Annotated in this window: 54 protein-coding genes and 1 pseudogene (2 of these 55 only partly in view); 20 read left to right on the top strand and 35 right to left on the bottom strand. The window is 65.0% G+C overall.

Features of this window, described 5'->3' with window-relative positions:
- Window positions 1-768, top strand: the 3' portion of a protein-coding gene (locus ON40_RS40580) for an LLM class flavin-dependent oxidoreductase (RefSeq protein WP_040830888.1). The gene continues 150 nt to the left of window position 1, outside the view; only the last 768 of its 918 coding nucleotides appear in the window; its start codon lies off the left edge, out of view; its stop codon occupies window positions 766-768.
- Between the two features lie 119 nt (window positions 769-887).
- Here the strand turns inward: ON40_RS40580 and ON40_RS40585 are convergent, their stop codons facing one another.
- From ON40_RS40585 to ON40_RS40620, 8 genes are all read right to left on the bottom strand, one after another.
- Complete coding sequence (locus ON40_RS40585; protein WP_051194357.1) at window positions 888-1,253, bottom strand: hypothetical protein; 366 nt, start codon at window positions 1,251-1,253, stop codon at window positions 888-890.
- Window positions 1,254-1,431: 178 nt separating this feature from the next.
- Entirely contained in the window at window positions 1,432-1,662 is a 231-nt protein-coding gene (locus ON40_RS40590; protein WP_040830890.1) for a biotin/lipoyl-containing protein, read from the bottom strand.
- A gap of 40 nt (window positions 1,663-1,702) precedes the next feature.
- Window positions 1,703-2,701 carry an alpha-ketoacid dehydrogenase subunit beta gene (locus ON40_RS40595; RefSeq protein ID WP_040830970.1) on the bottom strand — a complete coding sequence of 333 codons (999 nt, stop codon included), beginning with the start codon at window positions 2,699-2,701 and terminating at the stop codon, window positions 1,703-1,705.
- A 2-nt stretch (window positions 2,702-2,703) separates the two neighbouring features.
- Window positions 2,704-3,693: a thiamine pyrophosphate-dependent dehydrogenase E1 component subunit alpha gene (locus ON40_RS40600; protein WP_051194359.1), complete on the bottom strand. Its 990-nt coding sequence runs from the start codon at window positions 3,691-3,693 to the stop codon at window positions 2,704-2,706.
- The gene (locus ON40_RS40605; protein WP_281033111.1) at window positions 3,690-5,336 is read right to left on the bottom strand and encodes an FAD-binding protein; all 1,647 of its coding nucleotides are present in this window, start codon (window positions 5,334-5,336) and stop codon (window positions 3,690-3,692) included. The genes ON40_RS40600 and ON40_RS40605 overlap by 4 nt, the downstream gene beginning before the upstream one ends.
- Window positions 5,329-5,667, bottom strand: coding sequence for a 2Fe-2S iron-sulfur cluster-binding protein (locus tag ON40_RS40610; protein WP_063713204.1), 339 nt, complete (start codon window positions 5,665-5,667; stop codon window positions 5,329-5,331). Before ON40_RS40610 ends, ON40_RS40605 begins: the two co-directional genes overlap by 8 nt.
- Before the next feature lie 15 nt (window positions 5,668-5,682).
- A complete protein-coding gene (locus tag ON40_RS40615) occupies window positions 5,683-7,020 on the bottom strand; it encodes an aromatic ring-hydroxylating oxygenase subunit alpha (RefSeq protein WP_040830895.1) in 1,338 nt (445 codons plus the stop codon).
- A gap of 113 nt (window positions 7,021-7,133) precedes the next feature.
- Entirely contained in the window at window positions 7,134-7,697 is a 564-nt protein-coding gene (locus tag ON40_RS40620; protein WP_218008959.1) for a TetR/AcrR family transcriptional regulator, read from the bottom strand.
- 312 nt (window positions 7,698-8,009) lie between these two features.
- Between ON40_RS40620 and ON40_RS40625 the strand changes: the two genes are divergently transcribed.
- Window positions 8,010-8,888, top strand: a complete 879-nt coding sequence (locus tag ON40_RS40625; protein WP_051194361.1) for an acyl-CoA thioesterase — start codon at window positions 8,010-8,012, stop codon at window positions 8,886-8,888.
- A gap of 44 nt (window positions 8,889-8,932) precedes the next feature.
- Here ON40_RS40625 and ON40_RS40630 read toward each other — a convergent pair whose 3' ends face one another.
- The 7 genes from ON40_RS40630 to ON40_RS40660 form a co-directional block, all read right to left on the bottom strand.
- Window positions 8,933-10,474: a class I adenylate-forming enzyme family protein gene (locus tag ON40_RS40630; RefSeq protein WP_245568209.1), complete on the bottom strand. Its 1,542-nt coding sequence runs from the start codon at window positions 10,472-10,474 to the stop codon at window positions 8,933-8,935.
- Window positions 10,475-10,735: 261 nt separating this feature from the next.
- Entirely contained in the window at window positions 10,736-12,298 is a 1,563-nt protein-coding gene (locus ON40_RS40635) for an AMP-binding protein (RefSeq protein ID WP_040830899.1), read from the bottom strand.
- 167 nt (window positions 12,299-12,465) lie between these two features.
- On the bottom strand, window positions 12,466-13,614 hold the full coding sequence (locus ON40_RS40640; RefSeq protein WP_040830901.1) for a thiolase family protein: 1,149 nt from the start codon (window positions 13,612-13,614) through the stop codon (window positions 12,466-12,468).
- Window positions 13,601-14,050, bottom strand: coding sequence for a Zn-ribbon domain-containing OB-fold protein (locus tag ON40_RS40645; protein ID WP_040830903.1), 450 nt, complete (start codon window positions 14,048-14,050; stop codon window positions 13,601-13,603). Before ON40_RS40645 ends, ON40_RS40640 begins: the two co-directional genes overlap by 14 nt.
- Window positions 14,051-14,378: 328 nt before the next feature.
- On the bottom strand, window positions 14,379-15,434 hold the full coding sequence (locus ON40_RS40650) for an acyl-CoA dehydrogenase family protein (protein WP_051194363.1): 1,056 nt from the start codon (window positions 15,432-15,434) through the stop codon (window positions 14,379-14,381).
- Window positions 15,431-16,576 (bottom strand): acyl-CoA dehydrogenase family protein, encoded by a 1,146-nt coding sequence (locus ON40_RS40655; RefSeq protein ID WP_040830905.1) that lies wholly within the window; start codon window positions 16,574-16,576, stop codon window positions 15,431-15,433. The genes ON40_RS40650 and ON40_RS40655 overlap by 4 nt, the downstream gene beginning before the upstream one ends.
- The gene (locus ON40_RS40660) at window positions 16,576-17,337 is read right to left on the bottom strand and encodes an SDR family NAD(P)-dependent oxidoreductase (protein ID WP_040830976.1); all 762 of its coding nucleotides are present in this window, start codon (window positions 17,335-17,337) and stop codon (window positions 16,576-16,578) included. The genes ON40_RS40655 and ON40_RS40660 overlap by 1 nt, the downstream gene beginning before the upstream one ends.
- A gap of 347 nt (window positions 17,338-17,684) precedes the next feature.
- Here ON40_RS40660 and ON40_RS40665 point away from each other — a divergent pair, with 347 nt between their 5' ends.
- Window positions 17,685-18,149: a nuclear transport factor 2 family protein gene (locus ON40_RS40665; RefSeq protein ID WP_157186754.1), complete on the top strand. Its 465-nt coding sequence runs from the start codon at window positions 17,685-17,687 to the stop codon at window positions 18,147-18,149.
- 74 nt (window positions 18,150-18,223) lie between these two features.
- On the opposite strand, the gene ON40_RS40670 is transcribed toward ON40_RS40665, so the two are convergent.
- Both ON40_RS40670 and ON40_RS40675 read right to left on the bottom strand, forming a co-directional pair.
- Window positions 18,224-19,207, bottom strand: a complete 984-nt coding sequence (locus tag ON40_RS40670; RefSeq protein WP_040830977.1) for an acyl-CoA dehydrogenase family protein — start codon at window positions 19,205-19,207, stop codon at window positions 18,224-18,226.
- A 56-nt stretch (window positions 19,208-19,263) separates the two neighbouring features.
- Window positions 19,264-20,463, bottom strand: coding sequence for an acyl-CoA dehydrogenase family protein (locus tag ON40_RS40675; protein ID WP_245568210.1), 1,200 nt, complete (start codon window positions 20,461-20,463; stop codon window positions 19,264-19,266).
- 415 nt (window positions 20,464-20,878) lie between these two features.
- Here ON40_RS40675 and ON40_RS40680 point away from each other — a divergent pair, with 415 nt between their 5' ends.
- Window positions 20,879-21,751: a VOC family protein gene (locus ON40_RS40680; RefSeq protein WP_051194364.1), complete on the top strand. Its 873-nt coding sequence runs from the start codon at window positions 20,879-20,881 to the stop codon at window positions 21,749-21,751.
- A 178-nt stretch (window positions 21,752-21,929) separates the two neighbouring features.
- On the opposite strand, the gene ON40_RS40685 is transcribed toward ON40_RS40680, so the two are convergent.
- Window positions 21,930-22,385, bottom strand: coding sequence for a MaoC family dehydratase (locus tag ON40_RS40685; RefSeq protein ID WP_040830911.1), 456 nt, complete (start codon window positions 22,383-22,385; stop codon window positions 21,930-21,932).
- 190 nt (window positions 22,386-22,575) lie between these two features.
- Here ON40_RS40685 and ON40_RS40690 point away from each other — a divergent pair, with 190 nt between their 5' ends.
- Window positions 22,576-23,256, top strand: coding sequence for an SDR family NAD(P)-dependent oxidoreductase (locus ON40_RS40690; protein ID WP_051194365.1), 681 nt, complete (start codon window positions 22,576-22,578; stop codon window positions 23,254-23,256).
- Window positions 23,257-23,299: 43 nt separating this feature from the next.
- Entirely contained in the window at window positions 23,300-24,079 is a 780-nt protein-coding gene (locus ON40_RS40695; protein WP_040830913.1) for an enoyl-CoA hydratase/isomerase family protein, read from the top strand.
- 94 nt (window positions 24,080-24,173) lie between these two features.
- On the opposite strand, the gene ON40_RS40700 is transcribed toward ON40_RS40695, so the two are convergent.
- Together ON40_RS40700 and ON40_RS40705 are read right to left on the bottom strand one after the other, a co-directional pair.
- Window positions 24,174-25,316 carry an acyl-CoA dehydrogenase family protein gene (locus tag ON40_RS40700; protein ID WP_040830915.1) on the bottom strand — a complete coding sequence of 381 codons (1,143 nt, stop codon included), beginning with the start codon at window positions 25,314-25,316 and terminating at the stop codon, window positions 24,174-24,176.
- A 32-nt stretch (window positions 25,317-25,348) separates the two neighbouring features.
- Window positions 25,349-25,849 (bottom strand): MaoC family dehydratase, encoded by a 501-nt coding sequence (locus ON40_RS40705; protein WP_051194382.1) that lies wholly within the window; start codon window positions 25,847-25,849, stop codon window positions 25,349-25,351.
- A gap of 248 nt (window positions 25,850-26,097) precedes the next feature.
- Here ON40_RS40705 and ON40_RS40710 point away from each other — a divergent pair, with 248 nt between their 5' ends.
- The 4 genes from ON40_RS40710 to ON40_RS40725 all read left to right on the top strand — a co-directional run bounded on the left by ON40_RS40710 (window position 26,098) and on the right by ON40_RS40725 (window position 31,155).
- On the top strand, window positions 26,098-27,219 hold the full coding sequence (locus ON40_RS40710) for an acyl-CoA dehydrogenase family protein (RefSeq protein ID WP_040830916.1): 1,122 nt from the start codon (window positions 26,098-26,100) through the stop codon (window positions 27,217-27,219).
- A 143-nt stretch (window positions 27,220-27,362) separates the two neighbouring features.
- On the top strand, window positions 27,363-28,553 hold the full coding sequence (locus ON40_RS40715; protein ID WP_040830917.1) for an acyl-CoA dehydrogenase family protein: 1,191 nt from the start codon (window positions 27,363-27,365) through the stop codon (window positions 28,551-28,553).
- A 3-nt stretch (window positions 28,554-28,556) separates the two neighbouring features.
- A complete protein-coding gene (locus ON40_RS40720; protein WP_051194366.1) occupies window positions 28,557-29,762 on the top strand; it encodes an acetyl-CoA hydrolase/transferase C-terminal domain-containing protein in 1,206 nt (401 codons plus the stop codon).
- Between the two features lie 688 nt (window positions 29,763-30,450).
- On the top strand, window positions 30,451-31,155 hold the full coding sequence (locus tag ON40_RS40725; RefSeq protein ID WP_174435112.1) for a TetR/AcrR family transcriptional regulator: 705 nt from the start codon (window positions 30,451-30,453) through the stop codon (window positions 31,153-31,155).
- A 593-nt stretch (window positions 31,156-31,748) separates the two neighbouring features.
- On the opposite strand, the gene ON40_RS40730 is transcribed toward ON40_RS40725, so the two are convergent.
- Complete coding sequence (locus ON40_RS40730; RefSeq protein ID WP_169541994.1) at window positions 31,749-31,988, bottom strand: hypothetical protein; 240 nt, start codon at window positions 31,986-31,988, stop codon at window positions 31,749-31,751.
- Between the two features lie 702 nt (window positions 31,989-32,690).
- Here ON40_RS40730 and ON40_RS50830 point away from each other — a divergent pair.
- From ON40_RS50830 to ON40_RS40740, 3 genes are all read left to right on the top strand, one after another.
- Window positions 32,691-33,035 (top strand): hypothetical protein, encoded by a 345-nt coding sequence (locus ON40_RS50830; protein ID WP_245568211.1) that lies wholly within the window; start codon window positions 32,691-32,693, stop codon window positions 33,033-33,035.
- 53 nt (window positions 33,036-33,088) lie between these two features.
- The gene (locus tag ON40_RS40735; RefSeq protein WP_040830919.1) at window positions 33,089-33,928 is read left to right on the top strand and encodes a hypothetical protein; all 840 of its coding nucleotides are present in this window, start codon (window positions 33,089-33,091) and stop codon (window positions 33,926-33,928) included.
- A gap of 354 nt (window positions 33,929-34,282) precedes the next feature.
- Window positions 34,283-35,086 (top strand): crotonase/enoyl-CoA hydratase family protein, encoded by an 804-nt coding sequence (locus ON40_RS40740; protein ID WP_040830920.1) that lies wholly within the window; start codon window positions 34,283-34,285, stop codon window positions 35,084-35,086.
- A gap of 57 nt (window positions 35,087-35,143) precedes the next feature.
- Here ON40_RS40740 and ON40_RS55250 read toward each other — a convergent pair.
- Window positions 35,144-35,409 (bottom strand): annotated as a pseudogene (locus ON40_RS55250) (IS256 family transposase); the annotation flags it as partial.
- A gap of 273 nt (window positions 35,410-35,682) precedes the next feature.
- On the opposite strand from ON40_RS55250, the gene ON40_RS40745 reads away from it, so the two are divergent.
- Complete coding sequence (locus ON40_RS40745) at window positions 35,683-36,213, top strand: TetR/AcrR family transcriptional regulator (RefSeq protein WP_281033112.1); 531 nt, start codon at window positions 35,683-35,685, stop codon at window positions 36,211-36,213.
- 139 nt (window positions 36,214-36,352) lie between these two features.
- Here the strand turns inward: ON40_RS40745 and ON40_RS40750 are convergent, their stop codons facing one another.
- On the bottom strand, window positions 36,353-36,982 hold the full coding sequence (locus tag ON40_RS40750; RefSeq protein WP_040830922.1) for a TetR/AcrR family transcriptional regulator: 630 nt from the start codon (window positions 36,980-36,982) through the stop codon (window positions 36,353-36,355).
- A 76-nt stretch (window positions 36,983-37,058) separates the two neighbouring features.
- Here ON40_RS40750 and ON40_RS40755 point away from each other — a divergent pair, with 76 nt between their 5' ends.
- From ON40_RS40755 to ON40_RS40770, 4 genes are all read left to right on the top strand, one after another.
- The gene (locus ON40_RS40755) at window positions 37,059-38,108 is read left to right on the top strand and encodes a TIGR03617 family F420-dependent LLM class oxidoreductase (RefSeq protein WP_040830923.1); all 1,050 of its coding nucleotides are present in this window, start codon (window positions 37,059-37,061) and stop codon (window positions 38,106-38,108) included.
- A gap of 283 nt (window positions 38,109-38,391) precedes the next feature.
- Window positions 38,392-38,703 (top strand): DUF2000 family protein, encoded by a 312-nt coding sequence (locus ON40_RS54130; protein WP_051194368.1) that lies wholly within the window; start codon window positions 38,392-38,394, stop codon window positions 38,701-38,703.
- 433 nt (window positions 38,704-39,136) lie between these two features.
- The gene (locus ON40_RS40765; RefSeq protein WP_040830924.1) at window positions 39,137-40,345 is read left to right on the top strand and encodes an acetyl-CoA C-acetyltransferase; all 1,209 of its coding nucleotides are present in this window, start codon (window positions 39,137-39,139) and stop codon (window positions 40,343-40,345) included.
- Between the two features lie 19 nt (window positions 40,346-40,364).
- Complete coding sequence (locus ON40_RS40770) at window positions 40,365-42,530, top strand: 3-hydroxyacyl-CoA dehydrogenase NAD-binding domain-containing protein (RefSeq protein ID WP_040830925.1); 2,166 nt, start codon at window positions 40,365-40,367, stop codon at window positions 42,528-42,530.
- Window positions 42,531-42,637: 107 nt separating this feature from the next.
- On the opposite strand, the gene ON40_RS40775 is transcribed toward ON40_RS40770, so the two are convergent.
- The 7 genes from ON40_RS40775 to ON40_RS40805 form a co-directional block, all read right to left on the bottom strand.
- A complete protein-coding gene (locus tag ON40_RS40775) occupies window positions 42,638-46,258 on the bottom strand; it encodes a protein kinase domain-containing protein (RefSeq protein WP_085997880.1) in 3,621 nt (1,206 codons plus the stop codon).
- A gap of 14 nt (window positions 46,259-46,272) precedes the next feature.
- Window positions 46,273-46,827, bottom strand: coding sequence for a flavin reductase family protein (locus tag ON40_RS40780; protein WP_040830983.1), 555 nt, complete (start codon window positions 46,825-46,827; stop codon window positions 46,273-46,275).
- A gap of 56 nt (window positions 46,828-46,883) precedes the next feature.
- Window positions 46,884-47,498 (bottom strand): hypothetical protein, encoded by a 615-nt coding sequence (locus tag ON40_RS40785; RefSeq protein ID WP_157186757.1) that lies wholly within the window; start codon window positions 47,496-47,498, stop codon window positions 46,884-46,886.
- A gap of 138 nt (window positions 47,499-47,636) precedes the next feature.
- Window positions 47,637-49,142: an aldehyde dehydrogenase family protein gene (locus ON40_RS40790; protein WP_040830927.1), complete on the bottom strand. Its 1,506-nt coding sequence runs from the start codon at window positions 49,140-49,142 to the stop codon at window positions 47,637-47,639.
- A gap of 47 nt (window positions 49,143-49,189) precedes the next feature.
- Entirely contained in the window at window positions 49,190-50,755 is a 1,566-nt protein-coding gene (locus ON40_RS40795) for an acyl-CoA synthetase (protein ID WP_040830928.1), read from the bottom strand.
- A 2-nt stretch (window positions 50,756-50,757) separates the two neighbouring features.
- Window positions 50,758-51,261, bottom strand: coding sequence for a ketosteroid isomerase-related protein (locus ON40_RS40800; protein WP_040830929.1), 504 nt, complete (start codon window positions 51,259-51,261; stop codon window positions 50,758-50,760).
- 30 nt (window positions 51,262-51,291) lie between these two features.
- A complete protein-coding gene (locus ON40_RS40805) occupies window positions 51,292-51,741 on the bottom strand; it encodes a ketosteroid isomerase-related protein (RefSeq protein ID WP_040830930.1) in 450 nt (149 codons plus the stop codon).
- Between the two features lie 369 nt (window positions 51,742-52,110).
- Here ON40_RS40805 and ON40_RS40810 point away from each other — a divergent pair, with 369 nt between their 5' ends.
- Together ON40_RS40810 and ON40_RS40815 are read left to right on the top strand one after the other, a co-directional pair.
- Complete coding sequence (locus ON40_RS40810; RefSeq protein WP_040830932.1) at window positions 52,111-52,524, top strand: SCP2 sterol-binding domain-containing protein; 414 nt, start codon at window positions 52,111-52,113, stop codon at window positions 52,522-52,524.
- A 45-nt stretch (window positions 52,525-52,569) separates the two neighbouring features.
- A complete protein-coding gene (locus ON40_RS40815; RefSeq protein ID WP_040830934.1) occupies window positions 52,570-53,808 on the top strand; it encodes an acyl-CoA dehydrogenase family protein in 1,239 nt (412 codons plus the stop codon).
- Between the two features lie 184 nt (window positions 53,809-53,992).
- Here the strand turns inward: ON40_RS40815 and ON40_RS40820 are convergent, their stop codons facing one another.
- The 5 genes from ON40_RS40820 to ON40_RS40840 form a co-directional block, all read right to left on the bottom strand.
- Window positions 53,993-54,988: an ABC transporter ATP-binding protein gene (locus tag ON40_RS40820; protein WP_051194370.1), complete on the bottom strand. Its 996-nt coding sequence runs from the start codon at window positions 54,986-54,988 to the stop codon at window positions 53,993-53,995.
- 33 nt (window positions 54,989-55,021) lie between these two features.
- Window positions 55,022-55,711 carry an Rv1363c family protein gene (locus ON40_RS40825; protein ID WP_051194371.1) on the bottom strand — a complete coding sequence of 230 codons (690 nt, stop codon included), beginning with the start codon at window positions 55,709-55,711 and terminating at the stop codon, window positions 55,022-55,024.
- A complete protein-coding gene (locus ON40_RS48910; RefSeq protein ID WP_051194372.1) occupies window positions 55,708-56,400 on the bottom strand; it encodes an Rv1363c family protein in 693 nt (230 codons plus the stop codon). Before ON40_RS48910 ends, ON40_RS40825 begins: the two co-directional genes overlap by 4 nt.
- On the bottom strand, window positions 56,397-56,903 hold the full coding sequence (locus tag ON40_RS40835; RefSeq protein WP_157186758.1) for an Rv1363c family protein: 507 nt from the start codon (window positions 56,901-56,903) through the stop codon (window positions 56,397-56,399). Before ON40_RS40835 ends, ON40_RS48910 begins: the two co-directional genes overlap by 4 nt.
- An 80-nt stretch (window positions 56,904-56,983) precedes the next feature.
- On the bottom strand, window positions 56,984-57,671 hold the 3' portion of the coding sequence (locus ON40_RS40840; protein WP_051194374.1) for an Rv1363c family protein. It continues 5 nt past the right edge of the window; only the last 688 of its 693 coding nucleotides appear in the window; the start codon falls outside the window, past its right edge — the gene reads right to left on this strand; its stop codon occupies window positions 56,984-56,986.

Genomic DNA, 57,671 nt, shown 5'->3' on the forward strand with positions numbered 1-57,671 from the left:
GTGGACGTGCCGGAGAGCTGGATACTGCTGACAGCGGTCGCCACCGCCACCTCGTCGATCCGCCTCGGCCATCTCGTCGGCTGCGCGCCGTTGCGGCACCCCGCGCTCCTGGCGAAGATGGCCGCGACCCTGGACCAGATCAGCCGCGGCCGCCTGGATCTGGGCCTCGGCTGGGGTTCGGTCGAGGAGGAGTTCGACCGGTTCGGCATCGGGGCCGGGTCGCGGCGAGAGCGCGCCCAACGACTGGCCGAGACGCTCGAGATCCTCGAATTGATGTTCACCGGCGAACGTTTCGACTACGTGGGCAAGCACTTTCAACTCCGGAACGCCTGGGGGCTGCCCGTCGCGAAACAGGACCGGATCCCGATCCACATCGGTGGCGGCGGGCCGACGCTGACGATGCCGCTGGTTGCCGAACATGCCGACTGGTGGAATTGCGTCGCCGGTGCCCGCGAGCGCATGGACGAGCTGGCGCCGCTGCGCGGTGACGCCAGAATTTCCGCACAATACCCGGTCGGCCTGGTCCACCCGGGCGACGACCCCGAGGAGGTGCGTGCGAAACTCCTGCGGCGAATGCCCGAGTCGGCTTGGGGCCCAGCGGTTGTCGGCACATCGAAGAAACTCCTGGCATACTTCACCGGCGAACGGGCCAGGGGCGTGGAGCTGTTCATCCTGCGCTTCCACGACCACGCCCCCGCGCGGACACTCGAACTGTTCGCCGCCGAGGTGGCCACGCCGTTGCGTCGGGCTGCGGCTGCGGAGCGATAGTACAGTCGCCACGGTGTCATCCGTACGCTCTGGGTGTATCGGCACGGAAAGAGGTTGGGCGCCAACCCATCCGGTCGCACACCCGGCGGCTGTGGGTGTGCGACCGAATCCGCACCGGATCAGTACGGGGCACTGCCCGAATCGGCCGGGGTAGGCCGCTCGGGACCGGATTCGTGCACTGTGATCGTGCGCAACAGACGCACCACAGGCGCCGGGTCGGTGCACAAGGCATCGGACATGTGCAGAGCACCGCCCACCGCGGCCTCGAACAGCCGGTCCGCCACCGCCTGCAGATCATCCGCCTCGATCTCGTACAGTGCGACGAAGGGACCGTCATCGGCGATAGGCCCGAGCCGGCGGGCCGAGACGAACCCGTCCATCGCCACCACCTCGCGCAGATGAGTTTTGTCGTACCAGGCGTGGTATTCCGCCGTGCGCTGCGGGGCACTGGGCCGCGTCTCGACGTACAGGATTCCTCGGGCCACGGCTGTTTCCTTCCGAACCAACGATTCTGTCCGAACTACTTTTTGCACCACATATTTCAATCTTTTGCCAGGAGCAACCTGCGGCGGCGCCGGGCCCGCGCGGCAGTGGGATCACCGTGCCGCGCGGGCCGTGACGCCTGGCGGCACCGGGATCACCGGGACCGCGGGGGCGAGATGCCTATTCGATCCGGCCGACGACCGTTCCGACCGGGTACTCCACCTCGATCTCGCCGACGATGACCAGCGTTCCCGCGGCGGGCGACTCGATATCGGTCTCGGTCTTGTCGGTGGCGAGGGTGTACAGGACGTCTCCCTCCTGGACGGCCTCGCCGTCCTCGACCAGCCACTCGGTGATCGTTCCCTCGGTCATCGTCACACCGAGCTGGGGTATCAACAGTTCATGCGCCACGGAAGGCGTCTCCTCTCACGATGAATCGGGTGATCCGGTTTCACAGCAGCCCGCGTACTGCCGCCTCGATCTGCGGCGGGCCCGGAATGTATGCCTCTTCCAGCGATTTGGCATACGGCACCGGCGTGTTCGGCGCTGTCACGCGTGCCACCGGACCGGCCAGCTCACCGAACAACTCCGCGTGAATGGTCGCGGCGAGTTCCGCACCGAATCCATTGCGCCGCACCGCTTCGTGCACGACGACCGCGCGCTTGGTCTTGGCCACAGAGGCGAGTACGGTCTCGATGTCCAACGGCTGCAACGTCCGCAGATCAACCACCTCGATGTCGATCCCCTCGCCGGCCAGCTGCTCGGCGACGGCCAGACAATCCACCACCTGGCGACCGTAGGTCAGAATGGTGACGTCCGATCCGGCGCGCGCAATGTTGGCCTTACCCAAGGGAACTCGATAGTCCCCCACCGGCACCTCACCGCGCGAGGCGAAGTAGAGCCCGAACATCTCCACGAAGACCACCGGGTCGTCGTCGAAAATCGACGACAGCAACAGACCTTTCGCATCGGCCGGATTACTCGGCACCACGACCTTGAGCCCGGCGGCATGCACCAGCTGGGCCTCGAGCATGTCCGAATGTTGCGCGCCGAATCCACCGCCGGCCCCAGTGGCGGTGCGCACGGTGATCGGCACCGGGGTGCGGCCACCGGACATGTAACGCAACTTGGCGGCGTGGTTGACCAACTGGTCCATGCAGACGTGGGTGAAGTTCATCAGCATGATCTCCGGGACCGGCCGCAGTCCGGAGATGGCCGCCCCGATCGCGGCACCCATGATCGCCTGCTCGGAGATCGGGGTGTGCCGAATCCGTTGTGTCCCATACTTGTTGCCCAGGCCCTTGAACACACCGAAGCCGCCGCCACCGGGTTCCTGGATGTCCTCGCCGAGAGCGAATACCCGCTCATCGATCTCCAGCGCCACATCGAGCGCGTCGTTGATCGCCTGGACGAAGCCCAGGGTCCGGGTCTGCACAGGCTGTTCCGCGATGGTCATGCCGCCGCTCCTTCCGCATACACATCGGTGGTGAGTTCAGCCGGATCCGGCAGTGGAGCATCGAACGCGAACTCGGCGGCATCGGCGACCTCGGCAGCCGCCGCCGCTTCGACGGCCTCGATCTGCGCGAGCGTGGCCGTGCCCGACTCGATCAGTTGCGCCCGGAAACGCGGCAGCGGATCGTTCGCCATCGCGGCCGCGAGTTCCTCCTTGGGCATGTACCCCTGTTGATCGCCCATGACGTGGCCGTGGAAGCGAAAGGTCATGGCCTCCAGCAACGTCGGCCCCTCACCGCGCCGGGCCCGGCCGATCGCGTCGCCGGCGACCTGGTACATGGCGATGGGATCGTTGCCGTCCACGGTGACCCCGGGCATCGAGTACCCGGCCGCCCGGGTGGCGATGCTCTCCACCGAGGTGCCCTCGCGCAGTGGCGTGTATTCGGCGTATTTGTTGTTCTGACAGACGAATACGACCGGAAGCCGCCACACCGACGCCAGGTTGAGCGCCTCGTGGAAGGCGCCGATATTGGACGCGCCGTCACCGAAGTTCACCACGGTCACCTGATCGGTGCCCCGCATCTGCGCGGAGAGGCCCAGCCCGTTCGCGATCGGCAGGCCGGCGCCGACGACACCGGTGGTGACCATCAGGCCGTACTCGGGCGCGGTCACATGCATCGGCCCGCCCTTGCCGCCACAGCTTCCGGCGGCCTTGCCCAGGTATTCGGCCCACAGATCGCGCAGTGGCACTCCCTTGGCGACCTGGTCGTGCAGTCCGCGATAGGTGGTCACTACGTAGTCCTCGCGCCGCAGATGCGCCGCGACCGAGGCCGCCACGAACTCCTGTCCGCGCGGCGAGTAGTACATGCCGCCGATCTTGCCGCTCAGCATGTATGAGCGATATTTGTCGTCCGACAACGCGATTCGCGTTGCCGTCGCGAAGATGTCCAGTTGCGCCTCGGGACTGGGCGCGGGGGTCGATGAACTCACCTGGTCTCCTGATTCTTCGATTCGAGGATTTCGACGTCGCGGCCGGATCCGGCCGCATTCTCACCCGCACGGCGGCCGGAGAAGACGGCATCGGCCAGCGACAGCCCGGAAACGTAACTGTTGCTGCAGATTCCGACCGCCGCGCGGCCGGCGGCATAGAGGCCGGGGATGATATCGCCGGTTCCCCGGCGCACCGCCCCGGTGTCCTCGTCCACCGCCAGCCCGCCGAGGGTGATGAACGGGAACGGGTAGGCGGGGCTGACCTGCGGGGCCAGATTCACCGCGAAGTACGGCCCGCGGTCCAGCACCCGGCGATACTGATCCGCCTTACCGAGCGGGTCGGGCTGCCCGGCGGTGATGGCCTGGTTGTACTGCGCGATGGTCGCCTCGAGACCCGCCGGATCGATACCGCATGCCGACGCCAGCGCCGCCACGGTGCCGGCCCGGCGATGACCGAACGGGCTGAAGATGTACAGGCTCTGCGGGACCTGGAAGAACGCGCACTGCGAACGCGCCTGCCGCCGGGCCTTGCGCCACCCGGCCGCATCCAGAATCAGGAATCCGCGCCCGCCCTGCTGCTCGATCAGCGGCTCGGACATGGTCGCGCCGTAGAGCTGTTCGTTGGCGAATCGATCGCCCGACAGACCGACCGCTACTCCATCGAGAAATCCCGACGGGGGCGAGATGAACTTCCAGCCCGACATCTTGTGCAGGTGGCTGGTGGCGGCGTCCACCTGCGCACCCAGCCGCAGAGCCGCGCCGTCATCCCCACCGGCGGCCAGCGGCGACACCTCGGTCCAGGCCGGCGCGTAGCGCCGTACCAATTCCTTGTTCTGCCCGAAGCCACCGGTGGACAGCACCACCCCGCCGCGGGCCAGGACCCGATGCCGGGTGCTGCGCTTGCGTTGAGCCGAAACGACTTTCGCCATCAGGCGGTCGCCCAGCGGCGGATGCCACACCTCCAGCTTGGCGGCGATTTCGGTGCGCACCTTGTGCCCGCGCCCGAAGGCGCCGGGGTCCGGGGCGTCGAATTCGACACCCACCACCGCACCGTCGGACACGATCAATTCGCGCACCTCGGCCAGTGGCCGGAACTCGACGCCCTTGCCCAGCGCGGCATCACGCAACGTGGCGTAGAACGCGGCCCCGCTGAAGTTCTTCGCGCGAACCCGGTGCCCGCGCGGGGCGGGCGCGGCGTTCTCCGCGTAGCTGGACACCTGTTCGTTGCCCGAGTAGTACAGGAAATGGCGATTGGTCGGGTAGGACGTCTTGTACGGACACAGGCTGCCCTCGAACGGCAGGCCCTGTTCGGTGAGCCACTCGATCATCGCGGGGCTGCCGTCCACGAACCGGCGCAAGGTCGCCGCGCTGACCGCATCACCGACCTCGCGGCTCAGATACGTGAACATGGCGTCGGCGGAATCGGTGACCCCCGCCTCCTGCTGCACCGGTGTGCCGCCACCGGCGTAGACCACACCGCCGGAATGTGTGGTCGATCCACCCCCGTAGAACCGGTCCAGCACCAGGACCGAAGCGCCGGCTTCGGCGGCCGCGATCGCCGCGCAGGCCCCGGCGCCACCGAAGCCCACGACCACGACGTCGTAGACCCGTTCCGACCTCATTGTCGGTTCCTGCTCAGTCACGCACCTGCTCCTGTCCGTCGGACACAGCGGGCGGCCGAGCCGCCCGCTTCTCCACCGTGATGTCACCGGTCACCGTCAGCCGGCACGCGAGCCGGGTATCGCGCATCGGCCAGCCCCTGCGGCGATTGGTGATCTGCCGCACCACATTTCGCTCTTCATCCAGGATCGGGCCGAGGTTCTCGTAGCCGTCGAGCACACGCACCGCACACGCGGTGCAGCGCGCCTGCCCGAAGCAGATCGTCGGCCAGCGGGCCTGGGCGCGCAGCGCCGCCTCGAAAACGGTCTCACCGTCACGGACGGCCAGATCGAACCCGGCGGGGTCCACCCGCACGACTGCCACCTCGGATCACCGGGCCAGATACTGGTCGATGGTCTGGTGACTGTTGACGATCATGGCCTCGTACTGTTCGGACAGCACCAGATCGTCGAGGCCCTGGGTCTTGAGCCCTTTTTGCTGAGCGATGATGTTGGCGAAATCCTCTTTGAAGATCTGGGGCCAGTCCTCGATCGGGATCGGTCCCTCGAGTTCAGGGCGATCCTGGCTCTCCTCACCGGCCGCGGGAATCTGCAGCGCCCACACCTCGAAGACGCACGATTCGGGATCGTCACCGTTGGGGCGCACCCGGTACATGATCGAGTTCCCATAGGCGGGCAGCACGGTGATGTTCGGGAAAATGTGGCCGTAGCCGCTGGTGTTGGCCGGTGGCGGCGGCAGCGGAATACCCGCGCCCTGCGCGTATTCGTAGAGCGCGCCGAAGAAGGCCAGCGGGAACTGCTCGGGCTCGATGTCGCGTTCCAGCAGACCCTGCTGGATGAACATCTCCCGCTCGGTCGCGTAGGCGTCGGTGCCGAAGTACAGCGCGTTGTTGAACTGGATGAAGTAATCGGCGACGGTCATCCCCTCGACCGGAACCTCCCCGGTCAGCGGCAGCATATGGGCGTGGCCGCCCTTGAAGCACTCGAACGTGCCACCGAAGGCGTCGAGGTTGAAATCGTCGTCGGCAGCGCCCATGGCCAGCGACGGGTGCGCTTGCATCACGTGGTATGCCTCCAGGAACGCCTCCTGGGCAACCTTCCAGTTCCCCGGCAGAATCAGATGCCGCCACCACCGCACCTGCATCCGGTCGAAGCCGATCGGGGCCATCACCTCGGCGATCTCCCCGAACGCCTCCGACAGCGGCGGGGCGTCGGGATCCATATTGATCCACACCATCCCGAACAGCTCGCCGACCTGACATTCGCTCAGCCGCAACGAGTCTCGCTCGACGCAGTGGGGTGCGAAACCGCGTTCGGCGAAGACGTAGGAGTTGGAGCCGTCGAGGTTCCAGCGCCAGCCGTGGTAGGGACAGACGATCTGGCCGCCGTGGAAGGTTCCGGTGTCGGTGGCCAGGGCGGTGGCGCGGTGGCGGCACGCGTTGAAATATGCCTTGACCGTATTGTCGGCCTGGCGCACCACCATGATCGACTGGTCGTTGATCTTGTACTCGGTGAAGTCCCCCGGGCGCGGGATCTCGTCCAGCCGACACGCCATCTGCCAGACGTGCGGCCAGAGCTTCTCCTTCTCGAGTTGCGCGAACTCCGGCGAGAAGTACCTTCCCGCAGGAACTTTGGATGGATCGGTGACCGCAAACGGGACTCCGATGGTACTCGGCTGCTCGATCCGGTGTTCGGTGTGGATGGTCATGGCCAGCCACCTCCTTGTGACAGGGCTGCGACGTAAATAACTAATTGATGAGTTACTTTATGGATGTGGCGTCGGTCACGTCAACGGTTCCGGTAAAAATACCTTAAATTCGTTTAATCATTGCGTTCGATCAGAAGGATTCCGGCCAGCAGTGCTTCCGTCGCGCCCACCGCCGCCCGGTGTCGTTCGGCGGTCGTGGTCGCCGAGAGATGAGCCAACCCCCAGGTCAGCGACGTCAGCATGTCCACAACGGCCCGCGGATCGATACCGGGCGCCACCTCGTGGGCACGCACCGCCTCGGCGACCAGCTGTGAGTACAGCTCGTTCTCCGCACGCTCCCGGCGCGCGACCGCGGCCCCCAGATCCGGATAGCGCGCGGACTCCAGGTAGACGGTGGCATCGAACCTGGCCACCGACGGATAGTCACGCACGCAGGCGATCGCCTCGTCCAGCAGCGCGACGAAATGCTCGCGCAGCGTCCCGGGAAACTCGACCGCCCGCGCCAGGCGGCCCATCACCTCATCGATGCGCGCGTTCAGCGTCGCGGTGACCAGGTCCACCTTGGACGGGAAGTAGTGATAGATCGCCGCACTGGTCAGCCCCGCCTGCTCGGCGATCGACTTCATGGTCGCCTTGGCATAGCCGACCTCCGCGATGTGATCCATCGCCGCGGTCATGATACGGAGGCGTGTCCGCTCCCCGTCCGCATTCACCGGACGACCCATCCTGGCCGGCGCCGACATCGCATCTCCTCCCTACGAGGACAGTATCGAGCTGCCATTCTTCCATCTCGGACATATGCCATCGTCCTCCACATCGGACCACCCCGCGAGCAAGCCGGATCCACGGCCGCTCCCGGTGGCCGGGGAGATCCACTCGGATCGATAACGCCCCCAAATCCCATCACCATATAGTTAGATAGTTATGCTGAAGGTGTGACCTGCGCAAGCACACGCGCGAACTTGCCACCGAGAGAAGAGGTTCCGGCGATGAGTATGGCGACACAGACGGCCGATCCGGTATCCCTGGCCGACGTTCTGAGCATCCATCGGATCGGCGGATCGGAATTCCTCGGCCCCGCCAGGACCACCTCGGCACCTCGCATATTCGGCGGCATCACGACCGGACAGGCCGTACTCGCCGCCCGTGCGACAGTCACCGGCCACCGCCCGATTCACGCCCTGCAAACCACATTTCTACGCCCCGGGTACAGCGACTCGCCCGTCACCTATCGCGTCGATCCGCTGCACGACGGTGCGTCGGTGAGCACCCGGTTGATCACCGCCACCCAGCACGACCGGATCATCTTCACCGGCACCGCGTCGTTCCAACAGCCCGAACACGGTCTGGCACATCAACTTACGACATTCTCCGGGCCCCGCCCGGAAGATATCGAGCCGACCGCACGCGCGGTGGGCAAATCTCGCAGCAGCTCATGGCTGTCGGCTCTGGAGCGGACCACGATGCTGGAATTCCGCTTCCCTGACACCCCCATCCGGATGTCCACCGCGCGCGGCGTTGCCGTGGATCCGCACCAGAAATTCTGGGTCCGTCCGGTCCGCCCGCTCCCGAAGGACAGCTCGGTGCATGCCGCTGTCCTGGGTTATCTGTCCGATGCGCTGCTGCTCTCGACATCTCTCGGCCCCCATCGCAAGACGCTGCAGGACCCGGGCATGCAGTTCGCCACCATAAACCACAGCGTCTGGTTCCATTCGACATGCCCCGCCGACGACTGGCTGTGGTACGAACAGGAAGGCATCTGGGCCGGGTCGGCGCGCGCGGTCTGCCGCGGTTCGATCTTCCGCCGTACCGGCGAATTGGCGGCTACCGTCGTTCAAGAAGGGCTGATCCGGGTCACGCCGGAATGACCCCCCCGGGCGTGCCCGGGGGGCTCGCGGCGGGCGCGCCCGAATCAGGCTCCGGAGAACGTTCGGCGCAGCGACTGCTTGTCCGCCTTTCCCAGTCCGGTCTTGGGCAGCTCGGTCACGATCTCGAGGCGCTCGGGCAGTTTCTGCGCCATCAGGCCCGCCTGCCGCAGGTGCGCGACGACCTCCTCCAGGGTGGGCGTCGGCGCGCCCGGCCGGACAGTGATCACCGCGCACACCATTTCACCGCGCTCCTCGTCGGGCAGGCCGGTGACCGCCACATCGGCCACGGCGGGATGCTCGGCCAGCAGCGCCTCGATCTCAACGGGTCCGATGTTTTCCCCCTTGCGAATGATCATGTCCTTGAGCCGTCCGGTCACCTCCACATGCCCGTCCTCGCGCAGGTGCCCCAGATCTCCGGTGCGGAACCAGCCGTCCTCGGTAAACGCCGAGACATTGAGTGCAGGATCGGTGTAGCCGCGAAATACCGATGCGCCCCTCAGCTGAATTTCCCCGTCCCGCCCCGGCGGCAGTTCCCCGTCCTCGCCGACGATGCGCAGTTGCAAGCCCGGAATCGGGCGGCCCTCGGTCTGTGCGAGTTGTTCGTCGGTATCGTCGGGGGAAGCGACACAGATCATCGGCACCTCGGTCGAGCCGTAATCATGCGCAACGGTCGCGTTCAGTTCCGCACGGACAGCGTGGAAAACACTCGGCGGGCACGGTGCACCACCGCCCTTGAGCAGACGCAGGCTCGGCAGCAGCCGCTCCCCCGGGGGTAGTGTGCGCTGCGCGTTGAGCAGAGCGGTATAGAACACCGTGCTGCCACCGGTGAACGTCACCCGGTGCCGGCGGAACAACTCCATGGTGGTGGCCGGATCGAACGCCTCGACCACGACCGCAGGGAACCCGGCCAGCAGCATATCCATCAGGTACAACACACCGCCGACGTGAGCGACCGGAAACGGGATCCCGCCGACTTCATCGGGCTGTTGCGCGAGCTTGCCCAGCTCGGTGAATCCGCGCGCAGCGGCCAACAGAGAGCTGTCGCCGTGACACGCCCCCTTGGGCAGCCCGGACGATCCCGAGGTGAAGTAGATCCACCGGATGTCATCGGTGACGCCGGGATCGGGCGGGAGCCCCGCCACATCCGGTGACTCGGGCGCGGTGAGCCCGATGGTCAGCAGCCGCCGGGTCCCCGGCAATCCGTGCGCCATCGCCTGGTAGTCGATGCCGCGCCACGTTCCCGGTATCAACATCGTGTCGGCCTCGGCGGCGACCACCGCCGCACCGGTTTCACGTTCCCGATAGATCGGGATGATCGGCGCCTGCACCGCCCCGAGGCGGGCCAGCGCGGCCAGCACGAGCAACGTGCTGATCCGCGTCGGCAGCTGCCAGGCCACTCGCGAACCCGGACCGATGCCCTCGGCCTGCAGCGCGGCCGCGACCCGCTCGGCCTGTGCGCGGAACTCCCCGAAGGTGAGTGTCGTGCCGTATTCGTCGAACAGCATCGGCAGCTCGGCCGAGCGCTCCGCCCGCTCGCGGATCAGGTCCCACATTCCTTCCGCCGCAATCTGATCAGTGTTACTCACGAGAGAAGCATTGGGATCGACCAGCATCAGAGGAATCCTTTCACCAGCCCCGTGGCGGGCGTCACAGTCTCACCATATAGTAAAAAGATCTCACTATTAACTCAATGCCCGGTTTCCGGCAGCACCGCGGGTGCAAGCCTGCAGACGATGTGCGAGGGCGGCGGTCAAGCCAACGCCACCATCCTCGAGCTGCTCAGCTGACCCGCCGACGGCCCGGTCGAGCGCTGGGGGTTCGACCCGGCCGTCACCGAATGCTTTGCGCTACAGCGGAAATGCGGTTTCAGCACCCGCGTAACGAGCCCGCAGCACCTTCTTGTCCAGCTTTCCGGTCGGCAGTTTGGGCAGCTCGTCCACCACGATCGTGCGCCGCGGCGCTTTGTATCGGGCGATCCGCGCCGCGACATATTCGCGCAGTTCGTCCGCATCGACGGCGGCTCCTTCGACCAGAACCACGACCGCGCAGACCGATTCACCCCAGCGCTGGTCCGGGATGCCGATCACCGCACCCTCCGCGACCGCCGGATGGCTCGTGACAACCTCTTCGACCTGCACCGAGTAGACGTTCTCGCCGCCGGAGATGATCACGTCCTTCTTCCGGTCGATCAGATACAGCAGGCCCTCGGCATCGAACATCCCGACATCACCGGTATGACACCAGCCATCGCGAATCGTTTCGGCGGTGGCGCGGTCGTTGTTCCAGTAGCCGCGGAACATCACGGCCGAACGAACCACGATCTCTCCCGGTTTTCCCGGCGGGCACTCCCGGCCGTCGCCGTCGATGATCCGTACCTCGGTCTCGGGGAAGGGATGGCCGACCGAGGTCAGTCGGTGTCGGTCGTCCTCGGTCGCGGTGCGATGCAACTCGCGCGGCAACCCCGAGGTGATCACCTCGGTCTGCCCGTACAGATTGAGAAAACCAGCATTCGACATCGCCGTCATCGCCGCGCGCAGGATGCTGCTGGTGACCGGCGCCGCCGAGTAGACCACCGTGCGGATGCCCGCCAGTGCCGGACTGTCCGGGCCGGCCGCGTCGACCAGCGTCTGCAACATGGTCGGAGCCAGGTGCAGGATGGTGATCTCGTCCTCGGCCGCGGTTACCAGCATCGCCTCCGGCTCGAACTGCCGGTGCAGTACCGCGGTGCCGCCGCGCGCGTGCACACCCAGCGCGATCGCGATCGCGCCGATATGCAGCATCGGCATCACCAGCAGCGCACGATCGGTACTGCCGCTGCGCATCTCGCCGTTGACCACAGCTCCCATCCGCCGCAGCTCTCGCTGACCCAGAATGCATCCTTTGGGACGTCCGGTGGTTCCCGTCGTGTAGATCAGGCAGGCGGTATCGGCCGCCACCGAACTGAACGGCAGCTCGCGATCGGCGCCCGAGGCCAGCAGCTCCCGATATTCCACGGCGCCGGGGGCCGCGGCGTCCAGGCACACGTAGAGGTCGACGCCGGTCAGCTCCGAACGGATCTCCTCGACGGCGGTTCGATATTCGGATTCGAAGAACAGCACCCGCGGTGCGGCGTCGCGCAGGATCGAGCCCATCTCCGGCACCGACAGCCGATAGTTCACCGTCGCGACCACGATGCCGCTGAGCTGACCCGCCGCGAGCACCTCCCCGAAACGAATGCTGTTGCGGCTCAACACCGCAACGCGATCCTGGCGGCGCAAGCCGCGCTCGGCCAGCGCGGCGGCCAATTCCGTGGCACGACGAAGCAGGTGGGAATGGGTCAGGATTTCACCCTCGGCGATATAGGCCGGAACGTCCGGGTACCGCACCGCATTGTCACCGATGATGTCACCCAAGGTCAGCTCCGACCGCATGGCGCTCCCTGTGTCCGCGAGCCCGATCCTGCGAACAGGCCCGGGCTTAAATAGATTAATTAATCATATCATTTGACGGCTGGTCCGACCGTAATACGCGATCCGCGAAGCCGGGACGAACGAAGGCGGTGGCGGGCTTGCCCACCACCGCCTTCAGGTCCTTCGTGTCAGCGCGACAGAATCGTGACCGCGGCCGTTCCCGGGGAACCGTAGAGCTGCGCGTAGCCGACCCGGGCCCCCTCCACCTGCCGGCCGGTCGCCCGCCCGCGCAGCTGGTTGACCAACTCGTACACCTGCCGTAGGCCGGAGGCGCCGACCGGTTCGCCATTGGCGAGCAGTCCGCCGTCGGTATTGATCGGCAGTCGCCCGGTGATCTCGGTCTCCCCCTCGGCAAGCAGCTTCTCCTGGTCGCCGTCGGCGCAGAAGCCGTTCTCGGCCATGTGGATGACCTCCGAGCCCGCATCGGTGTCCTGCAACTGGATGACGTCGACATCCTCGGGACCGATGCCGGCCTCTTCATAGGCGGCCCGGGACGCGAAGACGGTCGGGCTCGGCGCGGTCTCGATATTCAGCGACGGCGTCAGCACCTCGATCGAGCCCTCCCGGCGCGAGAACAGCTGGGAGGCCCGCAGGTAGATGGGCGTATCGGTGTATTTGTGCGCCTGGTCCGCGCGGCACAGGACAGCGGCCGCCGCCCCTTCGTCAGGATTGCAGTACATGTACTGGCGCAGCGGATAATTGAGCACCTGCGAGGCCAGCACCTCCGCTTCGGTAACGGGCTTGCGCCGCCATGCGGCCGGGTTGGCCGCACCATTGCGGAACGCCTTCGCCGACACCCGGGCGAGCGTCTCGTGCGAGATCCCGTGGTCGTGCATGTAGCGGTTGATCTTCATACCGAAGAAGTGGGTGGTCAGGAACAGGCCGATCTCGCCATACCAGTCCGGGAGCCCGACCACCGACGGGTGGTCGGAGAACGCGCCGCGCGGATGCTTGTCCAGTCCCACCGCCAGCGTCAGGTCGTGATCGCCGACCCGGATCGCGTTGGCCGCCATGGCAAGTGAGGTTCCGCCGGTGGCACATCCGGTGAATACCGCGCGCGTGGGTATGCCTGTGGGGCCGAGTAGGGAGACGACGTTCTCCGGATTCTTCACCTCCATACTGCCCGCGTAGAGGGCCTGAATATCCGGCCAGGCCACGCCGGCGTCGGCGAGGGCATCGATGATGGCGTCCTCACCCATCTCCAGGGCGGACTTGCCCTGATGCCGCCCGAACGGGTGCAGACCCACCCCGATGATCGCAACCTCACTGCTCGCCACGGCTGTCCCCTTTCTCGTCGACCGGAGCGAAGGCGAACATCATCGTCTGCACGCCTTCCTTGTTCTTGCCGAAGGGCACGATCCGCAACTCCATCTGCTGACCGATCCGCAGCTTTTCCGGATCGGGCTCGGTCAACCGCGCCTCCACCCGCAGCGCGCCGGGGAGTTCGACATATCCGACCGCGAACGGTTCGAAGGTTTCGGCGTCGCCCGCATAGGGCGGAATCGGCGGGCAGAACCGCTGTGTGGTGAACGTCCACAACGTCCCCCGCCGGGGCAGCTCCACCGGCTCGAGCTTCTCCCTGCGGCCGCCGACGAGGCGGTGCTCACGATAGGGGAACACGATGCTGCCGTCGGATGCCTTCCCGCCGATCAGGGCGGGGTTCTCCGCGGGCCAAGTGAACAACCCTTCGGCCAAGGGCACTGATTGGGTCATGCGCGATATTCCTTCCTGGAAGTGTCGCCAACCACGGGAGGCGTATGACGCCGCAGAGGCGGGCCGGTGTCGGGACTCCCGGTCGATGGCACCGAAGAGCGCGTGATCCCCGCTCGAAAGCAGGCGGGCCGGGGAAATCATACGACTCCCGAAGAGTTACTGTCAACGAAAGTGTCAAGTTTGCTGGCGGCGAATGGCAGCTCGGACAAAACTGCCGCATTACGTGGAAAAATAGCTACCACTCCCGAGTCGGTCCACAGGACCATCGGACTCGAATCCGTCATTAATTGATATAAACGTCATGTTGGTCGCGCGGACCGAGGGCACGTCATACGGCAATCGCCGAACCGACCGATGTAACCGCCGCGGCGATACCGCGCTCCCGAGCCATCGCCGCGCCGAGGCGGAGGTTCAGCGTCGACTCGTCGCCGTATTCCCCACGCCAGCCCTGCAACCGGCGTGAGAGGAGTTGCAAGGCGTACTCCCTGGTCATCCCGATCGCGCCGTGGGCCTGATGAGCGGCCCGCACGGCGAGGCCCGCGTTCCGGTCGGCCAGGGATTTGGCGGCGACGATCTCGAACGACGCCCGCCCACGCAATGCGGCGACCCCGGCTCGATCGACCGAGAGCGTGGTCAACGCCGATGTTTGCGCCAATTCCACGATATGGGCCTGGACGGATTGGAATGCACCGATCGGCCGGCCGAACTGCACCCGCTGCTCGACATATCGCTTGGTGAGTTCGAAGGCCGCGGTCATCGCACCCGCCATCTGTGCCGAGCGGAGCAGCGCGCCGCGCAGTAGCAGGTCGTCGGCGGTGGTCGCGCTGTCCCAGCTCTGCACTGCGACATCCGCGGCCGACACCCCGTCCTTGGGCATACCGGCCAGGTCGGCACCCGGTTCGACGTCGAGATCGGCCGCATTCACCAAGACGACCCGCGCTGATCCGGCCTCGTCTTCGACGATCGCGACCACGCGAGCCGCACCACGAGCCCAGGCGACGCCCGCGGCGTTGCCGGACAGGCGGTCACCGGCCAGACGCAGCCGGCTCGAATCCGCGATCACCGTCATCGGGCCGGGCTCCACCCGAGCGCCGGCGGAGGTGAGCAGCCAGGCCGCCAGGCTGGTCTCCGCCAGCGGGAGGGGCACCGCGTGCTCGCCGGCACCGTGAACCACGGCCAGCAGATCCAGCAGCGAGCCGCCGGAGCCGCCGAGGTCTTCCTCGATCCCGATGAGTGGGAGGCCGAGTTGTTCCACCGAGGACCACAGGTCGGGCGAAAAGCCCTCGTTCTCCACCGCGGTCACCACATCCGGGGTGAATGTCTGCGAGAAGAATTCCGCGACGAGCCGGACCAGATCCGGATCGCGTCGGACGATATCGCTCATAGCCGGATCAACCCCTTCGAGATGATGTTGCGCAGGATTTCGGTCGTGCCGCCGCGAATGGTCCACGAGGGCCCGGTGAGAATCGCCCTGGCGAGCAGCGACTCGTAGGGGTCCGGCGATGACAGTTCGGGTGTCCTGCCGAAATGGCGGGCAACGATCTCGATGGATTCCTGTTCGAACCGGGTCGCCATTTCCTTGGCCAGCGCCGCCTCGACCGTGGGCGAACGACCTTCGTCCACGGCTCTGGCAATCGACAGCGACAAACCGTGAAATGCCCAGGCCCGCGCTGTAATCGAGCCCAATTCGCTCTGCGCCCACTCCTGATCCGTGCCGCGCAGCTGCGCCGCCCAATGCTCGAGGACCGGCATCAGCGACATCCACCGGTCCACTCCCCCGCGTTCCAGAACGAGTTCCGCCTTGTTCTGGCCCCAGCCCGCGCCGATTTCTCCCAGTCGCATCGAGTCGGGGACGAATACGTCCTGGAATGACACTTCACAGAAATGCCGGGTCCCGTCGATGAACGGGATCTGCGATACCCGCAGCCCCTCGGCCTGGCGATCCACGATGAATTGCGTGAGCCCGCCGTACCGTTCGTCGGATGTACGGAACAGCCCGAGGATATGTGTCGCCTCCATCGCACCGGAGGTCCATATCTTGGTTCCGTTGATCAGCCAGCCGTCGTCGGCCCGGACCGCCCTGGTGCGCACCGACGCGAGATCCGAACCCGATTCGGGTTCGCTCATGCCTATGGCGAACGACAATTCTCCACTGACAATCCGCGGAAGAAAGTATTCCTTCTGTTCGGGCGTACCGTTGGCCGCGATATTCGGCCCGGATTGCCGGTCGGCAACCCAGTGCCAGCCCACCGGAGCCCCGACCGCAAGCAGTTCCTCCACGACGATCAGGCGCTCCACCGCCGTGCGACCGCCGCCGCCGTACTCCTTGGGCAGCGCCATTCCCAGCCAGCCGCGCTTGCCAAGGTCGCGGGAGAATTCCGCGTCAATATCCGCCGCGAATCCGAGCCCGATGTTGTAGCTGCCGGCGGGCAGCCGCTCGGCGAGGAAATCGCGTACCTCCTCCCGCAATCGCTGTTCGCCGGGCGTCAACTCGGCGGCTTCGAGCCGCTGCACAGTCGCCGCCATCAACGCACCATGACCAGTCCACCATCGACCGGAAGCACCTGTCCGGTGATGTAGTTCGCGTCCTCCGACGCCAGGAAGGCGTACGCGCCGGCGATCTCCTCCGGCTGCGCCCATCGCTGCAGCGGGATCTTTTCGAGGTAGGCGTCCTTGAAGCGCGGGTCCGTGCGCACGGTCTCGGTCATCTCGGTGGCGGCCGCGGGCGCCACGGCGTTGACGATGATGTTGTACCGGGCCAGTTCGCGGGCGGCCGAGCGGGTCATACCCAGGAGCGCAGCCTTGGCGGACCCGTAGTTGATCTGACCGATCGTCCCGTTGATGCCGGCCGCGGAGGTGGTGAAGATGATGTAGCCCTTGCGTGCCTCCTTCATCGCGGGCACCACGGCCTGCAACCAGTAGAAGGCGCCGTTGAGGTGGATGTCGAGCACCCCCGACCATTCGTCGTCGGTCATCTTCGTGATCAGGGCGGTGCGGGTGACACCTGCGTTGCTGACCAGTACGTTGGCCGGGCCGAGCTTGGCGGTGACCAGCTCCGCGGCCTGATCGACCGCGCTGCGGTCGGACACGTCGCAGGCGACGGCGATGGCTTTGCCGCCCGCCTCGCTGATCTCGCCGGCCACCTTCTCGGCCGTGGCCGCATTGATGTCGACCACGGCGACCTGTGCTCCTTCGGCGGCGTACCGGAGCGCGATCGCCCGGCCGAGGCCCTGACCGGCGCCGGTCACGATCGCGACGCGGTCGGCGAGCTTTGGAGCGGAAGTCATGTGCATCTCCTTGAACAGATGTTCCACGGTGGGTTGCCGGGGCGGATGTACGTAGATCCTTTAGTTCAATTAGTACTCTAATTGCACTTATTACTATGTCACCTCCCCGGCCCGGCAACAAGTGGTCCACGCCCCGCCTGCCGCGAGGGCGCGACACGGCAGCCCCCACCGGACGACCCGGCGAACACCCGCCCGCAGGCGCGCCGACGAGCGCTGGATCGCCGTCCACCGAGGAGCTTCACAGTTGTCAGGTTCCCTCGATTTCAGAGCGTTAATACATCATAATCACACTTCATGATCGGTTTCAGACGCTTGACTAAAATGTCAAAAACTACGTAGGCTCCAGCTTGCTGACAGTTGCGAGCATTATTACCGGAGGGTTCATCGATATGACCGACGCGACAACCGAAGACGGGCACACCGCGACGATTGCGACACTTCTCGCGTTGTTCAGTTCCGGAGGGTTCGATGAAGCGATGGAACTGTTCTCCGAAGACGTGGAAATGCGGCTGCCATTTCAAGATCCGAGCACCGGTTTCTGGTCCGAGATCGACGGTAGGAAAGGGCTGCGGCAGCTGTTCGCCAGTATTCCGAGATTGTTCGCGACGCACCCGCTTCATCTCGACAGCGTGATTCGGTCCGCTGATTCCCGCAGTCTCGTCGCTCGATACCGCGGTGATTTCACGGTCCGGAAAACCGGCAAGCCGTATCAGAACACTTATATCGCGGTATTCGAGTTCGACGACGACAAGATCCGGTCCTGGACCGAATTCCACAATCCGCAGATACTCGGCGAGTCATTGCGCCCATAGACCCGTCGGCGGAACCGCGGACCGAGGGGATGTGCGGGCAGCCGCCCATACATCCCACTCGGAAGCCGAATACCTCAGAAACCGAATGCGGAGTCGTCCTCGACGCCGTCGAGCACCGCACGCCCGACAACCTCGGTGAGCAACCGATGGCCACCCAGGAGTGCGTCGAGCGCGGCCGCCCTGGTCACATACCTGTGCAGATCACCCTCCTGCGTCAGCCCCAGGGCACCGAACACCTGAACGGCGTTGCGCATGAGTTCGGCCTGGGCACGGCCCACCCGCACCTTGGCGATCTTCGCCGCCCACCCGCCGCCGTCGGGCGATGACGCGCCATCCCACGCGGCATCCAGGACCGAATGCGCGCCGGCGATCGCGACGGCGGCCTCGGCGAGCCGGTGCCGCACCGCCTGGAATGAGCCGATCGGGCGGTTGAATTGGACGCGGGCCGTGGTATGCGCGGTGACCAGGGCCATGACCGCATCACAGATCCCGAGTATTTCGGCCGACAGGGCACGACGACCGGCGGCAACGGCCCGCTCCCACCCCTGGCCGGCCGGTATGGCCACCGGATCCCCGAGCGCGAGCCCGGCGATCGCCGTCCAGCCTGTGTCCGGGTCGAAACCCCCCAGCGGGGCAGTCGAGCCGCGGACGTCGGCCACCGGAACCACGAACAGTGCCGGTGTCCCCTGCGCTCCCGCCGCGGGGACCACGACCTCGTCGACGTCGTCGAGTGATCCCAGCACGACTCCGTCGATCGGACCGCCCGCCGGCGGCAGGTCGATGGTTCCGGACGGATAGACCACCGCGCGACGGAGGTCGGCGGCAGTCACCTCGGGGAGTTCGGCAAGCACGACGTCATCGAGCGCACGGGAACTGGCCAGGGCGCGCCCGTGCTCGGTGAACAGCAACCCGACCGCCGCGCGGGGATCTTCGGCGAGGACATCCGCCCAGCCGAGCTCGGCGAGTAACGGTGCCAGACTCGCCCGCCCGGTCCGCGCCGCGAACATCTCGCGCAGCGACTCGGCGATGACAGTCCGTGTCTCGGCATCCAAGCCCATATTTCTTTCCTCGGCCGTATCCGTCACTGAGCGCGTAGTCGTGATCGATGCTCCGCTCATGCGCCACGCTCCTTGGGCAGACCGAGGACACGATCGGCGATGATCCCGCGCTGAACCTCCGCGGAGCCGCCCATGATCGTCGAGGCCCGGCTGTACCACCACTCGGCCCGCCACTGCTGTGCGACCGGGTCGTCCTGGAAGAGGAATTCGTCCGGCAGCACGTCCCGGGCGAGGTCGTGCAGTCCGGTCTCCACCGTTGCCAGCAGGATCTTGTCGATACTCGCCTCGGGCCCGACCGTCTGTCCGGCGGCGAGCCGACGCACCGTATCGGCGCTGCGCGCCTTCAAAGTGACTATGTCGCAATAGCATTCGCCGAATCGGCGGACCACGCCGTCCGCAAGCCGCCGCCCGGTCAGCATCGCACGCAGTTCGCGCAGCCGACGCGAGGCCACGGTGGCGCTGAGCCAGGCGTACATGGCCCGCTCGAACTGCAGCAGATACATCGCGACCGCCCAGCCCTGACCCTCCTCGCCGAGCAGACGTGAGGCGGGGACCACGGCATCGTCGAAGAACACCTCGGCGAGCTCGTTGTGCCCGCTGGCCAGTGCGATGGGCCGGATGGATACGCCCGGGGTTTCGGCATCGACCATGATCATGCTGAGTCCGCGATGCCTGCTCTCCAGCGTGCCGGTACGGACCAGGCAGACCAGCCGCCGCGCGGTGCTGCCGTGGCTGGTCCAGATCTTCTGGCCGGACAGGACGTAATTCTCGCCTTCCCGTCGGGCGCGGCACCGCAGCACGGCCAGGTCGCTACCCGCCTCCGGCTCGGAAAAGCCCTGTCCCCACCACTCGCCGCCGGCCAGATAGGACGGCATGAACTGTGCCGCGAGGGCCGGGGCGAACCGCAGCACGGCCGGGCCCAGCGTCTCCAGTAGCTTGTACTGCTCGGGCACGACCAGTCCCGCGGCGCTCAGCTCGTCGTACAGCACCGCGCGATGCCGCTCGTCTCCGCCGTAGCCGCCGACCGCTGCGGGCCAGCCGTAACGATTCCAGCCGCCGTCGCTGAGCACGTTCATGAGCGCGGCATTGTCGGTCATCCGGTCTTCGGTGGTCGGATAGTCGGCGCCACGCCAGCGCTCCAGCGCGGGCTCCGCGTCGAGGAAGTGGCGCAATGCCTGCCGGTAGGCCGACGGATCTTGCGCCCAGTCCGCACGCGCATCGGGGTGGGAGATCTCCATCCTGGTCGCCCCGGTCATCCGAATCCGCCCTCGATCGATAGCTTGGGTACGAACGGGTTCTGCATCGACCCCTCCTGGATCCGGCGGCCCCACCGAGGGCCCACGCGATGGCGATCATCGCCCGCGCCCTCGACCGGCCGGTGAGAACGCGGGCGCCGGTAGCATGTGGCCCCACAGTAGCACGACACTTGACTATTTTGTCAAAAACAGCTTACCTGATCGCGGAAATGCTCATTTTGCAGGTAATTTCGATGTCACAGCCAGATCCGAGCCGATGTCCCAACGATCACAAGACTCGGAAGACAGATAGTTTGACGAAACTGTCATATATAGCTACGTTTGACGATTACGCGACTCTGACGTCCGCTGCGGCCCGATCTCTGACAGGGAGAACTCTGCTGTGAAACCATCTCCTGAGCACGCTCACGCCGTGATGCATTGCAACCTCAACACTGTCGATCACGCGCGCGCCGAGGCCTACTACACGACACTGTTCGAGGTCGCACCCCGGATGCGTTCGACCGGCAAGGGCGTCGACGCCACGTGCATGGGGATGCCTTCGAGTATCGACAGCGAGACGGTATTTCTCTATGATCAGCGCGGCCCGCGCGCGGCCGCCGCGCTCGAACTCGTCGAGTGGCAGGCGCCCGCGACCGCCGCGCTGCCCCTGAGTCCGGGTGCTCCGGGCCTGTCGGCCATCGGGTACCGCGTGCCGTCGCTGCCCCGGACTCGCCAACGGCTCGTCGATGCCGGTCATCATCCGGTGGAGGTCACCGGCGGCAGCCTGGTCCGCGGAACCCACCGGCCCGCGGTGCGAGTGCAGGATCCCGACGGGGTTGTCGTAGAAATCGTCGAGATCGAGGGGGCGCCGTCGGACCCGCAGACCGCGATCATTTCCCATGAGCGGCTCACCTGTTCGGCTCTGTCCGCGAGCCTGCGGTGGTACTCGCGGATCGGCTTCGCCGAGCGCGCCCGCGGCGAGGACTGGATATCGCTGATCCTGCCCGAAGACCCGACGTTCTCGCTGGAACTCGAACAGGCGCCGTCGGCCGCGGTGACACCGCAACGCGCCGCCAATACGCAGGGCCTCTACCGGATGGCACTCGCGGTCGACGACGTCCGCGACGCGCACGCGGCCCTGGCCGCGGCCGACCACCCCGGCCTGCAGCAGCCGTCGTTCATCTCGATGCCCGACGTTCCGACCGGCGGCTTCACCGTCCTGTTCCTGGCGGACCCCGACGGTGTGGTTGTCGAACTCGTCGACCGGCCGCGCACCGAGGTCCGTCGGCCATCCGAACCCCGCTGACCTCCTCGGCAGCGACAACTGGAGCTTCATGGGCGGCATGCACGGCGGTTCATGGGCCTGCCGGTCCGGAACCCGACGGCGCAGGACGCGCAGGTATCGGCCTGAGGTCCGGGTTTTCCGCAGCAGGAAGGCGCCGGATCGCGCTGTGCGATCCGGCGCCTTGCGCTCGGTCCACAGCTCAGAAGTAGTAGCGAGCCACGAGTTCCGCGACACAGCCCGGCTTGTCACCGCCTTCGATCTCGACCGTGGTCCCGGTGATCAGCTGCACACCGTCCTCACCGACGCGCTCGGCTCCGATCAGAGTGCTGCGCGCCCGAATCCGGTCGCCACCGCGGACCGGCGCCGGGAAACGAACCTTGTTCAGCCCGTAGTTGACCCCCATGCGTATACCTTCGATCCGGCGCAGCTGGTTCAGAAAATACGGCACCAGCGAGACCGTGAGGAACCCGTGGGCCAGCGTTGCGCCGAACGGGCCCTGGGCCGCACGCTCCGGGTCGACATGAATCCACTGATGGTCCTCGGTGTCATCGGCGAAGCCGTCGATGCGCTTCTGCTCCATCAGGAACCACTCCGTCGGCCCCAATTCCTGGCCGACCGCAGCCTCCAGGTCCGCGATACCACGGTAGATCTGCATAATTCGCCTTCCGCTGACTGGATGGAAACCCGGTGCACAAGCGCACTTCGGATGCTCTCGAGAATAGCGATCATTCGCCAAATTAGTCAAATGATTTAACTGGTTCAGAAGGACCTTCCGGATACTGGCAATGGACACTATATAGATATATGATTCTACTAAATGAACGATTCCGATGAGAAGGTGGCAGATGCGGGTACTGGTGATCGGCGCGACAGGCGACGTCGGGCAGGGCGTTATCACATCCTGTCTGAAACGCGGATGGACAACCGTCGCGGCGGGACGAACGAATTCGACGCTCGCCGACCTGGCCCAGCAGCACAACAACCCGCTGCTGTCCACGGTGACCGGAAGCCTCGACAGCGAATCGGCGGCCGCCGAACTCGCGGACGCGGCCGATATCGCGACCGTCTCCGCCGTCGTGGTCACCGTCAGCGCGCCGTGGCGGCCGGCGCCGGTCGCCGAATGCGGCTGGGACACCGTCACCGAGGTGTTCGACAAGCTCCTGCGCCCCCACGTCAATGCCGCACGGGTGCTGCTGCCGCGCCTGTCGCGGGGGGCGACCTACCTCGCCATCGGCGGTGGCATGGCCGACGCCGTCTTCCCCGGCATGGCCCCGGTGTCGATGGTCCAGGCGGCCCAGCGCAACCTCGTGCGCGCTTGGTCCAAGGAACACCGCGACTCCGGGGTGAACATCCGGGAACTTCTGATCGCCGCCATGGTCAACGGCCACAGCACCCGCGCCGTGGCCGGCCCCGACTGGCTCACCGATATCGAGATCGGTGAACGGGTCACCGAACTGCTGGCCGACCCGCACTCGAATCCCGGTCCGGTACTGACCTTCTCGGTCAAGGACCGAGCCGGAGCCTGAGGCCCGGCGACCGCAAACCCATCCGAACACCCAGGGAGAACCCATGAGCTCGACATTCGAACCCGAACTGCTGATCGAGGCGCGTGGCGCCGTGCGCATCGTGACCCTCAACCGGCCCGATGCCCTGAACGCGGCGAACGAGGAACTGCACGACGCCGTCGTCGGGGTCTGGCGCCATATCGCCGCCGATCCGGAAGCGCGGGCGGTGGTCCTGACCGGAGCGGGGCGTGCGTTCAGCGCCGGTGGCGATTTCAACCATCTGCGCGCCGTGCGACTCGACCGCAACAAGCGGCGTTCGGAGATCGACGGGGCACGGGCCCTGGTGACCGAAATGGTCGACTTCCCGCTGCCGATCGTCGCGGCGGTCAACGGGCCGGCGGTCGGACTCGGTTGTAATCTCGCGGTGCTCAGCGATGTCGTCCTGATCGCCGAGAGCGCCTATATGGCCGATCCGCATGTGGGTGTCGGACTCACCGCGGCCGACGGCGGCGCACCCACCTGGCCGCTGCTGATGGGCCTGTTGCGCGCCAAGGAGTACCTGTTCACCAGCGAGCGCATTCCCGCCCAGCAGGCCGTCGCGCTCGGTCTGGCCAACCGCGTGGTGCCCGACGATGAACTGCTGGAGCAGGCGGTCGCCTTGGCCGCCAAGTTCGCCGCCCAGCCGCCGCAGGCCATCCAGTCCACGAAGCGGGTGCTGAACCTGCACGTCAAGCGTGCGATCACCGGAATTCTCGAATACGCGCTCGCGGAGGAATTCCAGTCCTTCGACACGCCCGAACATCAGGCGATCGTCGATGCATTCCTGAGCAAGAGCAAGTCCTGAAAGCCTGACCGGGTAGTACGGCAGAAGCGAACAATCGCGGGTGCCGGCCGATATCGGCCGGCACCCGCGATTGTCGTGCTGGGCGGCTCGGCCCTCAGAACCCCATCGACCGCCCGATGAGGTCCTTCATGATTTCGGTGGTTCCGCCGTAGAGGCGCTGCACCCTCGAGTCGCGCCAGAGCCGGGCGATCTCGTATTCGTTGATGTAGCCGTAGCCGCCATGCAACTGCATGCAGCGATCCAGGATCTCCCACTGCACCTCGGAGGTCCACCACTTCAGCCCGGCGGCCTCCTCGGCGGTGAGTTCGCCGGCGTTCGCGGCCAGGACACACTGGTCCAGATACGACTGCGCCACCTCGAGCTTGGTCTTCATCTCTGCCAAGAAGTGCCGGTTGACTTGGAACTTCCCGATCGCGGTACCGAACGCCTTGCGATCGGTGGCGTACGAGAGGGTCAGGTCGAGGGCACGCCGAGCCATCGGCAGCGCGTAGGTGGCGATGCCGAGCCGCTCATAGGGCAGGTTGGCGACCAGATGATAGAAGCCGCGGTTCTCCTCACCCACCAGGTTCTCGACCGGCACCCGCACGTCGTCGAAGAACAGTTCGGCGCTGTCGGTCGCCCGCTGGCCGATCTTGTCCAGCTTGCGGCCCCGGGTGAAGCCGGGCGTATCGGCTTCCACGACGATCAAGCTGATGCCACGACGCCCCGCGGATGGATCGGTCTTGGCGGCCACCAGGACCAGATCGGCCAGAATGCCGTTGCTGATGAACGTCTTCTGACCGTTGATGACGTAGTGGTCGCCCTCGCGCCGGGCGGTGGTCTTGATGCCCGCGAGATCCGAGCCCGCCGCCGGCTCGGACATCCCGATGGCCGTGATCGTCTCGCCCCGGACATATCCCGGCAGCCAGCGCTTCTTCTGCTCATCGGTGGTCAGGCCGATGAGGTAGGACGCCATGATGTCGTTCTGGATGCCCAGGCCGATCCCGGTGGAACCGGTCGCGAACATCTCCTCACTGACGATCTGATTGAAACGGAAGTCGCGCAGCCCGAGGCCGCCGAACTCCTCGGGGACCTCCCAGCCGATCAGCCCGAGCTCGCCGGCCCGCTGCCAGGCTCGCCTGCTGACCTTCCCTTCGGCCTCCCACTCCTCCACATGCGGAGCGCACTCCGTTTCGAAGAAGGCTTTCGCGGTCGCGCGGAACTGCTCGTGCTCCGGCTCGAAGATGCTACGGCGCATCGCCTGTTTCCTCCATCTTGCAGGTAAATTAACTAGATGATAGAACTACTACTTCCGCGAACCAAGCGAATCGGCCGGTATTCCAGCACGACCGCGCCATCCCGTTTGACCACCGAATTCTTCGTCGTGACAACACCTTTGCCGCCAGAACTCGTCGGCCTGGATTCCAGCACCTCGACCACGACGGTGATGGTGTCGCCCACGAAAACCGGGCCTTTGATGCTCAGATCCGAACCCATGAGCGCCATGCCGGTGCCGTGCAGGACGCCGGTTTGCAGGACCAGCCCCTCGGCGTAGGCGAAGGTGAGGGTCCCGGGAACGATCCGCCCGGCGTATCCCGCCTCGACCGAACCCTGCTCATCGAGAAACAGTGGCTCGCCGAACCCGGCGAGGGCGACGAAGGCGATCAGGTCGGATTCGGTGATGGTCCTGCTACCGGTCCGGAACCTGGCCCCCGGCCGCATCTGTTCGAATGTCTGCCCGCGCAGGACCGGTGCGATCGCCCACGGATCCGGTTTCTCGCCACTACTCATCTGATCACCTTCCACTGATGGTCCATATCAGTTATATAATTTATCTTAATTAGAACGAGTACGACCGGGCGTGACACAGGGCGTCAGCCCGGAGCTCCGGCCGCAAACGCCGATGTCGGATCGCCGCGACGACCGTCTGCCGCCCGGCGTCACGCCGCCGAACCGGTACACCACCCGGAGAGATATGCGAACTTTCCGTCATACTGCTAAATTATTTAGAGATTATACATGATTAGGCGGGAGTGGACATGTACGGCGTACGCAGCGCGGAACAGCGGGAACTGGCCGCCGCCGTTCGAAAGTTGTTGCAGGAACGGTCATCGGAGGCCGCCGTCCGCGCGACGATGGATACCACCGAGGGGTACGACCGGGAGCTCGCGACGCTGATGGCCGACCAGATGGGCCTGCACGGCATCGCCATCCCGGAGGAGTACGGCGGCGCGGGCTTCGGCTTCGTCGAACTGAGCGTGATACTCGAGGAAATGGGCAGGGCGCTGCTGTGTGGCCCCTTCTTCAGCAGTGTGGTCCTGTTCGCTGCCGCGCTACTGGAATCCGGAGACGACGACGCCTGCACAACCTGGCTGCCGCGGATCGCCGCGGGCCGGCTCGTCGGAACGGTGGCCTTCGCCGAGGATGCCGAGGGCTCGCACGAGCAGTCGATCCAGCTGGCGGCGCGCCGCGACGGCGAGCACTACCTGCTCAGCGGCCGCAAACGGCATGTACTCGACGGCGTGCTGGCCGAGGCGATCGTGGTCGCCGCCCGGCTACCGGAGGGGGTGGGCCTGTTCGTCGTCGACACCGCTCTCGGGCTGCGGCGCACCGCCGTGCCGACGCTGGACCGAACCCGCAGACAGGCCACCCTCGACTTCGAGGACACGCCGGCGCGCTTGCTCGCCGGGCCGGAGCAGGGCTGGGCGGTACTGCGCCGGGTGCTCGATCGCGCCGCCGTCGCGCTGGCGTGCGAACAGGCCGGTGGCGCGGAGCGCGTACTCGAGATGGCGGTCGACTACGCCAAGACCCGTCACCAGTTCGATCGGCCCATCGGTTCGTTCCAGGCAATCAAACACAAGTGCGCCGACATGCTGGTCGCCGTGGAATCGGCGCGCTCGGCCGCGCGCTGCGCGGCCGAGGCGGTGGCCGCGAACGATCTCGATCTGGAGCTGCTGGCCGGGCTGGCCAAGACCGTCTGCTCGGACGCGTTCAGCCTGTGCGCACGGGACAACATCCAGATTCACGGCGGAATCGGCTTCACCTGGGAGCATCCGGCACACCTGTACTACAAGCGCGCCAAGAGCGGCGAGGCCCATTTCGGGACGCCGCGCCACCACCGCGAGCGAATGGCACTGCGCGCGGAGGCGCTGCCGGTATAGGCAGCCGTGCCCGGCGCCCGGTTCGGCCCCATCTTCGCGCTGCGGCCGATTCACCCGTGATCTAGATTAATTAACTATCTATTTGACCTATTTCATTGCCGCCCGGCGGATTCGACCGGACGAGCGGCGAGAAGGGAGCCGGCATGGCATGGACGCTGACCGAACACCAGGGTTCCGGGAACACGTCCGATCAGGCGGAGGACACCACCGAATTCCGCGCGCAGCTGCGGGCGTGGCTGGAGTCGGTGCCCAGGCCGGCCGGCCTGCGGGACTACGGACCCACCCCGACGGTGGACGATGTCCCCCCCGGACGGCAGTGGCAGCGCCTGCTGGCTGACGCCGGCTATGCCTGCCTGCCGTGGCCGGCCGAATACGGCGGCCGCGGCGCGAGCATCATGGAACAGGCGGTGTTCGCCGAGGAGACCGCGCGCGCGGGGGTTCCCCGCCAGCTGGGACTCGTGGGCCCCGCGCTGGCCGCGCCGGTGATCATGGAGTTCGGCACCGCTGGGCAGCGCGCCCGGTATCTGGAGCCGATCCGGGTCGGCGAACACCTGTGGTGCCAGCTGTTTTCCGAGCCGGGAGCCGGATCGGACCTGGCCTCGCTGCGCACCCGCGCGGTCGCCGACGGCGACGAGTGGGTGGTCGACGGACAGAAGGTGTGGACCAGCGCCGCGGCGGCAGCCGACTACGGTCTGCTGATCGCCCGGACGGGCCCCGGCCGATACGACGGCCTGACCGCGTTCATCGTCCCCATGACGACGCCCGGGATCACCGTGCGCCCGCTCGAACAGATGGACGGTGAGAGCAAGTTCAACGAAGTCTTCCTCACCGGCGTACGGCTGCGCGCACAGGATCGGCTGGGAGAGGTCGGGCAGGGCTGGCCGGTCGCGACCGCGACACTGGGCACCGAACGACTGTCGCTGGGCACACAGTCGGTGTCGATGTTCGCCGCACTGGACGATATCGTCGCCGCCGCGACCCGGCGCGACCGGCTCACCCCGCGCCTACGCGAGGACATCGTCTCGATCTGGACCCGGATATGGCTGCTGCGCGCGACCTGGCTGCGCGCGGTGCACGCGGAATCCTCGCTCACCTCTCCGACCTTCTCGGTCCTGAAGGTGATGAGCTCGGAAACCCATCGCGATCTGGCGGATCTGGCCGTCGACGCCCTGGGGCTCGATATCACCGACGATCCCGCGGACAACCCGATCGTGCACCGCATGCTCGTCGCCCGGGCCCAGACCATCCTGGGCGGCACCAGTGAGATCCAGCGCAATATTCTCGCCGAACGAGTGCTCGGGCTCCCCCGCGAACCCGCCGTGAAGAAGGTCTGACCGATGCCGGCCGACAGCGCGGCGCTCGCATCGCTCATCCGCCCGGGTTCCACCGTCGCGATCGGTGACGGGTTCGGGGCGCCGCGAATGCTGTCCAAGCAGCTCACCGCGGTGGCCGAGAACACCGAGGGCCTGCGACTCGTCCTGGGCTGGGTGCCCGTCGCCGATCCCGATCTGGGCCCCACCGCCTTCGCCGATGCGCGAACCTTCATGCCCGGCTGGGGATTGCGCCCGGCGGTCGCGCAGGGTCATATCCGGTTCCTGCCGGTGCGGCTGGGCGCCACCCCCAAGCTGCTGCACGGTCCGCTGCGTCCCGACGTGCTGGCGGCCACCGTGGTGCACACCCCGGCCGGATATCGGTTCGCCAACGAGGTCTCCTGGCAGCACGCCGCGATCGACGCCGGCGCCCGGGTGGCCGCGGTGGTGTCGCGGGCCGCCCCGGTGTGTGCGGCCGGCCCGGTTCTGCCCGCCGAGCGGGTGACCGTGGTCGGGGAGACCGACCAGCCGCCGCTGGACATGCCGGACGAACCACCGGCACCGCAGCTCGAGCGCCTGGTCGAGAATCTGATTCCGTTCATTCCCGCGGGCGGCCGACTGCAGATCGGCCCGGGAGCGCTCGGCGCGACGGTGCTGCGCAGACTCGAGGTCCCGGTGCGCATCGACTCCGGGCTGCTCCCGGACTCCGTGGCCGACCTCGCCGAGCGAGACCTTCTCCTCGGCACTCCGGTGGCGACCTACTTGGCCGGTGGCCCGCGGTTGCGGGAGTGGGTGTCGGGCCGGGAAGTGTTGCACCCCGTCGAATTCACCCACGATCCCGGCCGCCTGTCGGCATCGCCGTTGTTCGCGGTGAATACCGCGGTGGAAGTCGATACGGACGGGCAGATCAACGTCGAAGGCACCGAACGTGCCGTGGTCGGTGGCATCGGCGGTCATCCCGATTACGCGGCCGCAGCGGCGCGGTCGGTGGGCGGGCTCAGCATCATCGCCGTGACCACGACGCACCGGGGCCGATCGACCCTGGTCGAGCGGCTCTCGCGTCCGGTCAGCACACCGTCTCACGATGTCGACATCGTCGTGACCGAGCACGGCATCGCGGATCTGCGGGGTCTGGACCGCGCCGAACGCACCGAGGCACTGCGCGCCGCGTGGGGTCCCGCGGGCGTTCGCGGACCCGACGCGTCTCCCGAAACATCCAGCGGCACACCATGATCGCAGGGGCTGTCAGATCGGCGGAAATTCCCGGTCGGGATCGGCCACGATCACTTTCGGTTCCACCGGACGGCCCGGCCACGGGCATTCGGCCAGCGCCGGGAACCGCCCGGTGTGACCACGTCGAATCGTCGCTGTTCGCAACACTTTTCGCCGGGTGAGAAAGAGGAAGGTTTGCCGCGCGCAACGAGATGCTCGTCTTTCTGGAGCTGCTGCGCCACGAGCTGGACGCGCTCGTCGCCGACCTGCCCGGTGCGGAGTATTCATCTGATGCCTGGTTCTTAGACGAACTAACTCCGCGCTGCCGCGTGTGCGGCCCAAGTCCGCACGCTGTGGTACTGCACAGTGATGCTACCGGAGGTGCGGGGCACGGTCGGCGGCGATTCACCCGGCCGCCCGTAAGGATAGTTCCATCGGGCGTGAGTATGACTGCGGCAGAAACTATTTCGGCATGAGTGGCGCTGCCGGGCAGCTCGCACCACCAGCCGATGCCCGTCCGCACGGTCTTCCCGTGCTGATCCCGCGAGAGACTGGGACCTGCGGAGCCGGGGGAACAGCCGTCGTCGCGACCCGGCATCAGCACAGTCTGCGATAGTCACGATGAGGTCGACGCCGCGCGCATCCGGGAGTCCGTGCGGCATCGAGCGTTCGGCGTGGTGCGCAGCGTACGCTCCGCGGAGGAGGTCATATGGCGCGAACGGAGGCGGCAGGTCAGGGCGCTGGAAGGGCACGCAGCCCACGTGGCCGGGGTGAGGAATTGCGCACGGAGATCCTGGCCGCGGTCAACCGGCTGCTGGCGGAATGGGGCGGGGTCGACACGCTGACGATGCGTGCGGTCGCCCATGAGGTGGGCAAGACCGCTGCGAGTATCTATCTGCACTTCGCCGATAAGACCGAGCTGGTATGGGCGGCCTTGTCGGACAAGTACGCCGAGCTCGCCGCGCAGATGACCGATGCGGATGCGAGCGCGGTATCCGGCGGCCCGCGCGAACGACTGCGCGCCCAGGCGCACGCGTACTGCCGTTTCGGACTCGACCATCCCGGCCACTATCGGCTGATGTACGAGGTGCGGCAACCCGAAGTGGATATCGCACGGATCCGACGGCATCCCGCGCGACTGGTCTCGGAGAACTTCCGGAAGGGTTTCGAGCGCTGCCGCGAGTCCGGATACGGACTGGCGTTGCCGATCGAACAGTCCGCGCAGCCCCTGTGGCACGGCTTACACGGCGAGCCGGCACTGGCGCACAGCCTGTTCTCCGACGACTCGACCGAGATATTGACACTGGCGATGGCAGACGGGCTGCTCGACACCTGGTTTCCGCCGCACCGAACAGTACCGATCGGTGGCCGTCACCTGCGGATTCGCCTACGGCCCAGCGCATCCGCTCGATGACGCTACACGGCGACACCCGCTGATCCGATCGCGGTAACACCCGGGCAGCGCCCGGGACGACATCTGGCGACTCCCCTGGACGCATCCTCGAGGCGAGGCGTACAACCCCTAACTGAACTTAGTTCAGTTACATTCGCTAACGAGTTTCGGAAGGATCCGACAATAGGTGGCGGCCACCGGACACCACCGAGTCAGCGACTTTCCGGGTGCCATCGGTCACGCGCGAACCCCCTGATACCAGAACCGCATTTTCGAAATGACATTCTCACTCTAGCGGCCTCCTGATGCCGGCATGCGCGCCCGCCGTGTGCTCTGCATTTGCGCGAAGTCCGGCGATCCCTGCACCACGCACCGAACTCAGTCTTCATACCGATCCGCTAAGCGGGCAATGCCGGTTCGGCAGCAGTCCATGCGGAAGCGGGAGTGTCGGGCAGTGTGTGTACCGACAGCTCTACGGATTCACCTGTGTCAGGTGATTCGTCAAGCTGCCGATCGTCGGAAGCTCGTGTCGATGGTGAAACGCGGGATACCGTCGGCGGTGCGTGGTGAGGGTGACGGGACCCCATGGTTCGGTCCAGGACCGAACCATGGGGTCAGGTCAAGTGCAGCGCGGTCGTTGCCGCGGTTCGGATGTTGCGGCGGGTGAATCCTGTTGTCCAGTCGATGGTGACGGCTGCCTCCGCGTTGAGGCATTGCCGTGCAACGAAGTAGGCGTCGTTGTGCGATGGCGCTATCACCGGGGTGACCTGCTTATACAACGCTTCCAGCGTGGATGTTGCACTTCCGTGGCACAGCAACAGATCCGCGTCGGCCAAGTGCTGGCTCAGGTTCAACTCGCGACGGACGTCGAGGACTGAATCCGTTCGGGCACCGAGGTATTCGGCGAGTTCTCGCAATATCGCCCGGGAGAGGTCGTGCCGGATTTTGATGGTGATCGACTTGACTCCGGCATCGATGAGCCCCAGTGCGGCTTTGAGGTTCCGCTTTCACGGAGATCTGTTCGTTGCACCGGACCGGCCGGGCGGGTGTGCTTCATTCGGTTCGAAGCTGCCGTAGTGGTCCTGCGGCACACTGGCCGGCACTTCTCCGATTTCGATCTATTCCCTTGAGACCGACACAGTCTCCCCGAGGGAGGATGCGTCTCATCCCGGGGATAGTCGTAGCGTCGATTCGCTTGTGAGATCGTGACGTATATGCCGACGACTCCATGATCATCCGCTCCTACCGGTAGGATATCCGCCTCCACCCGCCCTTGCTTCAAATGGATTTCCGCCCAGTCCAAGTCATAGCCATATGTTCGTGATGCCCTCAGGAACTACAGGGTTCGCAGCCGACAGTCGAAGCAGCCTGGTTGCCACCGTCATCCGACACGAAACAAACCCCGAGAGAAGAGCGGTGATGTCTGAGTACATCGTTGATCAGGGCGGTGTATATCCGCCGATGATAGACTCGGCCGCCGCAGCCAATGCCGATGCGTCCCTGAAGACCGGGCCGCCGAGGACCGCGACGTATTCTGGGCCGAACCGGCACACCGGTTGCATTGGCACAAGCGGTTCAGTTGTGTCCCGAACTGGGACGACACCCGGGTCGGTCGCTGGTTCGGCGACGGCGAACTCAACGTCGCCGACAACTATCGACCGCAACGTCATGGCCGGGCACGGCGACAAGGTCGCCATCCACTGGAAGGCGAGCCCGGCGACCGACGCGCCATTTCGCCTATCCCCAGTTGCAGACTCTGTTTACTGGTGCCGCCGACATCAACTGGATCACCGGCCACAGCGACATCGCCTATCGCCCCCTGCCCCCAAACTGGCGCGGACCTTCGTCAAATGCGAATGAACACCTATGACGCCGAATTCGGCGCTCACACTCCCAGCTAGACCATTGTATCGAACCTATCAGGGCATACGCACTCAAGAGCCGAGGAGGCACCGTGGGACGCACCCCTCCCGATGTCATGCGACATGAACTCGACCTGCTGTGGCAGAATATCTTTACCTGGACAAGCTGGGCCATCGTCGCCGTAATGCTTATCATAGCTCTGCGTATGTGCCTCCGCCAGCGCACCCCATTCTACATTTTGGCATGCCTAGCAGCGGGCGTCGCCGCCTTCGCGGAGCCGCTGTACGACGTCGCGTTCGACCTCTGGTTCTACGATGTGCACAACGGCAAACCAGGAGCTATGTATTCGCATTTCACGGCATTCGGAGTAGTCCAGCCGAATTGGACCCACAGTGGATATATAATCCTGTATTCCAGCGCATGCATATATGTCGGTCGACGCATATATGCCGGGCGGCTGAACCGCATCGGACTGCTTGCAGTCTGGGTCGCCGAGATCATCACATCATGCATTTTCGAGATCGTCGGCACAGGAACCAACGTATACACCTACTACGGACCGTACGAACTTCGAATCTGGAACTATCCGCTGGCGATCGGCGTCCTCGAAGGGACTCAGGTTATATTTTTCACCGTACTTGCAGTCCAGATCTGGCGACACGTTTCCACGCGATGGGGCCTGCTAAGCCTGTTCCCAGCCTTCCCGATCACAATGTTCGGTGCGAATTTCGGCATAGGCTCGCCTCTCATCATCGCACTCCATCTCAGCGCGCCCACATTTTCCAGCGGCATTGTTTGGGCCGCCACAGCCCTTACCTTGACACTGTGTTCCATCGCTGTCATCTGGGCTGGAAAATTCCTACCCAAGCCTCCGTCCAAGGCCGATCCGGATGGCGAGCCAACTCCGCATACGTTGGCTGCGGCAATATAATGCCCACAACGGGGCAGTACCTGAACCGAGGATTTCAAGGTCGTAATCGGCCAGTGGGCCGATCACGGGTCCGCCGCTGGTGCGCCAGGAATGTACTCACTTCTACCCGATTCCTCTTCAAGGGGTTCGACCGCTGCCACGGCTATCGTGCGAGCCATTTTTTCTCGGAGCACAGCGGCGACGAACGGGACGTCCGCTGCAGATTAAGGAACCGTTCCCGGGAAATTCACTATCAGGGCATCGATTCCGGCACTTCGGGGAGAATGTGGCGATGCGGAGAAAAATAGACTGTGCCCATGGGGAGTAGGCCACCTCTAGCGCGGACCGCATCATCAGCAACGTATAGTGAGTAGCATGAGCGAAGAAAGAGTTCGTATTCGAGTAAGCGAAAGCGGTGTCGCGATTGTCGCGATGGCGCGCGCCGACAAGCACAACGCGTTGGATTTCGCAATGTTCGAAGGCTTGATCCACGCGGCCAACCGGTTGGCCCAGGACAGACGAGTCCGGGCAGTGGTACTTCATGGAGAGGGCGTGAGTTTTTGCTCAGGTATAGACATTGAAAGTTTCCTCGCTAGTTCTTCTGGAATCGACACACTACTCGTTCGCGAACACGGATATTTAGCAAATTTTGCCCAACGTGCCGCCTACGACTGGTCGAGGGTTCCGGTACCGGTGATCGCCTCCATCAGCGGCAACTGTTTCGGGGGCGGCATGCAGATCGCATTGGGCGCCGATATCCGTATCGCTGCACCTGATGCGCGACTGTCCATCATGGAGGTCAAATGGGGGCTCGTGCCGGATATGGCTATCACACAATCGTTGCCGCGCCTCATGGCCATCGATGTTGCAAAAGAACTGACATTCAGCGGTCGGATCGTCTCGGGAAGGGACGGCGAAACACTCGGTCTGGTGACTCGGACAACAGAAGACCCCCTCGCATCTGCACTGGCTCTGGCGGAGGAGATCGCCCAGAAGTCTCCGGATGCGGTTCGAGCAGCCAAGCGCCTCTACAACAAAACCTGGACCGGGGCGGACACTGCTGCTGCCCTGGCGCTCGAGACCGATCTGCAAAGACAACTCTTCGGAAAACCGAACCAGGTGGCCGCGGTCACAGCCGCCGTCTCGAAACAGCTCCCGACATTCGTCGACCCCGATTAGCCACCAAGAGGGAGACATCGTCAAGTCTGTGGATCGGCAAGTTTCAGGCGACCTCCGTTACATGGTGTCGGCCGGGCAGGTTGACGATCCCGGCGTGGTGTCGAGGGGGCGTTTGAGCAGTTCGCCCTCGTGGAACAGCACTCCGGTGCGGACGAGCGCGACGAGTTCGCCGGGGTGACCTTGTGCCGCGTGCTTGTGCGCCCTCCTCGATCAATTTTCACGCCATGGCGATTCCGGCCGCACGGCAGCGCAGCCCCCTTGGTGATCTTGGTCGGGAGTCGGACGGACGCGAAAGTTGATTCGATCGGATTTGTGGTGCGCAGACCGTATCCGGCGGTTGCAGTTCGCTATCATTTGTTACTGGCAGTTCACTAGACCCAAGCATACGGTTTGCCACGACCAGCCGTACAGCGATTGCAGGGCCAAATTCCCCGTCGCTAGGCGGCAGGTCGACCAGATTCCCCATTCGTAGTCAATTGCCGCTAACATTGCTGGGACCGTCGTCGCCACAGACCCGGAGGTGAGCCATCAGCGAGCAGACAGCCCGCGACGTCGAGCCACCGGCTCGGATCCGCGACCCCGCACGCAAAGACCGCATCCTCGTTGCCGCAGCAGACCTGGTAGCTCGCAGGGGTTTTCATGCTGTATCCATGTCCGATATCGGCCATGCGGCAGGAATCACAGGCTCGGGAATCTACCGCCACTTCGACAGCAAGTCGGCCGTGCTCGTAGCACTGTTCGAGCAGGCGATCGATAACCTGCTTCTCGATGAACACAGCATCGTGGAATCGGTCACGGATCTGCGACTGGCGCTCAACCGCCTGATCGAAGGCCAGGTCGAGTTCGTGGTGGCCGATCGCGAACTGGCGCAGGTCTACCACAACGAGATCAACAATCTCCCAGAAGAGGACAGCCGCAGGCTACGACGCAAGCAGCGGATGTACATCGAGGAGTGGGTACACCTGCTCGACGAACTACGCGACGACCTTTCCGACGCCGATGCGCGAGCAGTCGTTCACGCTGCCATCGGTGCGATTCAGTCGACCTTGTTCCACAACACGGGCCTGTCGGAGGATCGTCTACGTCGGCTTCTCGCCGATGCCGGAAGGACCGTGCTCGGGCTGTGAGTCCGCCCCACGGCGGGGCGGAGCGACACCGGCCGTAGGTTGCACCGCGGCCTTGTCCTGCTCGCCGAACCGGGCTCGGAACTCCAACCACTATGGTGTCGAAAACCATGCGATGCCCTTCGGCGATGGATATCGGCGTCTACTCGGCGAGCAGAACTCGCGCAGTATCCCGCCATTGCGCAAGGTGCGGATCTCGTACCGGAGTGCGCGGGTCGAATCCGTATGTCATCGAGATTCCCCGCATGCTGGACAAAAGTATGTCGATCGTCTGCTGATAGCGCGGTCGGGCGGACCAGACCGGCCCGAACATCGCCGCGAGAGTTTCGTGAATCGCCTTCTGCAACTGCCGCTCCGCCGGTCGCAACGCATCCCGGAGCGAGTCATTGTGTCGAGCCGCCAACCAGAGCTCGATGGACGCCCAGAAGAAGGGCTGATGGAAATTCGTCCACATCTGGTCGATCGCTTCGTCGATGCGGGCGGGATCCTCGACCGGTGCGGTGATCATCGCCCCGACCTCCACTCGGAGCTCCGCTACCCGCCTGGAGGCAAGGTGCTGGACGGCCCCGACCAGGAGCTCGTCTCGCGAAGAGAAGTGATGCAGAAGACGCCCCCGGGAGATACCTGCCAACTGCTGGATCCGGAGGGTCGACGCTCCGGCGTATCCGTATTCGACCAGGCATTTCACGGCCGCATCGAGGATCTGCTGACGACTGGCTCGGCTGCGTTTCTCTTGCTGTTGCAGATAGCTCTCGGCTCGCGTGGCGGTCATGACCTCGATCCTACGACGCTCGAACAATGTACAGTCAGTGCTGACTGTAGTGTTCGATCGCGGAAGGACAGCAGCTGTGCTGGTAGACGGGAATATCGGGGGGTCTATCGACGGAACCGGGGGCGGCGATCTGACCGTTATCGACAGCCAGGTCGACTTCGCCGACCGGCTGGGTTACGACGGTGTCTGGTCGACAGAAGTCGCCCGAGACCCGTTTCTCCCCTTGCTGGCCGCCGCACGGCGCTCATCGCGATTGCAGCTGGGAACAGCAGTCGCGGTGGCCTTCGCCCGGAATCCGATGACGACAGCGATGGTGGCCAACGATCTGCACGCGTTCAGTTCCGGGCGGTTCATCCTCGGCCTCGGATCGCAGATCCAAGCTCATATCGTACGGCGGTTCAGCATGCCCTGGTCGGCGCCGGCCGAGCGGATGCGGGAATTCATCACGGCAGTGCGCGCGATCTGGCACAGCTGGCAGTCCGACGAGCGGCTCGACTTCCGTGGCGACTTCTACCAGCACACACTGATGACCCCGATGTTCCGCCCAGAGAGAAATCCCTGGGGGACACCTTCAATTCTGCTCGCCGCGGTCGGGCCGAAGATGACCCGAGTTGCCGCAGAAGTTGCCGATGGCGTTGTGCTACATGGCTTTACCACCGAGCGATATCTGCGCGAGGTGACAGTTCCACTGCTCGATTCGGGACTGCGGACCTCCGGACGCGAACGCATACAATTCACGACGAGCTATCCGGGACTGATCGCGACCGGCGCGGATGAACGCGCCTTCGATCAGGCGCTCGAAGCTGTACGCCGACAGATCGCCTTCTATGGCGCCACCCCCGCCTATCGTCCAGTGCTGGAACTTCATGGCTGGGGCGAGTTGAGCTCAGAACTGCATCGCCTGTCCAAGTCCGGAGATTGGCAAGCGATGACCGATCTGGTGGATGACACGATCCTCAACACTTTCGCGGTTGTCGGCGAACCCGGCGTGATCGGCGCGGAGGTCAAGCGCCGGTTCGCAGGGATGGTCGACAGATTCACGCTCTACGCGCCGTACCCGATGGAAGAGTACGTTCGGCGCACCATCATCGACGACTTGCACTCACCGGCCACAGTGACGCCCTGACCGGCCGGCTCTCCAGGTTCGGCCCCGAAGCGAGGCCGAGCCCTTCGGACAGTCAGCTCGCGATCGCGCGCACCGCTCGGGTCATGACCGTGCAGCCCGCCGACTCATGACCGTGCAGCCCGCCGACCGCGCGACCCGGGGGCAGGTAGAACCCTCCTCGCGCCTGTCTCATGGGGGATCAGCCGGTTACGGATGCTGGCGGCGGGAGCCAGGTTCGGATGCCGGTTTTGCACCCGAGGAGATCAGGATCGATGAGCCGACCCGCGCGGCCCGCCTGAAATGGGTGGTGATCGTCGACGCGGACCTGCCGCCGGGGCGGGCGATCAACGCGGCAGTGTGTGTCGCGGCGGCGATCGGCGCGGCGGTTCCCGGTTTGCTCGGCACCGAACTGCGCGCTCTGCGCGACCGAGCGGCTGCCGGTGAAGGCGCGCTCGTCGTTGACATGCCCAGCCAGGCGCAGCACACACGCGTTTACGGCGAACACCTGGACACGCTCGCCCGCGCCGGACAACACCACATGTCGTATTACGCGGTCGAGATCGTCAGCCCACTCAACCGAGTGGACAAGCTCGTCAAGAAGTTTCCGTTGGCCTGATGGCCGCCTCGGCCGCCAACAACACCTGGCGCCGCCATCTATACCCGGGCATCGCAACTAGGTCGCCGACCACCCATCCGGTGACAGATACAAGCTGCAAGTGACCAACTACAACCTGTCGTCACCGGACATCGGCCGACCCGACATGCCCCATGACGAAATATATTACTACACAAGATAATTCGATCTGATTGAGGACGAATTACCACAGCGCCGCAGCAGCTGTCACCGATCACCGACCCATGACAGCCCAACCGCACACCACCTACAGTCAATATTGACTGTAGGTGGTGTGCTGCGTTACCTTCAGCTGACACCGCGCGAGCGCGGGAGCGCATGACTTATCACCAAGTGATTGATCGTTCGACTGTCCGAGCCACCATCACGGCCGGAGAACGCCCACAGATAGGGCCGCACACAATGAGGAGCGCCGATGCCGAACGAGGCCATCGTGTACGAGGCGATTCGCACCCCCCGAGGTAAGGGGAAGAACGGATCGCTGCACAGTGTCAAGCCGATCGACCTCGTAGTCGGCCTGATCAATGAACTGAAGGTTCGCTTCCCCGATCTCGATCCGGCTGGTATCGACGACCTCGTTCTGGGCGTCGTCACGCCGGTGGGCGATCAGGGAGGCAATATCGCGAAGGCAGCCGCACTGGCCGCCGGATTGCCGAATACTGTTGCGGGCGTGCAGGTCAACCGATACTGCGCCTCTGGCCTGGAGGCGACCAATCTAGCCGCTCAGAAGGTGCGTTCCGGATTCGAGAATCTGGTTCTGGCCGGTGGGGTCGAGTCCATGTCTCGTGTTCCGATCGGTACCGACGGCGGGCCGTTGTTCAACGATCCGGCCACCGCCTACGATCTCCACTTCGTCCCGCAGGGCGTAGGCGCCGACCTCATCGCGACGATCGAGGGGTTCAGCCGCGCCGACGTCGACGCCTACGCCGTCCGGTCCCAGCAGCGTGCGGAATCTGCTTGGGTTGGTGGGTATTTCACGAAGTCGGTGGTTCCGGTCAAGGATTTCAACGGTGTCACCGTGCTCGACCAGGACGAACATCGACGCCCGTCGACGACGATCGAGTCGCTGGCAGCACTGAAGCCGTCGTTCGCCAAGCTCGGAGCCGCCGGCTTCGATGCGGTTGCGCTGCAGAAGTATCCCTCCGTCGAGCGGATCGACCACGTCCACCACGGTGGTAACAGCTCCGGAATCGTCGACGGCGCCGCACTGGTTCTGATCGGAAACGAAGGAGCGGCCACGCAGTTCGGACTCACGCCCAGGGCGCGCATCGTGGCAACCGCGGTATCGGGCGCCGACCCGACGATCATGCTGACAGGACCGCGTCCGGCCACCGAGAAGGTGCTCGCCCGGGCGGGTCTGAGCATCGACGACATCGACCTTTTCGAGTTGAACGAGGCCTTCGCCTCGGTGGTTCTGAAGTTCCAGAAGGATCTGGGCATTCCCGACGAGAAGCTGAACGTCAACGGTGGCGCGATCGCTATGGGGCACCCGCTCGGCGCCACCGGGGCCATGCTCGTGGGCACTGTGATCGACGAGCTGGAACGACGCGGAGATCGCCGTGCACTGGTCACGCTGTGCGTCGGCGGCGGTATCGGAATCGCGACCATCATCGAACGCCTCTGAGCTGGAACGGAACTCTGCAATGAAGCAACCACAGGTAATCGGCTGGCAGCGAGACTCGGACGACATCGTGGTCCTGACCCTCGACGATCCGGCCGCGGCGGCCAACACGATGAACAACGAGTTCCTCGAATCACTGACTGCAGTGGTCGATCGACTCGAGACCGAGCGCGACTCGCTCCGCGGCATCGTTCTGACCTCGGCGAAGAAGACATTTTTCGCGGGCGGCAACCTCGACGACCTGATCGCCGCGACACCCGCCGACGCACAGCACTTCACCGATTTCTGCAACAGCCTGAAACGACAGCTGCGCCGGCTCGAGACATTGGGCAGGCCCGTTGTGGCTGCCATCAACGGCGCCGCGCTCGGTGGCGGACTCGAGCTCGCACTCGCGACCCATCACCGGATCGCCTGCGCACGAGGCGTAGTCGTCGGACTGCCCGAGGTCGGACTGGGACTGCTGCCCGCGGTCGGCGGAGTCACGCGCACCGTGCGCATACTCGGCCTGCAGCGTGCGCTGAGCGAGGTTCTGCTGTCCGGCACGCGGTTCAAACCAGAGAAAGCGTTGCAGCTCGGACTGATTCACCGGATCGTCGACACGGTCGAGGAGTTGGTCCCGGCCGCCAAGGCATGGATCGAGGCGAATCCGGATGCCGGCCAGCCATGGGACGCCAAGGGCTACCTGATTCCCGGCGGCTCCCCCGCCGATCCCGAACTGGCGACCCAGCTTCCGATCCTGACCGCGGCCCTGCACAGCCGGTCGAAGGGTGCTCCGCTACCGGCACCGCGTGCCATCCTGGCCGCGGCGGTCGAGGGCGCACAGGTCGACTTCGAGTCGGCCGCACTGATCGAGACCCGCTATTTCATACCGTTGGTCACCGGCCAGATCGCGAAGAACATGATCCAGTCGGCATTCTTCGATATCCAGACCGTGCAGGGGGGCGCCAGCCGTCCCGCGGACGAGCCGGCCTTCGCCGCGAAGAAAGTCGGTATCCTCGGCGCCGGAATGATGGGCGCCGCGCTGGCGTACGTGTGCGCGCGGGCAGGGCTTCCGGTGGTCCTCAAGGACGTCACTGCGGAATCGGCGGTGCGCGGCAAGGGATATGCAGAGGCGTTGGAGGCCAAGGCACTGGCCCGCGGCACAACGACCGAAGCGAAATCGAAGGAACTCCTCGACCGCATCGTTCCGACCGCCGATAGCGCCGACTTCGAAGGCGTGGACTTCGTCGTGGAGGCGGTATTCGAGGACGTCGAGATCAAACAGCGTGTGTTCCAGGAGATTCAGGATATCGTCACCCCCGACGCGGTGCTGGGATCCAATACCTCCACACTGCCGATCGGCACGCTGGCCGAGGGCGTGAATCGGCAGCAGGACTTCATCGGCATCCATTTCTTCTCTCCCGTCGACAAGATGCCGCTGGTCGAGATCATCACCGGTAAGAACACCTCCCGGCAGACCTTGGCGAAGGTTTTCGATTTCACCCAGCAGATCGGCAAGGTCCCGATCGTTGTGGGCGACAGCCGCGGCTTCTTCACCAGCCGAGTGATCATGACCTTTCTGGACGAGGCCGTCGCCGCGGTCGGCGAAGGCGTCACTCCGGCGCTGATCGAGCAGGCCGGTGCGCAGGCCGGATACCCCGCTCCGCCACTGCAACTCATGGATGAACTGACCCTCACGCTGCCGCGTACGATCCGCCAGGAGAAATGCGCCGCGATCGAGGCCGCCGGTGGACGATGGACGGCGCACGGCTCCGAAGCGGTCATCGACACCATGATCGACGCATACGATCGCAAGGGTCGCTCGACCGGTGGTGGCTTCTACGACTACGACGAATCAGGTAAGCGCATCGGCCTGTGGGCCGGGTTGCGTTCCGCCTTCGGCGCGGGCACCAACGACATCCCCCTGCGAGATCTACAGGACCGGATGCTGTTCGCCGAAGCGTTGGAAACCGTGCGATGCTTCGACGAGGGCGTTTTGACCTCCGTTGCGGACGCCAATATCGGGTCGCTGTACGGAATCGGCTTTCCGGCCTGGACCGGCGGGGTGCTTCAGTACATCAACGGCTACGACGGCGGGCTGACCGGTTTCGTCTCGCGGGCACGGGAACTGGCCGACCGCTATGGTGATCGCTTCACGCCGCCGGACTCGCTGCTGGCCAAGGCATCGCGCGGCGAGACATACCGCTGATGCGACCCTTTCGGCCGACGGGACACCCGGTCCGCTGGGTGTCCCGTCGGCCGTAACATTGTGTGGCAGGTAGGCCGGACCGGATCCGCGCTCGCCTCGACGTTCTACTACGACAACACCGCGTCGAGGAATGCCTCGGGCAGCGTGGACCCGCGCTCGGTGTCGCGCGCGACGCGTTCGAGGATCGCGAGCACTCCTGGGTCGCCGTAGCGGAGCAGACCGATCAGCGATCGTTCCGCGCACATCCGTGCGCACGGCAGCAGGATCCGCTCGGCCTGTTCCGTCTCGCCTGCCGCGGCGAGACAGGCGACCAGCAGCAGGTTGGCCTGCAACAGCGCCCTGGGCCGACCTTGTCCGGCGATGCGGTCCACGCGCGCTCCCGCGAGCATACCTGCCTCGGCCGTAGCTGTGATCGACTGCCGCGCAAGCAACTCCCGGATCACCGAGTCCTGCTCCAGTTCCGCCGTCACCAGCTCTATCCCGTTCCCGGCTTCGCCCGAGCCGGGCCGTGCGGAGCCCTCGTCCGAATCGCGTTCGGCGGGAACGGGTATCCCGATCCGGATGCTCTCGTTCACGATGCGGGCCGCCAGCCGGGGCAAGGACAGCGCGGTAGCGAGGCGCAAGCCGTCCGACAGGCGCTGCCGGGCGCCGTCGAGATCCCCGCGCAACGCTTTGATCCGTGCGCCCGTGCCGAATGTGGCAAGCATGGAATCGACGATGCCGCCCTCCTGACCGAGTTCATATCCTTCGTCGAGCAGACGTTCCGCGGCATCGATATCGCCCATGTCGAACAGGAGGTCGCCCAGCAGGGCGCTGGCGATCCGCGCCGCGTGCAACCGTCCGCCACGGCTCTGCCTCGCGATGCGCACCGCGTTACGGAAGTACTCCTCGGCAGCGGCGATATCGAGCTCCTCGTTCGCCGCGATGCCGTCGAAGCTGTAGCCGTACATGACACTGAACGGCCCACGCGTGTGCCGATGATAGTCGGCCGCCCACTGCTGCCTTCGATGCACCGCCGCGAAATCGAAGCGGTAGATCGCGTCGAAGGCGTCCATATCGGCCGCGGTGCTGACGACCCAAGGATGCAGTATGTCCGGCCGGGCCAACGCATCGGCCACCAGTTCGCGCACTCCACCGACACGGTCACCAGACACGCGCACGGCTGCCTCGACCACGGCGGCCTCGATCTCCAGGCTCTCGTCCCGCTCGCGGCCATCACAGCGAAGTAGTGAACGCACATGCGCCAAAGCGGAATTCGCGGTGTCACGACGTTGCAGGAGCAGGCTGGACCATACCACCGCAAGTTGCAGGCGCGGACTCGACGACACCGCGGACACCGGCAGCTTCCCGATCACCGCGAGCAGTGTCGACATCTGCGACTGCTCGAGCAACCGCGTGCCGTCACGCTCCACCATGTCCACGGCCCATCTCTGGTCACTGGCCGCCAGCGCGTGCTCGACCGCCTCGCGAAGGAGTCGCTCGTGCGAGAACCACCGGGCTGCGGCGCGATGCAGGTCCGCGATCCATTCCGGATGATCACGCTCGAGCCGCCGGCGCAGGAACTCGGCGAAAAGATGGTGATACCGGAACCACTCCCGATCCACGTCGACTCTGCTGAGGAACAGGTCGCGGGCCTCGACCTCCTCCAGTAATGCCGTGCCATCCGGCATTCCGGACAATGCCGAGGCCAGGCCGCCCGACAAGCGATCGGTGATCGAGGTGCGCAGCACGAATTCGAGCATCCGCGGTTCCAGCCCGTCGAGCACGTTCTCGGCCAGGAAGTCACCGATGGCGTGGTGGCGGCCCGACATGTTGCCGATCAGGTCGCTGGGATCCTCGGCGGTCCGCAGCGAGAGCGATGCCAGCTGTAATGCGGCCACCCAGCCTTCGGTCGACTCGGTCAAGTGGGCGATGTCGGCGGGGTCCAGTGCCAGCCCGCCCGCACCCGCGAGGAACGAGCGTGCCTCGGAAACGTTGAATCGCAAGGTGTTCGAGTCGATCTCGACGAGTTCGTCGTGAACTCGCATACTGCTCAACGGCAGACCGGTCCGGTTGCGACTGGTGACGATCACCTGGAGGTGATGGCACCCGCGATCGAACAGGTAGGTGAGCGCCGATCTGGTGGCGGCGTCGGTGACTCGGTGCCAGTCGTCGATGATCATCGCGACCGGTTCTGCCGTGGAGTGGATCTCGTCGACCAGGGCGGAGAGCACATAGGGCGACGCGTCGTCGCCGTGCAGTTCGAGCATCTGCTCGAGCTTTTCGGTCAGCTCGGGTGACACCGGCCGCAGGGCCTCGATCAGATGCGCCAGGAACCACAGCACGTTGTTGTCGTCCTGGTCGACACTCAACCATGCGACACGCACATTCTCCCGCCCGAGGATGTCACGCCACTGAGCGGCCAGCGTGCTCTTGCCGAATCCGGCCGGCGCGTGGATCACGATCAGTCGCCGGCGCTGCCCGGCTCGGAGCAAATCGAACAGGCGCTGCCGCACGACCATGGGACGTGCCGGCGTCGGCGGCCGGAATTTGGTCGACGCGGCGGGTGGTGTGCACAGCGCGGAGGACCTGCGGCTCGAGCCGGTGGCGCCTATGGTGAACCGCGGCGGCCCGATCGCCCGGATGGTCGAATTCTTTTCCGCTCCTTCATTTTTCGCTTCGACGGGAAGAACCATTCGATCGGCGGGAAGATGGTGGCGGAGCTGGCTCACGCACAGTTCGTCGCCGAATTCCGCGGCCGAGAGCTGCCGGTCCCCCGGATCGTCCGACATGGCCCGTTCGATCACGCTACCGACGTCTTTCGGGATTTCGAGTGCATGCAAGTCGGGCAGCGGCTCGGAGGTGATGCGCAGAAACTGGGAAACGAGCTTCTCCCCGGTCCGGCGCTCGAAAGCGGCATGCCCAGTGATCAGGCAGAACAGCGTCGACCCGAGGCTGTACACGTCCGAGGCGACGGTCGGCGGGGAACCTCGGAGCACCTCCGGCGCGGTGAACGCGGGTGATCCGGTGATGACCCCGGTGGTCGTGACGAAGCCACCGGATACGTGCGCGATGCCGAAGTCGGTGAGTTCGGGTTCACCGAACTCGTTCAACAGGATGTTTCCGGGTTTGACATCACGGTGCAGTACCCCCGAGCGATGGACCGTTTCCAGGGCGCCCGCGGTCTTGATCACAGCCCGGACGGCATCGCTCCACGGCAGTGGCCCACTGCCTTCGATCTTTTCCCGGAAGGACTTCTGCGGATGGTACGGCATGACTATGTAGGGTCGCCCCGCCGAGAGCGCACCGCTGAACAGAATGCTGACGATATTCGGGTGTCCCGAGAGCTTGGCCATGGCCCGTTGCTCACGCAAGAACCGCGAGAGGTTCTCCGAGTCCAGTTCCGCGGTGAGTACCTTCACCGCCACGGTCCGATCCAATGCCGGCTGCTCGCAGCGATACACCACTCCGAAGCCGCCGTTCCCGATCGGGGTGACGCCCTCGAAACCTGCCGACTCCAATTCCGAGGCAATGCTTTCGGCGAGATCATGGCGGGTCCGCTGCGGATCGAAGCTGACCATCGATCGGCCCCATCTCCCGACATCCACCCGCGTCGCACGAGACCGGAAATTGCTCATCGCACCGGCAGCCGTCCGGTCCGCCTGCTGGCGTATTACCAGCATACCGCGCGGAGCCTGGTCGGCTCGGGCGATCGAGACGACTCCGGAAGCCTGACGCGGCGTGAACATGGCAGCCGGATCCGCTACTCGCCCAGCGGGATCGCGGCGGAGTATGTGCCTTTGTGATACAGCAACGGCGCGTACGCCTGTTCGCCGTCGTCGTCCCAGTACACGCGCACGACACGGCAAACGACCAATACCGAATCACCGGCCGGAATCAGCTGTTGTACGTGGGCATGGATCCACGTGGGGGTGCCATGCAGCACCGGCTCCCCTGTATCCAGCGGCGACCAGAGCGATTCATCGGAGAACCGCTGATCGGCTGTCTGCGAGAACCGCTTCGCGAGATGGAGCTGGTGTGTGCCGAGCAAATGGACGACTACCGCCTCCGCTGCCTGCAGTGCACCGATGCTCGACGAGGTGCAGGTGATATTGAACGACACCAGCGGCGGATCCAACGACAGCGAGGCGAACGAGGTCGCTGTGAAGCCAACCGGGCCGCTGCGTGAGTTCAGCGTGACGATCGTGACGCCGGCCGGATGACGACGCAATGCGGCACGGTATTCGTGTGCGCTGACATTGCGGAACTGTTCCGGGCGATTCGGCCGGCTCGCGGCCTCTTCGATCGAGCTCGACATGGATTTCTCCTTAGTTCCGTCCACCGAGGTGGTGATGACCGGGATGGGCACGGCGGTCAGGCCGGCTGCCAGGCGTCCGCCGTCCGGCCGTTCCCGTACCGCATTGCTCGCCCGCGCACCGCCGCGACCTGCTCGGGGGACAGCGCCGCACCGATCGATCCGAGCCACGGCAGAGTTCGGAAAGCGATGTGTCCCAAGACCTCCGAGTTCGCCAGGGGCAGTATCGTGACACCGTCCGCGACGTGTACGGCGTGAATATCGGCAATCAGACCGGCCAAGCCCTCCGGTGTTCCGACGTACCGCAGCGAAGTCGGTATCGAAGGCCGTTGCAGCCGACTGTCCAATCGCGCCAGTTCCCGGCGCGCGGCCGGCGCGTCGTGCGCGACCATCACTTCGACGTCGACCAGGACGATGACCGTGCTCGGGTCGCGTCCTTGTCCGGTCGCGGCAGCCTTGAGCCGGTCCGTCTGTTGTTGTGCCGCAGTAAGATCGGGGGCCTGGATCCGCACGACAGACGACGGTTTCGACTCGGCGGCGGCCACGGTCAGGTTCAGCCATTCATCCGGGTCGCAGGAGTGCCCGTTGCTCACCGCCGCGGCATGGTGACCGACCGTGGTCAGCTCGAGTGCCACCTGCAACGGGGGCCTTGCCCCGATTGTCCAGCGCGACATATTCGTTCCATTCCTGTCTTCGGGTCCGGCTGTCGTTGCAGACCGTGAACCGCTCGCCGCGAGCCCTCTCCACGTCCGGGCGGATGGTGGTTCGCACCGAGGCGGCGCGAACCACCATCCGTTGCCCTGCGGCAGGTATCAGGCGGTTGCCGGATCGATCACGATCGCGAACGCCTTGTTCTCGATACCGCCCGACCGATCCAGCGAGATGAACTTCTGCTCGGTGTACTCATCGAGCGCATCGGGGCCGCCTTCGCGTCCCAGACCGCTCTCCTTGTAACCGCCGAACGGGTACGCCGGGTGGATCACGTGCCAGTCGTTGACCCAGACCATGCCCGCATCCAGCTGGCGGGCGACCTCGAGCGCACGCTCCTCGCTGCCCCAGACCCCGGCCGACAAACCATAATTGGTGTCGTTGGCGATCTTGATCGCTTCATCGACCGTGTCGTAGGCCAGAACGGTGAGCACCGGCCCGAACACCTCCTCGCGCACGATCCGCATGGCGTTGGTGACGCCGACGAAGATGGTCGGCTCGACCCAATACCCCTTGTCGAACCCCGGCCCCGACGGCGCCCGGCCGCCCAGCGCGACGGTGGCGCCCTCCTCGGCTGCGATCTTGAAGTAGTCGAAGATGCGGTCCCGCTGTACCCGGGAGGCGATCGGACCGATATGGGTGTTCGGATCGAGAGGATCACCGACCTTCAGGGTCGAGGCCCGCTCGATCAGGCGCCCCACGACCTCGTCGTACCTGCTCGTCGGCACCAACAGGCGGGTTCCGGCCTCACACGCCTGGCCGTTGTTCGCCATGCAGGCGAACAGGGCGCCATCCACGGCGATATCGAGATCGGCGTCGTCGAGCAGGACGTTGGCGCCCTTGCCTCCGAGTTCGAGAGTGACCCGCCGGATGGTCTGGGCAGATTGACGCAGGATGCTCTTGCCAACAGCGGTGGAGCCGGTGAATGCCACCTTGCGAACATCGGGATGACCCGCGAGATAGGCACCCACAGGGTCGCCGTCGCCGGTGATCACGTTGAGCACACCAGGGGGTAGTCCGGCTGCCTCGAATTCTTTGGCCAGCTCGAGCGCGAGCAGCGGTGCATGCTCGTCCGGCTTGAGCACCACCGTGTTTCCCGCGGCCAGCGCGGGCGCGATCTTCCACACCGTCGTGAGCAGCGGGATGTTCCACGGCACGATCGCCGCAACCACGCCCAGTGGCTCGCGGCGCACGATGCCGACAGCCGGAACCGGACCGATCTCCGGCCCGCTGGTCTCCCATTCATAGTTCTCCGCCAGGGAGGCCAGGTACTGCATCTGCGCCACCGACAACCCGACATGCAGCGCACCGGTGATCCGGATGGTGGCGCCGTTCTCTCGAGTCTGCAGCACCGCGAGTTCGTCGACGCGTCCACTCAATCGGGTGGCGACCTCGTTGAGCAGCGCCGCACGCCCGGCAGGCGAGGTGCGCCGCCACGTGCCCTCTTCGTGTGCGGCCCTGGCGGCGGCCACGGCCTGATCGACTTCGGCGACACCACCTTTGGCGACCGTCGCAACCAGTTCTTCGGTTGCGGGACTGCGAATTTCGTAAATGTCGCCGGTGTCTATCCATTTACCGTCGACGAACAATGAGTAATGAGGGGTGCTCATCGGTTACTCCTGATCTGATGTGAACCGTCGGACATGGCGCGGGCGCGTCATCCGATTTGTCGTTCTCGCCCTTGCCAATACGGAGCGCGGATCGACTTCTTGTCGACCTTGCCGGCCGGATTGACAGGCACGCTGTCGACGAACTCGACCGTCTTCGGAGCGGGAACGCTCCCCAGAGCGGCCTTGACGTGGTCGATCACTTCGCGCTCGGTAATCCGCGCACCCGGTTTCGGCACGACCACGGCATGGACAGCCTCGCCCCATTTCTGGTGCGGCACCCCGATCACCGCCGATTGCGCCACCGCCGGATGCGTCGCCAGCACATCTTCGACCTGTCGCGGGAAGACATTGAAACCACCGCTGACGACCATGTCCTTCTTACGATCGACGATATAGAGGAAACCATCCTCGTCGAGCCGACCGATATCGCCGGTGTGTACCCAGCCGTCACGCAGCGCTTCGCGATTGCGGGACGGATCGAGGTAGCCGAGCATCTGACCGAGCTGCTTCGAGCAGATCTCGCCTACTTTCCCCACCGGAAGCAGTCGATCGTCGTCGTCCTGAATGCTCACTCGCACCTGGAACATCGGGCGACCGGCCGAGGCGAGACGCTCGATCCACGCCGGCGAATCCAGGCGATGCTCGTTCTTGCGCAGGCATGAGACATATCCCTGTTCGGTCCCCGCGTAAGTCTGGATGAAGATCGGTCCGAAGACTTCCAGCGCCTCACGAAGTCGCTCCGGCGTGATCGGCGACCCCGCATAGATAATGGTCTGAAGAGACGACAGATCGTATTGACCCCGCTTCGGGTGGTCCAACAGCAGGTAGACGATGGTCGGGACCACCGCTGTCGCAGTCACCCCGAACCGCTCGATGCTCGTCAACAGGCCCTCGACCTCGAGTCCCGGCAGCATGACGTTCGTACCACCGCGCACGAACGTCGGCATCACGAAGATCTGGGTGAAGTGGGTCAGCGGCGCGCCGTGTGCGAATACCTCGCCGAATCGGATGTCGCCGATTTCCAGCCCCGCCGAGATACTGTACTGCGCCCAGGTGAGATGAGAATTCACCACACCTTTCGGCTCACCGGTGCTGCCCGAGGTGAACAGGACATACGCCTCGTCGTCCTCGAACAGGTCTATCTCCGGCCGGGTGCTGGGCTGGATGCGTACCAGTTCCGAATAGTCCTGCGCATCATTCGGATTCGTCTCCGGGCTGCCGCCCAGTCGGACCAGATTCTGTAGCTTCGGTAACCGGTCCCGGATCGCGGCGACCTTGTCGTCGAACTGTGCGTGATAGATCAGCGTGGTCGCGTCGGTCTGCGCGAGGTTCGATCGGAACCCCTCCGCGGCCGACCGGATCGGCAGTTGGACGAGCACGCCGCCGGCCGCCCAGATCCCGTGCTGCGTCGGGATGAACTCCAGGCAGTTCGGCAACAGCAACCCGACCCGTTCGCCCTTCTGCAGGCCCAGTGCTATCAGGCCGTTGGCGACACGGTTACGCCATTGGCCCAGCTCCCGGTACGTGATCGACCGGTCGCCGTCGATGATCGCCACTGAGGAGGAGTAGTAGGTGCACGCCCGATCCAGGACGTCCGGCAACGTACCCCACATGGTCAGGAACCAGCGAGCGTCGAGGGGTCGAAGCCCTCGACCCAGTATTCGGGGGTGATGATCGGCAGGCCCAGCTCCTGCAGCACCGGGGTATCGTTCCAGTAGGTCGTCTCGCGTGCGATCTTTCCGTCGGCGTCGAGCTGGTGCCAGGTGATCCCCTGGGTGGTCAGGGTTTTGCCGCCGGTGGGAACGCCACGGTAGGTCTCGAGGTCCTGGCCGGTCCACTGCCAGCGGATCACCACGGCCGGGTTGCCACCCGTGCCTGCGAGCGAGAAGCTCTCGAAGACGTCGAAGCGGTGGATGCCGACACCATTGGCCGAATCGCTGTTCGCGAACGGCGCCAGTCGCGGGGCGAGTTCCGTCTTGGTGATCGCCGTGGACAGAACGTGGTCACGATCGGCGTGGTCGTCGTACACCAGGTCGTCGGCATACAGATCGACGGCAGCCTCGGTGTCGGTGGTCAGCGCTTTGATCCAGCGCTGAACGTGGTCGTCGTGCGTGCTCATGATTCGAATTCCCTTCGGAGAGTGCGTGGTTCAGGCATTGACGGGCTTGGCGACCGAGCGCGGCTCGATTGGCAGACCCAGCTCGCCGACCGCGGTGGCAACGTCCCAGAGACTCGCCTCCTTAACGATCAGCCCCTCGTCGTCGTAGACGTGGAACGTGATGCCACGCGCCCCGGGCACCTTGCCGTTGGTCGGCACACCGACGAATGCCGTCGCGGTCGGGGCCGTCCACGTCCACCGGTAGATCGCCGATTTCTCGTCGCCGACGACCTCGTCGATACGGAAATTGTTGATCCCGATTCCGTTTTCTGTGTCTTTGTTCGCATACGGCGCGAAAACACGCAGCAGCTCGTCTCGGTCGGTAATCTTCTGACCGAGAATGGGGTCCTCGAAGAGGAATCCGTCCGCGTAAAGCGCCACGACCGCCTCAGGGCTGTCCCGGAAGGCCTTCAGCCACTTGATCGCAAAGGTATGACTCATAGAAGTTCACTCTCCCTCGGTTCGTGAGTAACACAATTCAAGGTATTGCGACCCAGGTCACCGATTCGACTTCCCCTCGGAGGAAAAGCACCGCCCTAAGGGGGGATGCGAGGGTATGCGGTCCGGAGAGCGCACATGAGTCGATGCCCTCCGGACCACGACGTTCGCGGCCATGAGACGGGCGAGGCCCGCCTTCGGACGGGCACACCCTCCCTCGGCCAACGCGGCCCCGCGACCCACACCTGCCAACTGGCATTTCCCAGGATTTTCTCCCCCTTCGTTGGTCTCAAATCCCTCTTCCGGGAGGTGTGGCCACCCGGCCGCCATTGCCAGACTGAGCTGAACACACACGAAGCAAAGGGTTGATCCATGAGCACATTCAAAAATGCGGACGAGGTCTACACCTATATCGGTGGAATTTTCGAAATCGCCACCAAGGAACCGGCGTTCGTCGAAGCCACCGCGGGCACCGGATTGGTCGTGAAGCTGATCCAGAACGATCCCGATGCGGTCATGGTGATCGATTTCCCGGGCCAGCTGGTCACGAGCGGCGACGCAGCGCGGAATATGGAAGCCACCGTGCAGCTTCGGATGTCGTCGGACAACAGTAACCGGTTCTGGCAGGGCAAGCTCAACTTCACACTCGCGATGGCTCAGCGGAAGGTCAAGCTCGATGGCAAACGGTCAATTGCGTTGAAGCTGCTTCCGCTGACTGCGGGATTGTTCGACGTCTACAAGAAGCTGCTCGTCGATGCCGGTCGCGAGGATCTGCTGATCCGCTAGAAAACCTTCTACCCCAACACTTCTCACTACAATCAAGGAGCAGGCATGCTGAACCCGGATATGACCGACGAAGAGTTTCAACCGTACTTCGAGAAGGCCCAGAAGGTCTCGAAGTTCTTCCGCGAGATCGGACCCGAGTACGACGAGAAGAACACCTTCGCATATCCCTCGATCAAGGCGTTCAAGGACTCGGGCCTCGGCGCGCTGCCGGTGCCGCGAAGCTTCGGCGGACTGGGCGGCGACTTGCTGCAGACCTCCAAGGTGGTCAGCGAACTGTCCAAGGGCGACTCCGCGATCACCCTCGCCTACAACATGCACTACATCATGGTCGGCATCGCCGGCAATCTGATGAGCGAGGAGCAGAACAAGTACTGGCTCGGTCGCGTGGCGGAGGGCGACCTCATCTTCGGCCCGTTCTCCGAGCAGCGCGCCGGGTTCAGTGGCCTGGCCGATATGAAGGCGGTTCCCCAGCCCGAGGGCGGCTGGCGACTATACGGCAAGAAGACCTGGGGCACCCTCTGTGAGGCCGCGGACATCATCACCACTAACGCGACCATCACCGACGCCGAGGGCAACCTGCCCGAGGATTTCCAGGAGCGAGTCAACGCCGAGAGCTTCTTCATCGGCGAGTTCAAGGTCGACGAGAACGGCCAGGGTGACGGGATCCGGATCGAGAAGACCTGGAACGCTCTGGGAATGCATGCCACCGGCACGCAGACAATCCACTTCGAAGGCTATTACGTCCCCGAAGACGGCTTCATCTGCGAGTGGCGCTCAGGAGCATTCGGGGTGCTCGAGTGGGCCTCACTGATGTTCGCCAGCATCTACCTCGGCATGCAGTACCGCGTGCTGGAGGAGTCGCGGGCGGTGCTGTCGAAGAAGACGCTCGGCGCCACCTTCGGCGCGATCGTCGCTCAGGACACCAAGGTCGCCGGCGTCGGCCACATCATCGATGGCATCGGCGACATGGCCTCGCGCGTCGAGGTGAGCCGACGGGTGCTGTACCAGACCTGTCAGGAACTTATCGATGGGAAGGACGACGAGTGGCCGCTGGAACTGCGATTCCCCTACATCGGCCTGGCCAAGACTTTCATCGCCGACAACGTTCTGCACATGACCCGGCACGCCATGAGCATGGTCGGCGGCTCGTCCTTCCGCAAGGGCACGATCTTCGAACGCCTCTACCGTGACTCCGCGGCGGCGATGTTCCAGCCCCTCAACGCCGACCAGTCCCGGACATACATCGGTGAGTTCCTGCTCCAGCCCGAGGAACTCGCCGACTGACATCGGCATCAGGATCGAAGCAACCCCCGGCCGAACAGGCCGGGGGTTGCTTCGTCACCCGAGAGCTTCGCCGATCACGACGGCGGAAGATGACCTCGAATGAGCAGCCACGCAATCGCGGTAACCAGGTTCTGGATGGGATCGACCAGATCGATGGTCATGGAGTCTCCTTGTAGGACAGGCGTCAGGCGGAGAGCCCGGCCGGTTCGAGCATCTCCTCGATGGCACGCCGAGCATTCTGCGGAAGCGTGTGCAGGATGCCGCGCACGCGTTCCTCGCGCCGCGCCGCGGCCTGCCGGAAAGGCATTCCCGGGGTCGGTTGCATCTGCGGCACGATACCCTCGACGTCCTCGACGCCGCCGGCGTGATGACCGGCGTCGACAAGTGCCTGCTCGTGCGCCATCTGAGCCTCGTCCTTCTCCTCGCTCATGCCGATCGGGCCGATCATGCGGCCGTTGAGGAACTGCTTGACGACCGGCTCATCGCTGGTGAGGAGCACTTCGCGGGGACCGAACATGACCAGTTCGCGGCGGAACAACATACCGATGTTGTCGGGCACGGTGCGGGCCAGGTTGATGTTGTGTGTGACGATCAGGAATGTCGCATCGATCTGTGCGTTGATATCGAGGAACAACTGGCTGATGTAGGTGGTGCGGACAGGGTCGAGTCCCGAGTCCGGCTCGTCGACCAGGATGATCTGCGGATCCAGTACCAGAGCCCGCGCCAGGCCCGCACGTTTGCGCATCCCGCCCGAAATCTCGCCCGGCAATTTGGTTTCCGCGCCGGTGAGGCCGACCAGGTCGAGCTTGTCCATGACGATCTTCTTGATCTCGGATTCACTCTTCTTGGTGTGCTCGCGCAACGGGAACGCCGTGTTGTCGAACAAGGTCATCGACCCGAACAACGCACCGTCCTGGAACAGCACGCCGAACAACTTGCGGATCTCGTAGAGTTCCTTCTCACTGCATTCCAGAATGTCGGTCCCATCGATCAGGATGGAGCCGTACTCGGGCCGCAGCAGCCCGATGAGCGACTTGAGGAACACCGACTTGCCGGTGCCGGAGGGGCCCAGCAGCACACTGACCTCGCCCGGCGGCAGAGTCAGCGTGACATCACGCCAAATCGTCTGGGAGCCGAACGATTTCGTCAATCCTTCGACATGGACTTCGACACCACTCACGATGACTCTCCTTCTCCTACGCTGCCCTGGCGGTCAGAACAGCGGATCGAACCGGTTGATCAACCACCGCCCCTGCACCTTCGTCAGGCCCACGCGCAAGGCGTTCTGCGACTGGGACGGTTGCGGATTGCCCGCGACAGTCGTGGTTTGGTTGATGTAGACGATGACGGCGGCCTTGTCCTCGGACACCGATTCCACCGCCGCACCCACGGGTGTGGCTTGCATGCTGACTTGCTTCTCCTTGGCGGTCGGGCCGACCACGGTGTCCGCCAGCTGACCGTAGGTATCGAGAAATTCGCCGGTCAGACGGGTTTTCGCGGAAGCGAGGTCCTGCTCGACGGTCTCCGGCTTGTAGGACAGCACCACTACCGCACTGTCGGAGGCCGCCTTTGCGACGGTGTCGCGGGCGGAAGCGAGGTCACGATCGGCCGAGTGCTGGACCAGCAACTGTAGCGAAACCAGCAGCGCCAGAATGAGAATCGGCACAACGGCGGCACCAACGAGGCGCCGGCGACTGTGCTGCCGCCTGCGCATCAGGCCGTTCCACCAGGCGAAGCCCAGGGCAGCGACGATAACGACTCCGCACACCACCTGCATCCACACCGGATTCCCCAACACCGAGGAGACGGCGGCGATCGCCGCGGCGACGATCGCCGCCGGAACCAGATCTGCCGCGATCGATACGACTGTGCGTAGGTAGCGGGTACCGGTACGGACGCTCATTGGACGAACCCCACTTTCGAAAGCTTGTACTTTCCGCCGACCTCCGTGATGTCGACGCGCAGCTGGTACTGCTTCGGCTCGGTCTTCACCTGCACCCCGTTGGGCGGTGCCAGGCTGTGGCTCGCCTGGTCCGGCCCCGGAGCCTGGTTCGACTGCGGCAGCGGAACCGACGTCTGGGATGTAGCGACGACCAGGACGGTCACGCTCCCGTCCCGGTTGTGCCGCTCGATACCGGCGGCGACGCCGTGTCCGGTACTCACGCCGCCAGATGCCTGCATCGTGTCCAGGACCGAACGTTTACGCGCGTCGAATTCGTCATGCCACTGCCCGGTCGAGTTCGCCAGCACGCGGTCCACGTATCCGCCGGCATCCGCGGAGTCGGTCGAAATCAGTTGTGCCACTGCGTCCATCGAGAACTGCATGATCTGCTGATCATGATCGTTGTTCCGGACAACCGTGTGGTGTCCGCTCATCGACCAGCCACCGGCCACACAACCGACCACGAAGATGAGCGAGAGAAGCCCGGCGGCGATACGAATCGCCAGGTATCGACGTCCGGTGTGGGGCTGCGGCGCATCGGATTCCGGCTCCGGGTCCGCTTGGGCGATGCCCGTCTCCGATTCGGTGGTGTCCAGATCCGCTTCGGCGATAACCGGCGCCTCGTCCTTCGCGATGTCCACGGTTCTCACAGCGGCTCCATTCGGTCGATCAGCCATTGGCCGTGCGGTCTGACCACGTGCACCCGGGTGCTGCTGACCAGATAGGCCGGATCCGGCTTCGTGCTGTTCGTGGTCACTCCGCGCAGAAAGACCAGCACCACCGCGGAGTCGTCACCGGCCGATACCAGCGAGGTACCACTGACCTCCCATCGGGCGGCGACGTGGGATTGCTTGGCCTGCGGGATGAGCGTGTCAGCGGTCAGCTTCGAATACGAGGCCAGGAAATTCCCGGTGAGGTGACTCTCGGCTTGGCGCACGTCCGAGTCGACCGAATCGGCCCGGTAGGTGAGCACACTCGCGGTGAGCTTTCCAGCCTGCTCGGCGACGCTGCTGCGAATCTCGTTGGTGTGCCGGTCGGGAACCGTGTAGCAGAAGTACCCGACCGCCGCGAACGCCGTCGCCAGAACCGCCAGCAGCGCAAGCACACTCAATTTCAACGCCCCGCGGCCGGAAATGCGCCGCCGCAGATCCACCGAGCCGATCCTCCGCTGAATCATCGACATCGGCCGGCCACCGACGGCGAAGGGAATTCTCGATACCCCCAGGCGCGCGATCATGGGACGACCTCGACCTTCGAGAGTTTGTAGCCCCCTGCTGCCTGGACCACATCGACCCGCAGACGCCAGGTTCTCGGATCGTCCTTGGCGCCCGAGGAATTGGACACCTTGGACACCGCCGTCACCAGCACGGTGGTACTGCCGTCGGGGTTGTGCCGCTCGATTCCGGCGCCCAGGATTTCGCCTGTCGAGTCGGTCTTCGAATCGTTGATCGCACCGACGAAGTTGTTCTGGACTCCCCGAAATTCCGCCAGCCACTGACCGGTCGCATCGAAGGCGATGCGGTTCGCGCTGCCCGTGGGATCCTTGACACTCGGCGATATGAGGTTGACGACCTCCTGACGGGCGGCCCCCAACAGGGCCAGATCTCGTTCACCGGCCCGGTCGCTGTTGCGATGCACGATGACCAGCGCGATCGCCGCCGTCGCCAACCCCGCCAGCACAAGTACGACCAGCGCCGCGCCGACCGCGTTCAGGCTCGGGCGCACGAGCCATCGCGAGGCGGCGTTGCGCGGTGCGTCCTCGTCAGTGCTCTCGGAATCGATGGCATCCGAGGCCTGTTCGTCCTCGAGGTCCTCGGGATTGAACTCTGCCGTCTCCCGCTCCGTGGCGATTTCTCGCTCGTCGCCGACGTCCTCCTCAGCGGTCGGCGATTCGCTCCGTGGGGGCGCGGCGGTTCGGTGC

This window comes from Nocardia jiangxiensis NBRC 101359 (assembly GCF_000308615.1).
GTDB classification, from domain to species: Bacteria; Actinomycetota; Actinomycetes; order Mycobacteriales; family Mycobacteriaceae; genus Nocardia; species Nocardia jiangxiensis.

Bases quoted from the DNA above. Each gene is read 5' to 3' on its own strand.
- ON40_RS40705 (WP_051194382.1), bottom strand. From the start codon at position 25,849: ATGAGTAGTGGCGAGAAACCGGATCCGTGGGCGATCGCACCGGTCCTG.
- ON40_RS40720 (WP_051194366.1), top strand. From the start codon at position 28,557: ATGCCGGCCGACAGCGCGGCGCTCGCATCGCTCATCCGCCCGGGTTCC.
- ON40_RS40690 (WP_051194365.1), top strand. From the start codon at position 22,576: ATGCGGGTACTGGTGATCGGCGCGACAGGCGACGTCGGGCAGGGCGTT.
- ON40_RS40805 (WP_040830930.1), bottom strand. From the start codon at position 51,741: ATGAGTCATACCTTTGCGATCAAGTGGCTGAAGGCCTTCCGGGACAGC.
- ON40_RS40800 (WP_040830929.1), bottom strand. From the start codon at position 51,261: ATGAGCACGCACGACGACCACGTTCAGCGCTGGATCAAAGCGCTGACC.
- ON40_RS40675 (WP_245568210.1), bottom strand. From the start codon at position 20,463: ATGACCGGGGCGACCAGGATGGAGATCTCCCACCCCGATGCGCGTGCG.
- ON40_RS40715 (WP_040830917.1), top strand. From the start codon at position 27,363: ATGGCATGGACGCTGACCGAACACCAGGGTTCCGGGAACACGTCCGAT.
- ON40_RS40660 (WP_040830976.1), bottom strand. From the start codon at position 17,337: ATGACTTCCGCTCCAAAGCTCGCCGACCGCGTCGCGATCGTGACCGGC.
- ON40_RS40710 (WP_040830916.1), top strand. From the start codon at position 26,098: ATGTACGGCGTACGCAGCGCGGAACAGCGGGAACTGGCCGCCGCCGTT.
- ON40_RS40795 (WP_040830928.1), bottom strand. From the start codon at position 50,755: ATGTGGGGTACGTTGCCGGACGTCCTGGATCGGGCGTGCACCTACTAC.
- ON40_RS40645 (WP_040830903.1), bottom strand. From the start codon at position 14,050: ATGACCCAATCAGTGCCCTTGGCCGAAGGGTTGTTCACTTGGCCCGCG.
- ON40_RS40725 (WP_174435112.1), top strand. From the start codon at position 30,451: ATGGCGCGAACGGAGGCGGCAGGTCAGGGCGCTGGAAGGGCACGCAGC.
- ON40_RS40825 (WP_051194371.1), bottom strand. From the start codon at position 55,711: ATGAGCGTCCGTACCGGTACCCGCTACCTACGCACAGTCGTATCGATC.
- ON40_RS40655 (WP_040830905.1), bottom strand. From the start codon at position 16,576: ATGGCGGCGACTGTGCAGCGGCTCGAAGCCGCCGAGTTGACGCCCGGC.
- ON40_RS40750 (WP_040830922.1), bottom strand. From the start codon at position 36,982: ATGACCGCCACGCGAGCCGAGAGCTATCTGCAACAGCAAGAGAAACGC.
- ON40_RS40785 (WP_157186757.1), bottom strand. From the start codon at position 47,498: ATGTCGCGCTGGACAATCGGGGCAAGGCCCCCGTTGCAGGTGGCACTC.
- ON40_RS40810 (WP_040830932.1), top strand. From the start codon at position 52,111: ATGAGCACATTCAAAAATGCGGACGAGGTCTACACCTATATCGGTGGA.
- ON40_RS40815 (WP_040830934.1), top strand. From the start codon at position 52,570: ATGCTGAACCCGGATATGACCGACGAAGAGTTTCAACCGTACTTCGAG.
- ON40_RS40770 (WP_040830925.1), top strand. From the start codon at position 40,365: ATGAAGCAACCACAGGTAATCGGCTGGCAGCGAGACTCGGACGACATC.
- ON40_RS40680 (WP_051194364.1), top strand. From the start codon at position 20,879: ATGCATTGCAACCTCAACACTGTCGATCACGCGCGCGCCGAGGCCTAC.
- ON40_RS40740 (WP_040830920.1), top strand. From the start codon at position 34,283: ATGAGCGAAGAAAGAGTTCGTATTCGAGTAAGCGAAAGCGGTGTCGCG.
- ON40_RS40765 (WP_040830924.1), top strand. From the start codon at position 39,137: ATGCCGAACGAGGCCATCGTGTACGAGGCGATTCGCACCCCCCGAGGT.
- ON40_RS40780 (WP_040830983.1), bottom strand. From the start codon at position 46,827: ATGTCGAGCTCGATCGAAGAGGCCGCGAGCCGGCCGAATCGCCCGGAA.
- ON40_RS40685 (WP_040830911.1), bottom strand. From the start codon at position 22,385: ATGCAGATCTACCGTGGTATCGCGGACCTGGAGGCTGCGGTCGGCCAG.
- ON40_RS40620 (WP_218008959.1), bottom strand. From the start codon at position 7,697: ATGACCGCGGCGATGGATCACATCGCGGAGGTCGGCTATGCCAAGGCG.
- ON40_RS40635 (WP_040830899.1), bottom strand. From the start codon at position 12,298: ATGCGGTCGGAGCTGACCTTGGGTGACATCATCGGTGACAATGCGGTG.
- ON40_RS40790 (WP_040830927.1), bottom strand. From the start codon at position 49,142: ATGAGCACCCCTCATTACTCATTGTTCGTCGACGGTAAATGGATAGAC.
- ON40_RS40670 (WP_040830977.1), bottom strand. From the start codon at position 19,207: ATGGGCTTGGATGCCGAGACACGGACTGTCATCGCCGAGTCGCTGCGC.
- ON40_RS40775 (WP_085997880.1), bottom strand. From the start codon at position 46,258: ATGTTCACGCCGCGTCAGGCTTCCGGAGTCGTCTCGATCGCCCGAGCC.
- ON40_RS40695 (WP_040830913.1), top strand. From the start codon at position 23,300: ATGAGCTCGACATTCGAACCCGAACTGCTGATCGAGGCGCGTGGCGCC.
- ON40_RS40625 (WP_051194361.1), top strand. From the start codon at position 8,010: ATGAGTATGGCGACACAGACGGCCGATCCGGTATCCCTGGCCGACGTT.
- ON40_RS40700 (WP_040830915.1), bottom strand. From the start codon at position 25,316: ATGCGCCGTAGCATCTTCGAGCCGGAGCACGAGCAGTTCCGCGCGACC.
- ON40_RS40650 (WP_051194363.1), bottom strand. From the start codon at position 15,434: ATGAGCGATATCGTCCGACGCGATCCGGATCTGGTCCGGCTCGTCGCG.
- ON40_RS40615 (WP_040830895.1), bottom strand. From the start codon at position 7,020: ATGACCATCCACACCGAACACCGGATCGAGCAGCCGAGTACCATCGGA.